The 55,854-nt window shown below is 61.1% G+C and carries 47 protein-coding genes (1 of these 47 cut by a window edge); 17 read left to right on the forward strand and 30 right to left on the reverse strand.

What is annotated here, in order from left to right; all coding sequences use genetic code 11:
• Together BLR80_RS03655 and BLR80_RS03660 are read left to right on the forward strand one after the other, a co-directional pair.
• A protein-coding gene (locus tag BLR80_RS03655) for a class I SAM-dependent methyltransferase (protein ID WP_092076360.1) crosses the window boundary here: on the forward strand, positions 1 to 1,101 show its 3' portion. Its footprint begins 57 nt before the window's first position; the window shows 1,101 of its 1,158 coding nt (coding positions 58–1,158); its start codon lies beyond the left edge, outside the window; it ends in the stop codon at positions 1,099 to 1,101.
• Between the two features lie 54 nt (positions 1,102 to 1,155).
• The gene (locus BLR80_RS03660) at positions 1,156 to 1,380 is read left to right on the forward strand and encodes a NifU family protein (RefSeq protein ID WP_092076480.1); all 225 of its coding nucleotides are present in this window, start codon (positions 1,156 to 1,158) and stop codon (positions 1,378 to 1,380) included.
• Here the strand turns inward: BLR80_RS03660 and BLR80_RS03665 are convergent.
• Positions 1,377 to 2,282: an esterase/lipase family protein gene (locus tag BLR80_RS03665; RefSeq protein WP_092076362.1), complete on the reverse strand. Its 906-nt coding sequence runs from the start codon at positions 2,280 to 2,282 to the stop codon at positions 1,377 to 1,379. The two genes, BLR80_RS03660 and BLR80_RS03665, sit on opposite strands and share 4 nt — an antisense overlap.
• Here BLR80_RS03665 and BLR80_RS03670 point away from each other — a divergent pair.
• Positions 2,281 to 3,255 (forward strand): tyrosine recombinase XerC, encoded by a 975-nt coding sequence (locus BLR80_RS03670; protein ID WP_245691322.1) that lies wholly within the window; start codon positions 2,281 to 2,283, stop codon positions 3,253 to 3,255. The two genes, BLR80_RS03665 and BLR80_RS03670, sit on opposite strands and share 2 nt — an antisense overlap.
• 73 nt (positions 3,256 to 3,328) lie before the next feature.
• On the opposite strand, the gene scpC (BLR80_RS03675) is transcribed toward BLR80_RS03670, so the two are convergent.
• The 6 genes from scpC (BLR80_RS03675) to nhaD all read right to left on the reverse strand — a co-directional run bounded on the left by scpC (BLR80_RS03675) (position 3,329) and on the right by nhaD (position 12,981).
• Positions 3,329 to 4,879 (reverse strand): succinyl-CoA:acetate CoA-transferase ScpC, encoded by a 1,551-nt coding sequence (scpC, locus tag BLR80_RS03675; protein WP_092076364.1) that lies wholly within the window; start codon positions 4,877 to 4,879, stop codon positions 3,329 to 3,331.
• 556 nt (positions 4,880 to 5,435) lie between these two features.
• On the reverse strand, positions 5,436 to 7,016 hold the full coding sequence (scpC, locus tag BLR80_RS03680) for a succinyl-CoA:acetate CoA-transferase ScpC (RefSeq protein ID WP_092076366.1): 1,581 nt from the start codon (positions 7,014 to 7,016) through the stop codon (positions 5,436 to 5,438).
• A 661-nt stretch (positions 7,017 to 7,677) separates the two neighbouring features.
• Entirely contained in the window at positions 7,678 to 9,258 is a 1,581-nt protein-coding gene (scpC, locus tag BLR80_RS03685) for a succinyl-CoA:acetate CoA-transferase ScpC (RefSeq protein WP_092076367.1), read from the reverse strand.
• A gap of 261 nt (positions 9,259 to 9,519) precedes the next feature.
• Entirely contained in the window at positions 9,520 to 10,278 is a 759-nt protein-coding gene (bamD, locus tag BLR80_RS03690; protein ID WP_092076369.1) for an outer membrane protein assembly factor BamD, read from the reverse strand.
• Between the two features lie 76 nt (positions 10,279 to 10,354).
• Positions 10,355 to 11,212 carry an RNA polymerase sigma factor RpoH gene (gene rpoH / locus BLR80_RS03695; RefSeq protein WP_092076371.1) on the reverse strand — a complete coding sequence of 286 codons (858 nt, stop codon included), beginning with the start codon at positions 11,210 to 11,212 and terminating at the stop codon, positions 10,355 to 10,357.
• 350 nt (positions 11,213 to 11,562) lie between these two features.
• Complete coding sequence (gene nhaD / locus BLR80_RS03700; protein ID WP_092076373.1) at positions 11,563 to 12,981, reverse strand: sodium:proton antiporter NhaD; 1,419 nt, start codon at positions 12,979 to 12,981, stop codon at positions 11,563 to 11,565.
• A gap of 1,026 nt (positions 12,982 to 14,007) precedes the next feature.
• Between nhaD and BLR80_RS03710 the strand changes: the two genes are divergently transcribed.
• Genes BLR80_RS03710 through BLR80_RS03720 form a run of 3 tightly spaced genes read left to right on the forward strand, consistent with a single transcriptional unit; the run spans position 14,008 to position 16,143 of the window.
• Positions 14,008 to 15,363: a hemolysin family protein gene (locus tag BLR80_RS03710; RefSeq protein ID WP_092076377.1), complete on the forward strand. Its 1,356-nt coding sequence runs from the start codon at positions 14,008 to 14,010 to the stop codon at positions 15,361 to 15,363.
• The gene (gene crcB, locus BLR80_RS03715) at positions 15,360 to 15,734 is read left to right on the forward strand and encodes a fluoride efflux transporter CrcB (protein WP_092076379.1); all 375 of its coding nucleotides are present in this window, start codon (positions 15,360 to 15,362) and stop codon (positions 15,732 to 15,734) included. The genes BLR80_RS03710 and crcB overlap by 4 nt, the downstream gene beginning before the upstream one ends.
• 37 nt (positions 15,735 to 15,771) lie before the next feature.
• Positions 15,772 to 16,143 carry a DUF190 domain-containing protein gene (locus tag BLR80_RS03720; RefSeq protein ID WP_092076381.1) on the forward strand — a complete coding sequence of 124 codons (372 nt, stop codon included), beginning with the start codon at positions 15,772 to 15,774 and terminating at the stop codon, positions 16,141 to 16,143.
• Here BLR80_RS03720 and BLR80_RS03725 read toward each other — a convergent pair.
• A complete protein-coding gene (locus BLR80_RS03725; protein WP_092076383.1) occupies positions 16,103 to 16,603 on the reverse strand; it encodes a hypothetical protein in 501 nt (166 codons plus the stop codon). The two genes, BLR80_RS03720 and BLR80_RS03725, sit on opposite strands and share 41 nt — an antisense overlap.
• Positions 16,604 to 16,916: 313 nt before the next feature.
• Between BLR80_RS03725 and BLR80_RS03730 the strand changes: the two genes are divergently transcribed.
• Positions 16,917 to 17,891 carry a zinc transporter ZntB gene (locus BLR80_RS03730; protein ID WP_092076385.1) on the forward strand — a complete coding sequence of 325 codons (975 nt, stop codon included), beginning with the start codon at positions 16,917 to 16,919 and terminating at the stop codon, positions 17,889 to 17,891.
• Here BLR80_RS03730 and BLR80_RS03735 read toward each other — a convergent pair.
• The 4 genes from BLR80_RS03735 to BLR80_RS12865 form a co-directional block, all read right to left on the reverse strand.
• Positions 17,817 to 20,327, reverse strand: coding sequence for a mechanosensitive ion channel family protein (locus BLR80_RS03735; protein WP_092076387.1), 2,511 nt, complete (start codon positions 20,325 to 20,327; stop codon positions 17,817 to 17,819). The two genes, BLR80_RS03730 and BLR80_RS03735, sit on opposite strands and share 75 nt — an antisense overlap.
• Before the next feature lie 231 nt (positions 20,328 to 20,558).
• Complete coding sequence (locus BLR80_RS03740) at positions 20,559 to 22,991, reverse strand: GSU2204 family CXXCH-containing (seleno)protein (protein WP_092076389.1); 2,433 nt, start codon at positions 22,989 to 22,991, stop codon at positions 20,559 to 20,561.
• A gap of 19 nt (positions 22,992 to 23,010) precedes the next feature.
• The gene (locus BLR80_RS03745; protein WP_092076391.1) at positions 23,011 to 24,039 is read right to left on the reverse strand and encodes a GSU2203 family decaheme c-type cytochrome; all 1,029 of its coding nucleotides are present in this window, start codon (positions 24,037 to 24,039) and stop codon (positions 23,011 to 23,013) included.
• A 120-nt stretch (positions 24,040 to 24,159) separates the two neighbouring features.
• On the reverse strand, positions 24,160 to 24,324 hold the full coding sequence (locus BLR80_RS12865) for a hypothetical protein (RefSeq protein WP_171906299.1): 165 nt from the start codon (positions 24,322 to 24,324) through the stop codon (positions 24,160 to 24,162).
• A 44-nt stretch (positions 24,325 to 24,368) separates the two neighbouring features.
• Here BLR80_RS12865 and BLR80_RS03750 point away from each other — a divergent pair, with 44 nt between their 5' ends.
• Positions 24,369 to 25,655 carry a glycosyltransferase family 4 protein gene (locus BLR80_RS03750; RefSeq protein WP_171906300.1) on the forward strand — a complete coding sequence of 429 codons (1,287 nt, stop codon included), beginning with the start codon at positions 24,369 to 24,371 and terminating at the stop codon, positions 25,653 to 25,655.
• Between the two features lie 29 nt (positions 25,656 to 25,684).
• On the opposite strand, the gene BLR80_RS03755 is transcribed toward BLR80_RS03750, so the two are convergent.
• The 5 genes from BLR80_RS03755 to BLR80_RS03775 form a co-directional block, all read right to left on the reverse strand.
• On the reverse strand, positions 25,685 to 26,497 hold the full coding sequence (locus tag BLR80_RS03755; protein WP_092076395.1) for a protein phosphatase 2C domain-containing protein: 813 nt from the start codon (positions 26,495 to 26,497) through the stop codon (positions 25,685 to 25,687).
• A 20-nt stretch (positions 26,498 to 26,517) separates the two neighbouring features.
• On the reverse strand, positions 26,518 to 27,456 hold the full coding sequence (locus BLR80_RS03760; RefSeq protein ID WP_092076397.1) for an ABC transporter substrate-binding protein: 939 nt from the start codon (positions 27,454 to 27,456) through the stop codon (positions 26,518 to 26,520).
• Positions 27,447 to 28,244, reverse strand: a complete 798-nt coding sequence (locus BLR80_RS03765; RefSeq protein ID WP_092076399.1) for an ABC transporter ATP-binding protein — start codon at positions 28,242 to 28,244, stop codon at positions 27,447 to 27,449. The genes BLR80_RS03760 and BLR80_RS03765 overlap by 10 nt, the downstream gene beginning before the upstream one ends.
• Position 28,245: 1 nt before the next feature.
• Positions 28,246 to 29,034, reverse strand: coding sequence for an ABC transporter permease (locus BLR80_RS03770; RefSeq protein WP_092076401.1), 789 nt, complete (start codon positions 29,032 to 29,034; stop codon positions 28,246 to 28,248).
• Between the two features lie 130 nt (positions 29,035 to 29,164).
• Positions 29,165 to 30,535 (reverse strand): alginate export family protein, encoded by a 1,371-nt coding sequence (locus BLR80_RS03775; RefSeq protein WP_245691323.1) that lies wholly within the window; start codon positions 30,533 to 30,535, stop codon positions 29,165 to 29,167.
• 294 nt (positions 30,536 to 30,829) lie between these two features.
• Here BLR80_RS03775 and BLR80_RS03780 point away from each other — a divergent pair, with 294 nt between their 5' ends.
• Positions 30,830 to 32,860 (forward strand): diguanylate cyclase domain-containing protein, encoded by a 2,031-nt coding sequence (locus BLR80_RS03780; RefSeq protein ID WP_092076403.1) that lies wholly within the window; start codon positions 30,830 to 30,832, stop codon positions 32,858 to 32,860.
• A gap of 3 nt (positions 32,861 to 32,863) precedes the next feature.
• Here BLR80_RS03780 and BLR80_RS03785 read toward each other — a convergent pair whose 3' ends face one another.
• Genes BLR80_RS03785 through BLR80_RS03795 form a run of 3 tightly spaced genes read right to left on the reverse strand, consistent with a single transcriptional unit; the run spans position 32,864 to position 37,637 of the window.
• On the reverse strand, positions 32,864 to 36,130 hold the full coding sequence (locus BLR80_RS03785) for an efflux RND transporter permease subunit (protein WP_092076405.1): 3,267 nt from the start codon (positions 36,128 to 36,130) through the stop codon (positions 32,864 to 32,866).
• Between the two features lie 3 nt (positions 36,131 to 36,133).
• Positions 36,134 to 37,171: an efflux RND transporter periplasmic adaptor subunit gene (locus tag BLR80_RS03790; RefSeq protein WP_092076407.1), complete on the reverse strand. Its 1,038-nt coding sequence runs from the start codon at positions 37,169 to 37,171 to the stop codon at positions 36,134 to 36,136.
• Positions 37,161 to 37,637, reverse strand: coding sequence for an EVE domain-containing protein (locus BLR80_RS03795; RefSeq protein ID WP_092076409.1), 477 nt, complete (start codon positions 37,635 to 37,637; stop codon positions 37,161 to 37,163). Before BLR80_RS03795 ends, BLR80_RS03790 begins: the two co-directional genes overlap by 11 nt.
• Positions 37,638 to 37,857: 220 nt before the next feature.
• Here BLR80_RS03795 and BLR80_RS03800 point away from each other — a divergent pair, with 220 nt between their 5' ends.
• The 3 genes from BLR80_RS03800 to BLR80_RS03810 are packed head-to-tail and all read left to right on the forward strand — an operon-like array spanning position 37,858 to position 40,531.
• On the forward strand, positions 37,858 to 38,076 hold the full coding sequence (locus tag BLR80_RS03800) for a SlyX family protein (RefSeq protein ID WP_092076411.1): 219 nt from the start codon (positions 37,858 to 37,860) through the stop codon (positions 38,074 to 38,076).
• Positions 38,048 to 39,097, forward strand: a complete 1,050-nt coding sequence (locus BLR80_RS03805; protein ID WP_092076413.1) for a patatin-like phospholipase family protein — start codon at positions 38,048 to 38,050, stop codon at positions 39,095 to 39,097. The genes BLR80_RS03800 and BLR80_RS03805 overlap by 29 nt, the downstream gene beginning before the upstream one ends.
• A gap of 39 nt (positions 39,098 to 39,136) precedes the next feature.
• Positions 39,137 to 40,531 (forward strand): YihY/virulence factor BrkB family protein, encoded by a 1,395-nt coding sequence (locus BLR80_RS03810; protein WP_092076415.1) that lies wholly within the window; start codon positions 39,137 to 39,139, stop codon positions 40,529 to 40,531.
• Here BLR80_RS03810 and BLR80_RS03815 read toward each other — a convergent pair.
• From BLR80_RS03815 to trxB, 4 genes are all read right to left on the reverse strand, one after another.
• A complete protein-coding gene (locus BLR80_RS03815; RefSeq protein WP_092076417.1) occupies positions 40,431 to 41,282 on the reverse strand; it encodes an SIR2 family NAD-dependent protein deacylase in 852 nt (283 codons plus the stop codon). The genes BLR80_RS03810 and BLR80_RS03815 overlap by 101 nt on opposite strands.
• Positions 41,283 to 41,353: 71 nt before the next feature.
• A complete protein-coding gene (gene ybaK, locus BLR80_RS03820) occupies positions 41,354 to 41,842 on the reverse strand; it encodes a Cys-tRNA(Pro) deacylase (RefSeq protein WP_092076419.1) in 489 nt (162 codons plus the stop codon).
• Between the two features lie 20 nt (positions 41,843 to 41,862).
• Positions 41,863 to 42,663 (reverse strand): rhomboid family intramembrane serine protease, encoded by an 801-nt coding sequence (locus BLR80_RS03825; RefSeq protein WP_092076421.1) that lies wholly within the window; start codon positions 42,661 to 42,663, stop codon positions 41,863 to 41,865.
• A gap of 51 nt (positions 42,664 to 42,714) precedes the next feature.
• Positions 42,715 to 43,671 (reverse strand): thioredoxin-disulfide reductase, encoded by a 957-nt coding sequence (trxB, locus tag BLR80_RS03830; protein WP_092076423.1) that lies wholly within the window; start codon positions 43,669 to 43,671, stop codon positions 42,715 to 42,717.
• A 463-nt stretch (positions 43,672 to 44,134) separates the two neighbouring features.
• On the opposite strand from trxB, the gene BLR80_RS03840 reads away from it, so the two are divergent.
• Entirely contained in the window at positions 44,135 to 45,496 is a 1,362-nt protein-coding gene (locus BLR80_RS03840; protein ID WP_092076427.1) for an NAD-dependent succinate-semialdehyde dehydrogenase, read from the forward strand.
• A gap of 125 nt (positions 45,497 to 45,621) precedes the next feature.
• Here the strand turns inward: BLR80_RS03840 and BLR80_RS03845 are convergent, their stop codons facing one another.
• Complete coding sequence (locus tag BLR80_RS03845; protein WP_092076429.1) at positions 45,622 to 46,101, reverse strand: HIT domain-containing protein; 480 nt, start codon at positions 46,099 to 46,101, stop codon at positions 45,622 to 45,624.
• A gap of 173 nt (positions 46,102 to 46,274) precedes the next feature.
• On the opposite strand from BLR80_RS03845, the gene purB reads away from it, so the two are divergent.
• A complete protein-coding gene (purB, locus tag BLR80_RS03850) occupies positions 46,275 to 47,663 on the forward strand; it encodes an adenylosuccinate lyase (RefSeq protein ID WP_092076431.1) in 1,389 nt (462 codons plus the stop codon).
• A 206-nt stretch (positions 47,664 to 47,869) separates the two neighbouring features.
• On the forward strand, positions 47,870 to 50,095 hold the full coding sequence (locus BLR80_RS03855) for an NADP-dependent isocitrate dehydrogenase (protein ID WP_092076433.1): 2,226 nt from the start codon (positions 47,870 to 47,872) through the stop codon (positions 50,093 to 50,095).
• Between the two features lie 150 nt (positions 50,096 to 50,245).
• Here BLR80_RS03855 and BLR80_RS03860 read toward each other — a convergent pair whose 3' ends face one another.
• From BLR80_RS03860 to BLR80_RS03880, 5 genes are read right to left on the reverse strand one after another with little or no spacing between them, the layout of a single operon-like run.
• A complete protein-coding gene (locus BLR80_RS03860) occupies positions 50,246 to 51,373 on the reverse strand; it encodes a sodium ion-translocating decarboxylase subunit beta (protein ID WP_092076435.1) in 1,128 nt (375 codons plus the stop codon).
• Position 51,374: 1 nt separating this feature from the next.
• Positions 51,375 to 51,875 (reverse strand): biotin/lipoyl-containing protein, encoded by a 501-nt coding sequence (locus BLR80_RS03865; RefSeq protein WP_171906301.1) that lies wholly within the window; start codon positions 51,873 to 51,875, stop codon positions 51,375 to 51,377.
• Positions 51,868 to 52,251, reverse strand: a complete 384-nt coding sequence (locus BLR80_RS03870) for an OadG family protein (protein ID WP_092076439.1) — start codon at positions 52,249 to 52,251, stop codon at positions 51,868 to 51,870. Before BLR80_RS03870 ends, BLR80_RS03865 begins: the two co-directional genes overlap by 8 nt.
• A 12-nt stretch (positions 52,252 to 52,263) precedes the next feature.
• Entirely contained in the window at positions 52,264 to 53,799 is a 1,536-nt protein-coding gene (locus BLR80_RS03875) for an acyl-CoA carboxylase subunit beta (RefSeq protein WP_092076441.1), read from the reverse strand.
• A gap of 46 nt (positions 53,800 to 53,845) precedes the next feature.
• A complete protein-coding gene (locus tag BLR80_RS03880; RefSeq protein WP_171906302.1) occupies positions 53,846 to 54,133 on the reverse strand; it encodes an antibiotic biosynthesis monooxygenase family protein in 288 nt (95 codons plus the stop codon).
• A gap of 638 nt (positions 54,134 to 54,771) precedes the next feature.
• On the opposite strand from BLR80_RS03880, the gene BLR80_RS03885 reads away from it, so the two are divergent.
• Complete coding sequence (locus tag BLR80_RS03885; protein ID WP_143012075.1) at positions 54,772 to 55,371, forward strand: hypothetical protein; 600 nt, start codon at positions 54,772 to 54,774, stop codon at positions 55,369 to 55,371.
• A gap of 269 nt (positions 55,372 to 55,640) precedes the next feature.
• A partial coding sequence (locus BLR80_RS03890) for a hypothetical protein (protein ID WP_216095166.1) occupies positions 55,641 to 55,854 on the forward strand: 214 nt, incomplete at its 3' end.

Consider the following 55,854-nt stretch of genomic DNA (forward strand, 5'->3'; position numbering starts at 1 on the left):
GGCATCCCCTTCAATGACTATATGCAGCTGTGCCTTTACGCGCCCGGTTTGGGTTATTACATGCGACCCCGCCGGCGCATTGGTGCCCAGGGTGATTTTTTTACCTCCAGCAGCGTCCATCGACTCTTTGGGCGGCTGATTGCCCGTCAGCTGCAGCAGATGGCTGAGCTGATCGATGGTCCCTTTACCTTGGTGGAGCAGGGGGCCGGAGAAGGGCATCTGGCGCTTGATATTCTCGATGCCTTGCAGCAGAGCTGGCCTGACCTTTATGAGCGGATCACCTATCGGCTGATCGAGATCAGCCCCGATAACCGCGACCGCCAGGCGGCGCTGTTGCAGACCCATTCCACGCGGGTCAGCTGGTGCGGTGAGCAGGAGCTGGCACCCTTTCGGGGCTGTTTTCTGTCCAACGAACTGCTCGATGCCTTTCCCGTGGCCGTGGTAGAGAAGCGACAGGGCCAGTTGCTCGAAGTTTATGTGGTTGAACAGCAGGATCGGTTGGTTGAACAGTTGCGGCCAGCCCGGCCTGAGGTGGTGCAGCATTTCGCCCGGCAGGGGTTGCAGCCGGCAGAGGGTTGCCGGGCGGAAGCGGCCCTTGGGGTCTCCTGCTGGCTTGAGGGGGTGGCGGCGCGCCTGCAACAGGGTTTTGTCCTGACCATCGATTATGGCTATCCGGCCGCGGAACTCTATGCCCCCTTTCGCCGGCAGGGAACGCTGCTGTGTTATCAACGCCACCAGGCCAGCGACAACCCCTACCAACAGCCCGGTGAACAGGATATTACGGCGCATGTTGATTTCAGCCTGCTGCAGCTTGAGGGTGAACGGCTGGGGCTGGAAACCCTGTATTTCGAGCGTCAATATCGTTTTCTCATGGCCCTTGGGTTCATTGAGGAACTGCTGGAGCTGCAGCGACAAGCCTGCGATGCCCAGCAGGCCTGCGCCCTGCGTTTGACCCTGAAGAATTTGATTCTGCCCGATGGCGGCATGGGAGATACCTTCAAGGTTCTGATTCAGGGCAAGAACGTTGGTCAGCCGGCGCTGTTGTGCCAGCGACCGATTCGTGCTATTTCCCTGGCGGCGACCGCTGGCGATGGGTGCTGAAAGCGGATGACCGCCCCTTGCTGCTCAACAACGAAAGGAGAAACCCGGATGGACTTGCGACAACAGGTGGAAGCTGCCCTCGACGAGGTTCGCCCGACCATGCTGGCCGATGGTGGCAACGTCGAACTGGTGGAAGTAACAGACGATGGTATCGTCCGCGTGCGGCTGATGGGGGCTTGCGGCTCCTGTCCGATGGCGACGGTAACCCTCAAAATGGGAATTGAACGGGTTCTGCTCGAACGGGTACCGCAGGTCAAGCAGGTGGTGCAGGTCGGCTAGTTTGCAGGTAGAGAACGCTGGTTGGTGGTGGCTTGCTCCGGCGCGGTTACAGGTGCGCCGCCGACCAGAATCTGTTGCAGCGCTGAGAAGGTGGCGGGGTGGTACAGCAGTAACAGGTGGCCGCAATTGGCGATGACCATGTCCTGCCCCAGCGGCAACCGGGCTGCTTCCGGAGGCTGAATCAGTAGATCATCGGCCGCGCGGATACTGGCCAGGGCCACCTGGGGTGGCCAGGGTAAGCGGTTGAGCTCGATCAGTAGCGGATCGTTGCGGCGCAGATGTCGGGCCAGGCGTGTGGGTGCAAACACCGCCAGATCGCTGCCCTGGTGGGCGCAACCCAGGCAGATTGCCTGACGGATATGGTTGGCGCCGCCACGTCGCTGAACGTAGTTGCGCAGAATCAGACCGCCGAAACCATAGCCAAGCAGGTCAACCTGTTCGACGCCCTGTTCCAGCCGCAGGGCACTGATCTGGTGGTCAAGGGCTTCCGTCAAGCTTTCGATGTTGTGCCACAGTGAAAAGGCTGGCGTGATCACCCGCAGACCGTGCAGGCGCAGACGCAGCTGCAGCCAGAACAGGCTGGCACGGTTGAAGTAAAGTCCGTGCAGCAGAATGAGGGTGCGGCGCTTTGGCCGGTGCCGCCAGCGCGTCGGTGGCAGACAGCCTAAAGGGAAGAGCAACAGATTAAGCAGGCAGCATAGATATTCCAGCCCTGCCAGCGACAGGTCGCGCAGCAGCCTGGGCAAACGCAGCGGGTGGTCAAGACAGGCGGGATCACGCGCGGCCTGGCTGTAGCGGGCCAGTACCAGCAACAGTGCCAGCAGCACGGCGGGCGGCCACAGCAGCAGTTGAATCAGCAGGTGCAGGATGGTGGCCAGTTCGGCGAGGGAGACTAAAGTCATGGCCGAAGATTACCCGAAGGCGCGATGCAGGTCAAATGCCCCGCCGGTCTGGCTGGAGTTATGTGAACATCCCTGGATGCAGGCTTTTCTGCACAATCTGGAGGTCGAGCGTAATCTCTCGCCCCATAGTTGTCGGGCTTACCGCCGTGATGTGGGCGCTTTCTGTCTTTTTTTGCAGCAACAGTTGCCGGGCCGTCCACTGGATGCACAACTGGCGGCGGTTGACAAGGCCCTGGTGCGGCGCTGGCTTGGTCAGTTGGGACGGCGCAACAAGAAGGTAACCCTGGCGCGCAAACAGTCAGCCTTGCGGACTTTTTTTACCTTTCTGGTGCGACGCGGGCTGCTGGAGCAGCATCCGCTGCACAGTATGGAACGGCCACGGCTGGAACGCCCTCTGCCACGGCTGCTTGATGTTGACGCGGTTTTTTGTCTGCTCGACGGTATGGTGCCGGAAGACTGGTTGCGCTGGCGGGATCGGGCTCTGTTCGAATTGCTCTATTCCTGCGGACTGCGCGTTAGCGAACTGGTCGCTCTTGATGAGGACGATCTGCGGGCTGACCAGGGGCTGGTATGTGTGCGACAGGGCAAGGGTGGCAAGCAGCGCATTGTGCCGGTCGGCCAGGCTGCGTTGCGGGCCTTGCAGGTTTACCTGCAGCATTGTCCGCCGCAGAAACGTGTGGGTGTGGCCCTGTTTGTCAATCAGCGCGGCCAGCGCCTGTCGGTTCGTACGGTGCAGCGCAATCTTAAGGCCGCCCTGGCGCGCGCCGGGCTGCCGACGGATGTCAGTCCCCATGGTCTGAGGCACAGCTTTGCCACCCATCTGCTGGACGGGGGTGCCGATCTGCGGGCGATTCAGGAACTGCTGGGACACGCCTCGTTGGCCACCACTCAGCGCTACACCCAGGTCAGTGGCGCCCGCCTGGCCGAGGAATATGACCGCACGCATCCGCGCAGCAAAAAGCCCTCCGCATAGTTGCCGCAATCGACTGTAGAAACAAAAAGCCCCTGTAAAAACAGGGGCTTTTTGTTGTTATGACACTGCTGGCTTATTTATTCCAGAAGCGCATGGTGCCGTTCTGCTCCAGTTCCAGGTGCAGTTTGTAGGCTTCTTCAAGCAGCACCGGCTCGTGGTGGCCGCCGGTTTTCTTGATGGCGCGGTCGAGCCAGTCGGTGAGGTAATCCTTGTAGGTCGGGTGGGCGCACTTGTCAATGATGCAGCGGGCACGGTCGACCGGGCAGAGGCCACGCAGGTCGGCCAGGCCCTGCTCGGTAACCAGCACGTCGATGTCGTGCTCGGTATGGTCGACGTGCGGTGCCTTGGGCACCACGCCGGAGATGCCGAACTCGTCGGTTTTGCTCGGCCGTACCGACGGGCAGTGCATCATGGAGATGTAGGAGTTGCGCTCGAAGTCGCCGCTGCCGCCGATGCCGTTGAGCATCTTGGTGCCGCCGGCATGGGTCGAGTTGGCATGGGCGTAGATATCGAACTCCAGCGGCGTGTTCATGCCGATGGCACCGAGACGACGGATGATCTCGGGGTTGTTCGATACCTGCTGCGGCCGCATCAGCACCATGTCCTTGTACTTGTCAAAGTTTTTCCACCAGATTTCAAAGCCCTCGTTCGACAGCGACAAGGAGGTGCAGTTGATGTACTTGCACTTGCCCGAGTCCATGAAGTCAAGGAAGGTGTCCTGCAGTACCTCGGTGAAAACAATCAGGTTCTCAAACGGTGAGGTGGTCAGGCCGCCGACAACAGCGTTGGCGATGGAGCCGACGCCCGACTGCAGCGGCAGCAGGTTTTTCGGCAGGCGCCCGGCCTTCACTTCGGCACTGAAGAAGTCAACGATGTTGTCGGCAATGGCTTGGGCCACATCATCGGTGCCACGCAGGGCGCGACCGTTGTCGGGCAGCTTCGACTCGACAATGGCGACGATCTTGCTCTTGTCCGTCGGTACCCAGGGAGTACCAATGCGCTGGCGGGCATCGGTGATCGGAATGATCTTGCGGTAGGGCGGCACGTCCGTCATGAAGATATCGTGCATGCCTTCAAATGAAGGCAGACCGGTATTGATCTCGATGATGATCTTGTCAGCGATATCGATGATGTCGTTGGATGCGCCGATAGAGCCTGACAGGATAATGTTGCCGTCCTCGGTGATTGCTGAAGCTTCAATGATGGCCAGGTCAAGACGACCACCCTGATCCTTGGTGTAGAAGCCGTATTTCAGATCCTGGGCAAACATGGACAGGTGTTTGTCGCCCATGCGGATTTTACCGCTGTTGATGGCCTTGCCCAGTTCTTTGCCGGTCTGGTAGGGCCAACGACGGTCGATCATGTTCAGGGAAGCCCAGCGGTCTTCGGTCTCGGCACCAACGGAGGCGCCGATGAACAGGTTGAATTTCATCTTGCCCTGCAGATTGTTCTTCTCAACATAGTCGGCCAGGGCGATGGGTACCACTTTGGGGTAGCCAACCGGTGTAAAGCCCGACCACCCCAGGTTCATGCCATCCTTGAAATACTGGATGCAGTTTTCGGGGGTAGTGAACAGCTTGTGCAGTTCCTTGCAGCGTACCCTGTCTTGCATTGTGTCTGCCATGGTCGTTCCTCCTTGATGAGATGTGGTTATGGCATAACCGCAGAAACCGTTTTCTCGCTGAAAACGGTTGAAAAAACAGTGTCCCTACAGGTGTGACAGCGTTTTCCGGCATGGCTGGTGCCAGCGAGGGTGAAAGCCGTTGCGATAAAATAAAATACCGTTATGGACCGAACGTATAGTACGGGCCTTTTTTTTAGTCAAGCGAAAAAAATGCGTTTCCTGTTGGCGCTGTCAGGTGGAAACCTTCACCGGGGGCCGAGTTCTTCTCGCTTAAGATGCTGAAATATATTTGGAAAAAATGAAGAAGTGAAAAGTCGTTCTGTTCTATTTTGGGATACGTTGACTGATGTTTTAGTGTGATTACAGATATGGTGTTTTATTATCAATGGTAGTGCTGGGCTCATCAAGATTTTCAGGCTGCGGAGGGAGGTTTCATTGATAAATATTTGATGTGTTTATGTCGTTCAGTTTTAAGCGGTGCGTACAAAAAGCGCCCTGCCGCAGAGACGGCAGGGCGCTTTTTTGTCGAGCTTGATCGGAGACTATCGGCGCGGACTTATTCGCACAGATCGATGTTGATGTCCCAGTTTTTGACTTTCATGGTGCCGTTGACGGCCAGGTTCTGCTGCATCTTGAAGCAGCGGTCGAACAGCTGCGGCTCGTGGCCAACGCCCTTGGAGAGGGTTTCCTTGCAGGCGCGGTCGAAGTAATCCTGCAGGATCGGCCGATACGACGGATGGGCGCAGACGTTGATGAGCTTCTGGGCGCGATCCTTCGGTGCCAGGCCGCGCAGGTCGGCCAGGCCCTGCTCGGTGACCAGCACGTCGAGGTCGTGCTCGGTGTGGTCGATGTGTGGCGCCTTGGGTACCACGCAGGTGATACCGGTGGGGTCGGTCTTGCTCGGCCGCACCGACGGGGTGTGCATGATGGACAGGTAGGCGTTGCGCAAGAAGTCGCCGCTGCCGCCGATGCCGTTGATCATGCGGGTACCGCCGACCAGGGTGGAGTTGGCGTGAGCGTAGATGTCGAACTCTACCGGCGTGTTCATGGCGATGCACCCCAGCCGGCGGATGGGCTCGGGGGCGTTGGAGATGGACAGCGGCCGCAGCACGATCTTGTCGAAATACTTATTCCAGTTGTCGAAGAAGCGGGGAAAGCCCGGCGTTTCCGACAACGACAGGGAGCAGGAAGAAGCGCAGCGCAGTTTGCCGGAGTCGAACAGGTCGAGCATGGTGTCCTGCAGCACCTCGGTGAAGACCGACAGGTTGTAGAAGGGGCCCTTGGCCAGGCCGCCGACGACGGCGTTGGCGATGGAGCCGACACCCGACTGCAGCGGCAGCAGGTTTTCCGGCAGGCGGCCGGCCTTCACCTCATCGGCGAAGAACTGCATGATGTGACCGGCGATGGCTTCGGAGGTGTCATCCATCTCGGCAAAGGCACGGCCCTTGTCACGATGCTTCGATTCGACCACGGCGATGATCTTGTCCGGATCGCAGGGGAACGACGTGGTACCGATACGGTCACCCGCCTTGTTGATCAGGAACGGCTCGCGATAGGGCGGCTTGCGCGGGATCAAGCAGTCGTGCATGCCTTCGAAGGAGGGCTGTCCGGTGTTGACCTCGATGATGATCTTGTCGGCGATCATCAGGATTTCACCGATTACGCCGCAGGAAGAGGTCGGCACCAGGCCGCAATCTTCCGTAATAGCCGACACCTCAATGATGGCGATGTCGATTTTCGGGGTGTAGAAGCCGTAGCCGAGATCCTGGGCAAAGAGGGAGAGGTGCTTGTCGCCCATGCGGATACGGCCCTCGTTGATCCCCTTGGCGATATCCTTGCCGGTCTGGTAGGGCCAGCGGCGATCGATCATGTCGAGGGTGGCCCAGCGGTTTTCGGTTTCCACGCCGACGGAGGCGCCGATGAACAGGTTGAACTTCATCTTGCCCTGCAGGTTGTTCTTCTCGACATAGTCGGCCAGGGCGATGGGTACCGCCTTGGGGTAGCCGGCCGGGGTGAAACCGGACCAGCCCAGATCCATTCCCGGCTTGAAGAATTCGATGCAGTCTTCGGCGCTGCGGACCCTGTCGAGCAGGGATTTGCGACGAACGCGACTTTCAAGGCTTCCGTAATTCGACATTGGTTCTTCCTCCTTGATGCGATGAGATAGGCCCAGGTTCACCCCGCCCGCGCAGGGTGAAACAGTTCTTGGGTCGAAAAAACATTGGTACGGCGTGCTGTGCCGGCCGGCGTGGGCCAACCTGACGGGCTTGTCTACTTGATATGGTAAAAAATGCGAGACTAAAACCCTGTTTTGAAGCCATCGTATAATATATGTGTAAAAAACTGTCAAGCGAAATCTGGCAAACTATGCGCTGTTTTGCGGACCATTCTGGCATGACAACACAAAACGAAGAGGCAAGGGCTTCTGGTGTAAATATTTGATAGTGCATGATTTTATCTATTGTCTTGAGCTGTTCGATTTTTGCTGCGGTAAAATTCTGTGGCAATAAGATCTCCCCCGTTCTTTAATTTTCTGAGACCTTGTTTTATTTTTTAGCCTGGGTGGAATGGCGGGTGATGAAGTGTTTGCGGTCGCAATAGGGGGGTTGTTGTGATGTTTTTGCGGGCACTGAACGTTTCGACGCGGCCAGGTGAATTTGATTGACGGGGTGTTGGTCACCGCAGCCGCAAGGGAAAAGGCTGCCAGGTTTCCGGACGGGTTATTATAATAAAGCGCCCTGCCGAGGATCTCGACAGGGCGCTTTTGCGTGAAAGGGTGGAGGATTGTCAGTGTGGGCTTATTCGCACAGATTGACCTCGATGTCCCAGTTTTTGACTTTCATGGTGCCGTTGACGGCCAGGTTCTGCTGCATTTTGAAGCAGCGGTCGAACAGCTGCGGCTCGTGGCCAACGCCCTTGGAGAGGGTTTCCTTGCAGGCGCGGTCGAAGTAATCCTGCAGGATCGGACGGTAGTCGGGATGGGCGCAGACGTTGATGAGCTTCTGGGCGCGATCCTTCGGTGCCAGGCCGCGCAGGTCGGCCAGACCCTGCTCGGTGACCAGCACGTCGAGGTCGTGCTCGGTGTGGTCGATGTGCGGCGCCTTGGGTACCACGCAGGTGATACCGGTGGGGTCGGTCTTGCTCGGCCGCACCGACGGGGTGTGCATGATGGACAGGTAGGCGTTGCGCAAGAAGTCGCCGCTGCCGCCGATGCCGTTGATCATGCGGGTACCGCCGACCAGGGTGGAGTTGGCGTGAGCGTAGATGTCGAACTCTACCGGCGTGTTCATGGCGATGCACCCCAGCCGGCGGATGGGCTCGGGGGCGTTGGAGATGGACAGCGGCCGCAGCACGATCTTGTCGGCATATTTGTCCCAGTTGTCGAAGAAGCGGGGAAAGCCCGGCGTTTCCGACAACGACAGGGAGCAAGAAGAAGCGAAGCGCAGTTTGCCGGAGTCGAACAGGTCGAGCATGGTGTCCTGCAGTACTTCTGTGAACACGTTCAGGTTGGAGAAGGGGCCCTTGGCCAGGCCGCCGACGACGGCGTTGGCGATGGAGCCGACACCCGACTGCAGCGGCAGCAGGTTTTCCGGCAGGCGGCCGGCCTTCACCTCATCGGCGAAGAACTGCATGATGTGACCGGCGATGGCTTCGGAGGTGTCATCCATCTCGGCAAAGGCACGGCCCTTGTCACGGTATTTTGATTCGACCACGGCGATGATCTTGTCCGGGTCGCAGGGAAAAGCCGAAGAGCCGATGCGGTCGTCTGCCTTGCAGATCAGCAGCGGTTCGCGGTGCGGCGGATTGCGCGGAATCAGGCAGTCGTGCATGCCTTCGAAGGAGGGCTGTCCGGTGTTGACCTCGAGAATGATCTTGTCGGCGATCATCAGGATTTCACCGATTACGCCACAGGAGGTGGTCGGTACCAGTGAGCCGTCGGCATTCACCGCCGACACCTCGATGATGGCGATGTCGATTTTCGGGGTGTAGAAGCCGTAGCCGAGATCCTGGGCAAAGAGGGAGAGATGTTTGTCGCCCATGCGGATACGGCCCTCGTTGATCCCCTTGGCGATGTTCTTGCCGGTCTGGTAGGGCCAGCGGCGGTCGATCATGTCCAGTTCCGCCCAGCGGTTTTCGGTTTCGGCGCCGACCGAGGCGCCGATAAACAGGTTGAACTTCATCTTGCCCTGCAGATTGTTCTTCTCGACATAGTCGGCCAGGGCGATGGGTACCGCCTTGGGGTAGCCGGCCGGGGTGAAACCGGACCAGCCCAGATCCATTCCTGGCTTGAAGAATTCGATGCAGTCTTCGGCGCTGCGGACCTTGTCGAGCAGGGACTTGCGACGAACGCGACTTGCGAGACTTCCATAATCCGACATGGGTTTTTCCTCCTTGAACAGACAAAAGGTTCCGCACGGTGCTGGACTGCGCTGGGCAGTCGATGGGCAGGGTGGCGGAGCGACAGGCGGGGGATTTTGTGAGACTGCCTGGCGGCAGACCCCGGGCTTGACTACCTGATGTGATATTTTATGTCAAGTTAAATGATGTATAAAATGACATAAGTGGTTTGTGGCGCAGATAAAAAAGCCCGCCGGAGGGGGCGGGCTTGAGGAGCGCTGACGCGCAGATTTTGCAGAGAATCAGATTCTCTGTTTGCTGCGGAACTTACGCAGTTGCTTGCGCAACTCGATACTGCTGGCCTGTTGCTCCAGTGCGTTGAGCAGAGCCAAGGCTTCATCGCGTTGGCCGGCGGCGGCATACGCCTGGGCCAGGCCAAAGCGCACCTGGTCACGCTCACTGGTTTCCGGGTAGTTGTTCAGCAGATCGCGATAGCGCTTGATGGCCGCATCGTAACGCTTGGTTTTACGGTAGAAATCGGCGACATAACGCTCCTGCCCGGCCAGCCGGTCACGACACTGACGGATCAGGCTGTCAAGTTCGGCGCTGTCAGCATAGGCTGGATCCTGCCGCTTAAGTTGTTCAAAGCTGGCCAGGGCGTTTCGGGTCGCGCTCTGATCCTGGTCGATCCCGCGCATCTCGCTGAAGTGGGCCTTGCCCAGGCGCAACAGAACCGCGCTGGTATGGACATGTTCGGGGTGCTGCTTGAGAAAATCCTCGTAAGCGGCAATGGCCTCGATGGTCTGGCCGCTTTCGTAGTAGGCGTCAGCGATGCGTAATTCCGCCAGAGTGGTCAACTCGGGGCTGTGGAAGGCGTCGCGCACCTTTTGCCAGTTTTCGATGGCACTCTGGTGGTGGCCGGCTTCGTGTTCCTGTTCGGCCTTCTTGAACTCCGCGGCAATCCCTGGCGGTGGCGGAGCGGTTTTTGGACGGCCGCAGCCGTTCAGAGCCAGGGTGAACAACAGCAGGGCAGGCAGCAGCAAGATCAAGCCGGTACGCATGGGCAATCCTTCGTGACATCAGGGAAGAAAACACTCGACCGCTGAGTCTAAAGCATGGACCCGACGGACTCAAGCCTTATTGCGCCATCCCTTCGGTCTCTGGGGCCAGATCGGTCTGCAGCAGGGTGCGCAGGCGCTCAAGGGCGCGTTTTTCAATCTGGCGAATTCGTTCACGGCTGACGCCGAACTGGTCGGCCAGTTCCTGCAGGGTGCAGGGTTCCTCGGCCAGAATGCGCCGGACGACGATGCGACGTTCTCGATCGGACAGTTGTGCCAGCGCCTGTCGTACCTGCTGCTGGCGGTTAAGCTCGGTTTCCTGGGCGATGAGCAGTTGTTCCTGATCCTGCTCGGGGCTTTCCAGCAGGTCGAGCCGGCAAATATCCTCGCCTTCCACCAGCTCCGCATCCAGCGACACATCACGCGCCAAGCGCACGGACATCTCCTCGACCTCTGCCGTGCTGACATCGAGCTGACGGGCGATGGCACTGTCCTGTGTTTCCCCTTGCTGTTGCAGCATCTCACGTGTTTGACGCAGCTTGAAAAAGAGTTTGCGGCGTGCCTGGCTGGTGCCGATTTTCACCAGTGACCAGCTGTTGATGATGAAATTGTGGATATAGGCGCGGATCCACCAGACGGCATAGCTGATCAGACGGTTGTTGCGCTGGGGATCGAATTTCTTGACCGCGACCATCAGGCCGATGTTGCCTTCCTGAATCAGGTCGAGCAGTTTCAGGCCGTAAGCCCGGTATTCGTTGGCGATTTTGACGACAAAACGCAGATTGGCGCACACCAGACGCTGGGCCGCCTGCAGGTCATTATGCAGCCGATAGCGCAGTGCCAGCTCCTGTTCGGTTTCCCGGTCAAGCAGTTCATAACGGTTGATCTGGGTCATGTAGTGTTCAAGACTGTTGCTGGTCAGCGTCAGGGCGGACATGGAACCTCCTCCTTGGATGCGGAAAAGCGGCTGTTAGCACTCGTTGTCGGTGAGTGCTAACAGCCTAGGAGGTTCATTCAGACATTGCAACAAAAAATTGCTTGTGCTGCTTTGGCAGGTCGTGGCTGATCACAGCGGAACCTGTTCGCACACAGGTGCCGGGAGAAAAAGCCGGGGCTCATCCAGTCGCAGATGACGGTTTGAAATGCCCCGGCTCAAGGCAGATTGACAAGAGGTTGAAAAGGCGTTTTCCGCCTTGCTCACAACATCAATCTCTTACGAAATAAAGGCTTACGAATCAAGGATTGGGTTTGGTCGCCCAGCCATGGGTTCCGTGGCCTGGCAACCTGTTAATGAAACAGCTTGGCGTTGATCAGCATGTGAACGGCAATGCTGGCGGCGTAGCCCAGCGCCACCGCCGGGGTATAGACCAGGTGACGGCCGAAGGTGTAGATGCCACGGGCGGTACCCATCAGGCCGACGCCGGCCGCCGAACCGATGGACAGCAGGCTGCCACCTACACCGGCCGTCAGGGTCACCAGCAGCCAGTGGCCATGCGACATGTGCGGTTCCATGGTCAGCACGGCAAACATCACCGGAATGTTGTCAACGATGGCGGAGAGAATGCCGATCATGACGTTGGCATTAAAGGCGCCCAGATCGTTGTAGAGAAACTGTGACGCCATGGCCAGATAACCGAACTGGCTCAGACCGCCGACACACATGATGACCCCGTAGAAGAACAGCAGCGTATCCCATTCGGCGCGGGCAATTTTGCGGAACAGATCGAAGCCCGGGCCGCCATGGCCTTCATTCTCAACCGGTTCCAGGTGCAGCGCCGGGTCCGCCATGTGGCCGGCGTGCTCACGCAGCTTGATGTAGTAGGAGAACCAGCCCAGATAGCCCAGACCCAGCATCATGCCGGCAGCCGGCGGCAAATGCAGAAAGTTGTGAAACGACACCGCCGTGACGATGGTCAGCAGGAACAGCAGCATAATGCGCTTGGCACCGAACTTCATGCTGACAAACTCATCGGCCGCCTGAGGACGCTCTTTACTGATGAAGAAACTCATGACCAAGGCAGGGACCAGCCAGTTGACCAGCGACGGCAGGAACAGGGCGAAGAACTCGCCGAAGGATACCATGCCCTTTTGCCACACCATCAGGGTGGTGATGTCACCAAAGGGCGAGAAGGCGCCACCGGCATTGGCACCGACCACCACGTTGATGCAGGCCATGACAACAAAGCGCTGGTTGGAGCCGCCCACGGCCATCACCACGGCGCCCATTAGCAGGGCGGTGGTCAGGTTGTCAGCAATGGGCGAGATGAAGAAGGCCAGCAATCCGGTAAGCCAGAAAATGATCCGCAGCGAAAAGCCACGCGACACCAGCCAGGAGCGCAGGGCCTGAAAGATGTTACGCTCGTCCATGGCGTTGATGTAGGTCATGGCGACCAGCAGAAACAGAAACAACTCACCGTATTCCACCAGATTGTGCACAATCGCATCATGGGCAGCATCCGGCTCGCCCAGCGCCTTGAAGGTAATGGCGACCAGCACCCAGATGACCCCGGCAGCCAGCAGCACCGGCTTGCTTTTGCGCAGGTGCAGCTTCTCCTCCATAATCACCAGGGCATAGGCGCCGACGAACAGCACCAGCGCCAGAATGCCCAGACCGGTGCCGGTCAGGTCGCGCACGCTGGCGCTGCCGTCGTTGGCCAGAGCCGGCAGAGCCGTCAGGCTCAGCAGAAGTGTCAACAGTGTTTTCATGGGTTCCCTCGTCCGAAAAGTGGAAAGAATAAAAAGAGCATCAAGAAGATTCTGTGAGGCTGGCAATGGGCTGGCGCACTACTGAGCAGTCAACCTGTGGGCCAACGCAGCAGAGCGCCGTCAGCAACAACAACGCTTAAATTGGTATCGACCAAAAATGCTGATCCGTAGTGCCGGGCTGCGGCCACGGGACAGGCGTCATCCATTGCATCGACAGGTCGGGACAAGGGGTGACGCTGGCGCCGCGGCACAGCGAAACCCTGACCGGTACGGCAGCCCAGCAGCACGGTGGACGGAACCAGATTGGCAGAAATCCTTGCGTTTCCGGTGCTTGCGGTGACGGTGCCGGTCGGGCTGGAGTGCGGGCCAGGCGCGGAGCGGTTTTCAGCTGGAGATGTTGGAGGACTGGGGCGGTGGGCGCGGACTCAGCGGCAGCAGGCCGTGCCGGTGAGGAACCCGCAGGTGGTGAGAGTTGTCTGGGAAAAAACAGGCGCTGATGGCCAGACGAAGGAGCCTGGCCGTGGCCGGGGGGACGATGGCAACACTTTTACAGAAAAGGTTTTCCGCCTCAACGGGTACCGGTGAGGTTGCAATATGCTCCTCGGGCTGATCCGGCGTGCACAACTCGACGCTGACCGGGACATCGCTCAGCCAGATGGTTGTTGTCGCGGGGCCACTGGCGGCAAGGACAAAGAGGCACAGCCAGAGCCAGATGAGCAGACGGGCGCTGTTGCACAGGCCTGGTTTTTGCGGGTGGCAAAGCAGGGTGAACACCGGGCAGGTCGCTTTCCTGGGCAGCGGATAAAGGCTGGGGTTGGGATTGCCGGAGGAGGGTCGGGATGAACCTGGGTGACCTGCCATGGCATGGGCGGATACTAGGTCAGTGGTGGTGACGCTGTCCAGCGGATTTTATTTTGTTGCTGTCGGCAGGCTGCCTCCGGTTGCATTGCCAGCTAAGCAGGTTCATGTTTAACTGCATTGCGTTGAGAGGGGGGGACTGCGTCAGCTCGGAAAGGAAGCGGAACCATGATGCGTGTTGCTGTGCTGCTGGGCCTGATTGTGCTGAACGGTATGCTCGCCATGGCCGAGGTGGCGCTGCTGACGGTACGTCGCAGCCGGCTGGAGCGCCGGGCTGAACAGGGCGATGGCGCGGCGGCCTGCGCGCTGCGCCTGCAGCTTGAGCCGACCCGTTTTCTCTCCACGGTGCAGATTGGTATTACCGCGATAGGTTTACTCAACGGCATTGTTGGTGAGGCGGTTCTGGCGCGGCCATTGGCGGCGCAACTGCGGCTGTTGGGTCTGGCACAGGATAGCAGTGAGGTGTTGGCAACGGTACTGGTGGTGGTTGCCATCACCTATGCCACCATTGTGCTGGGAGAGCTGGTGCCCAAGCGGATAGGCCAGCAACAAGCCGAAACCGTTGCCTGTCTGATGGCTCGTCCGCTGGCGCTGCTGGCCCTGTTGACGCGCCCTTTTGTTCACTTGCTCAGCTTCTCAACGGAACGGTTACTGCGGCTGTGGGGCCGCGGTCCGGCAGAAGCGGCTGAAGCCCTGACCGAAGAGGATCTTCTGGCGCTGTTACTAGAGGGCTCGCGTTGTGGCCTGATTGCCGAGCGCGAGCATCTTTTGCTGCGCAACGTGTTTCGGCTCGATGAGCGCCCCATCAGCCTGCTGATGACGCCCCGACACGAGATCGTGTTTCTCGATGTCGAGCGGCCGTTCGATTGCCTGCTGGATCAGGCAGTTGCCGCCAATCTGTCGCGTTTTCCGGTCTGCCGTGGAAGCCTTGATCAGTTGGAGGGTATCGTTACCACCAAGCGTCTGCTGCGCCTCTACCGTGCCGGCCAGCGCCAGCTGCCTCGCCAGGCCCTGCAGCCGCCGGTTTATGTGCCGGAAAGTCTCAGTACCCTGAACCTGCTGGAACGGTTTCAGACCAGCGGCAGCGCGATGCTGTTTGTCATTGACGAATATGGTGCGTTGCAGGGCCTGATTACCCTGCAGGACGTGCTGGAGGCCCTGGCCGGACGTTTTCCTGCGCCTGGCCAGAGTAACGACAGTCTGCAGCCGCTGCAGCGCGCTGATGGTTCCTGGCTGCTTGATGGCCTGATGCCGGTGGACGAAGTGCGTGAACTGCTGGCGTTGGGCGCTCTGCCAGGCCAGGAACGCGGCCTGTATCAGACCCTGGGCGGGCTGCTGCAGGTGCTGGCCGGTCATCTGCCACAGCTGGGCGAGGTGCTCGAATGGCAGGACTGGTGTTTTGAGGTGGTCGATCTCGATGGCCATCGGGTGGATCGGGTACTGGTTCGTCGGCGGCAAGTGCCGCCGGCAACGCAACCAAACGATGGCGCAGAGGCTGTGCCCGCAGGGAGAACAACAGCATGACAAAGTGGTTGGCGGTGGCCCTCGGCGGCGGTTGTGGCTGCCTGTGCCGTTATTGGCTGTCGGGTTGGGTCTACGCCTGGCTGGGGCGCGGTCTGCCCTATGGTACCCTGGCCGTGAATCTGCTGGGTTCGTTTTTGCTGGGCCTGCTGATGGAACTGGCCCTGCGCACCACCCTGATCGGCGAAATCGGCCGCCTGGCGCTCTGTATCGGCTTCATGGGCGGCTTTACCACGTTTTCCACCTTTTCCTTTGAAACCTGGCGTCTGCTGGAGGCCGGCCAATGGCTGGGTGCTGGTCTGAACGTGGTGCTCAATGTGGTGCTGTGCCTGGTTGGAACAGGGTTGGGCATTGCTCTGGCCCGCAGCCTGTAGCCGGGGTGCCGGCTTTCTGGCCCCGTTAAGGAGGAGGATGACGATGCAACGGGAGACACAACAGCTGTTGCGGCTGTTTGTTGGTGAGGATGCCCGCTGGCAGCACCAGCCGCTGCACGAGGCTCTGCTGGAGCTGCTGCGTGATCAGGGCTGTCAGGGCGCAACCGTGGTCAAGGCGGTGGCCGGTTTCGGCCACCACCGGCAGATTCACAGCGATCAGCTGCTGCGGCTATCGGCCCAGCGGCCTCTGATTGTCGAGGTGGTTGACCGGGCCTCTCGTATCGAGGCGTTGCTGCCCCTGCTGGCACCGATGCTGACCGAGGGGCTGGCGCTGGTGGTGCCGGTCGAGGTGATCCGCTTTGTCGCCCCTAGGGCTCCAGCGGATGGCAGGGAATCGACAGGCGGATGATCTCGCCGCGGCGGGCGATGAGCACGTTCTTGTCGCTCAGGGTGGGAGCGTAGCCTTCAGTGCCTTCGCAGCGGATGGCGTAGCGGGCATTGTAGTCCAGTCCGGGGATGAAGGCCGGCAGCTGGTAGCGGATATCATCAACGGTGCAGAACACCCCGTCGCGCAGCAGGGGTTCATCGGCGTCCTGCACGCTGTTGTCATTGTGGTCGGCGAAGGCTTCGATAACCAAAGTGCCACGCTGGGTTGACAGGCTCGGGGTGCGGTCGAGCACGATATTGAGGATGTTGCCACGCCGGCCGGGCGGATCGACGGGTTCGGTCTGTTCGAAACCCTGTTGACCGGCGGGTGACTGCTGCAGTTCGGCGGCCAGCTCGGTGTCGGCCGTCAGGCCGGGCCGGGCCATGATCAGGGTCAGCAGTGGCAGGGCGAAAAGCGATAGCGCGAAGGAGCGGGTCGTCATGGCAGTCACCAAGAGTGCCGCGGCCCGCAGTGGATGCTGGCGGGGCGGCCGAAAGAGGCGGTAGTGGCCCGGCAACGTGCCGGGAAAGCCCGTATGCTAGCAAAAGCGCCGCAGAGTGCAAGCAGCTTCGGTGCCACTGACAGGAGTTGCAAACGCTCCGGCCGGGGCTTTTTCAACGACACCAGCCGAACAGGCGAATTTTGTCTTGCGCACAAAATTGATCCATTGCAGGTCAATGAATTGATTTGGGTCGCCCAACCATGGGCGCAACAGGCTGTTTTTAACCGTGTCCTAACGAAGGGAGAATCTGCCGATGTCCTGGCCGGAAGGTGTGCTGTTCTGTTACCGTTTCGACGGCCGTGGCGGCGCCCGGCCCGTGGAGGCTGCGGCATTCGAAGAGGACGCGTCACCGGCCGGTCCACTCTGGCTGCATGCGGACTACACCTGCGCCGGCCTGTCGGACTGGTTGCAGCAGCGCTTCGGTCTGGCCGATGTGGTGGTCAATGCCCTCTTTGCCGCCGATACCCGGCCACGTGCCAGCCGCATGGGCCAGGGGGCGCTGGTGACCTTGCGCGGTGTCAATCGCAATCCCGGTGCCGATCCCCTCGATATGATCTCGCTGCGCATCTGGGTCGACAGCCAGTGCATCATCACCACCCGGCGTTACCGCTTGCGCTCGGTGGAGCAGGTGCGGCAGGCGCTGGAGGCCGGCTATGGCCCGGAAACGCCCGGCACCTGTCTGCTGATGTTGGCCGAGCAGCTGACCTGGCATATCAATGAGGTCATCGACGATTTCGAGGACCAGATGGATGCCTTCGAGGAGCGTTCCGCCGCGGCTGAAGACGTTCTGTTGGGCGGTGAACTGGCTGAAATCCGGCGTCAGGCGGTGCATGTCCGGCGCTATCTCAGCGCCCAGCGCGACGCCCTGGCGCATCTGGCCCTGGCCGAATTCGGTTTCATTGACAGCCTCGGCCGGCTGGGCTTTGTCGAACTCAACAATACCCTGCAGCGCTATCTGGAGGAGCTTGATCTGGTGCGCGAGCGGGTTGCCATCTGCCAGGAACGGTTGCAGGCTCGCCTGGCTGAACAGCTCAATGGCCGTATGTATGTCCTCAATCTGGTGGCAGCCCTGTTTCTGCCGCTGACCTTTCTGACCGGCCTGCTTGGCGTCAATGTCGCTGGTATTCCGGCGGCTGACCATCCTTGGGCCTTTTCAGCCTTTTGTCTGCTGTTGCTGATCCTCGCCCTGTTGCTGTTCTTCCTGCTGCGCCGGCGGCGCTGGCTGTAGGGCGTCCGGTACGGGCGGCGAGCTGCGCCAGGCCTGCAGCAGGCTGCTGTCCACCGAGCGCAGGTGCAGATCCTGCTGCGGGAAGGGAATCTCGATGCCTTCGGCCGCGAAACGTTTGTAGATGGCGATGCAGACGTCGCTGGGTACCGACAGGACAAAATCGGGGCTGCTCAGCCACAACCGCAGTTGAAAATCGAGCGAACTGGCGCCAAAGCCGATGAACAGTGCCGAAGGGGCGGGAAATTTCAATACCCGCGGATGGCGAGCGCCTTCCTCCTGCAGAATCCGCAGAACCTGTTCCAGATCACTGCCGTAGGCCACGCCAATCGGGATCACCACCCGCGCCTGGGTGTTGGAGTAGGTCAGGTTGGTGACCTGCTGGGCGATCAGGTCACTGTTGGGTACAATGATCTCGGCCTTGTTGAAGGTTTCCACTACCGTTGAGCGCAGTCCGATTTTTTTTACCTCCGCCCATTCCTGGTTGAGCACGATCAGGTCACCCTTCTTGATCGGTCGTTCAAACAGCAGAATCAGACCGCTGATGAAATTGTTGACGATGTTTTGCAGGCCGAAACCGATACCGATACTCAGAGCCCCGGCGATCACGGCAATGTTCTGCAGGTTGACGCCCAGTGTGCCCAGACACAGCAGCAGGCCGACCAGGATGGTAAGGTAATGCAGCAGGGTCTTGATGGATTCGCGCACGCCGCTATCGAGGAATTTCGGGCCGACCACCTCGACATCGAACAGCGAACGGACCAGCCAGGAAAAACCACTGGTCAGATAGACGATCAGCACCAGGCTGGCCAGGGTGCCGATGTTGAGATGGTAGTCGCCCAGATGCAGACCCCAGCCGGCGACCCGTTGCCAGGTTGAGGCGAAGCGGTCGCCCCCGGTCCAGATCTGCACCAGAAAAATCAGGCAGCTGAAGCCGATTACCAGTCGCACCAGTACCTTCAGACGTTCGCCCAGGGTCGTGCCAAAGCGGCGGAAGAATGGCAGGCTCTGCAGTTTCCGGCGCGCCAGCAGGAAATCAATGGCGCCGCGTACCAGTTTCTGCAGCATCACGGCGACCAGCAGGGCAAAGGCGCTTTTGAAACTGATGTCCATCAGCCGCGAGGAAAAGGTGCTGTAGCCACCGATCTGGGCCACCAGCGAAACCAGCAGCAGTCCCTTGCCGATGCGCAGCCCGGTCATCAGGGGCCAGGGGTCCTTCTGCCGGCGTCCCTGTCGGTACAGCTGGGTCAGCACCAGTAAGCCGCCGATGGACAGCAAGACGAAATACAGGCGGGTCAGCGTCAGGGGCAGATTGATCACCTGCAGCAGCAGCGACAGCAGGTAACTCGATGCCAGCAGCCAGATCAGCAGGCGATGACGCCGGGCCGTGACAATGTCGTTAAGCAGGATGCAGGCCGCCAGCAGGGCCAGGACCACCTGGTAGAAACGCCAGACCAGGGTCGGCGCGCTGTAAAGAAAGCCGAGCGAGACAATGGCGATGAACAGGCCGCTGCTGAAGGGATGGCAGATGAGAAAACGCCAGTCTGAATCCTGCTGCGCCAGATGCCGGAAGTGGCGAATGAGGGATGCCAGCACCAGCGTGGTGAGGATCTGCAGCAACAGAATCCACCAGCCAGCGCGCAAACTGTCGCGACTTTTCCAGTTCACCTGCAGGCTGTTGGTGCGGACCTGTTGCAGCAACTCCGGCGTCAGTTCAGCGTAGAAGTCGCGACTCAGCAGGCTGTTGCTGTTTTTCTTGAAGGTTTGGGTGCGCAGGGTGCGCAGGGCGCTGTCGAGCTGGCGTACCAGCACCTGGTTGGCGTCGATCAGTTCGGTGGCCTTTTTCTGCAGCGCGATCTTGTCCTGGCTGACCGTGGTGATGCGCTTGAGTAGTGCCTGGCTCTGGCTGACCACCTCCTTGAATTCGCTTTCCGGGTAGGGTGCGCCGAGCTCGCGCAGCTGTTTGCGCCACTGCTGCCAGTAGTCGCGCTGTTCATTCCAGTGCCCCCGCAGCTGGTCGAGTTCAGCGGTGCGTTGGGAAACGTTGTCGAACAGCCCGGCCAGTACGCGTCGCTGCTCCAGTAACTGGGTGCGCATCTCCAGCAGCTGTTCGTAGCTCCAGCCGGCCGGATCGCCCATGTCGGTCATGCGTTGTTGCAACTGCTCCTGGCGCTGACGGCTGGCATCGAAGCTGTCAAGCCAACCCTGATGATCGGCCCCTTCCTCTACCCGTTGCAGCGCCTGTCGCGCCTGGTCAAGCAGTTCGGCGGCGCGCGGCACCACCTCGGCGATGCCGGGCAAGGGTTCTGGAACTGGCGCCACAGGCGCCGCAGTTGCGCCGCTCTCCTGTGCCAGGGCACGAAGAACGCTTGTTGGCGCCGCCAGCAACAGCAGAATCAGCAGGGCAAAGAGGGCAGGACGGGGGGCGATATGGGGCATGCGGACTCCTTGGCAGGTCAGACCGGACACGGCTACTGCTGAGACTTGTCCGGCAATGGCAGGATGGAGGTTTTGCGATCAGTCTAACCGATCCGGTCCCGCCGTGCAAAGAGGGGTGCCGATACGGCAGAGGCAAAAAAGCCCCCCTGCATCTGCCAATGCAGGGGGGCTTAGGCGTCCAGGGGAGGCAAAATCCCGGAAGCCATTCAGGGTTGAAGGGTTTTTTGCGGTCTAGAAGTGGTAGCTCAAAGAGCTGTTCAGCAGGTAGAGTTCACCGTCGTAGTCGTCGCCCAGATAGGCTTCGCCATCTTCAACCCAGCGGTACAGGGCGTTGATTCCCAGGCTCAAGGCCTCGGAAATGCGGTACTGGGCGCCCAGGGACAGGTCCAGTGTCTCGTACTGCAGTTCCGAATAGGTATCGGAGCCACTGTAGTCAAGGTAGCTCGTCATGATGGTCTGGGTGTACGGCAGCTGGAGAGCTTCACCATAGACCGCGACGTCGACGAAGTTCTGATAAATGATATTGTCGCCAAAGTTCGGTGTGCCGAGGCGGGCATCGGCCTTGGTGGCGGTCATATCGCCGGTCAGGGTCAGCTTGTCGGTTGCCTGGAAGGTGGTTGACAGATAGAGCACCTGCGCTGTGCTGTCATAGTCGACATCGTCGTAAACCGAGGCGATCTGCTCGCCCATGCTTTCCGAGAAGCAACCGACATAGACGGCAGTGGCGTAGGTACTGCGGGTCTGGCTCTGCTGGTAATTGTAACCCAGGCTGAGGGTCCATTTCTCTGTTGGCATCAGGAACAGGCTGATACCCGTCGACCAGCTCTGGCGCTGCCAGTCGTTGTCGGCCTGATTGTTGTCTTCAAAGCCATACTGGCCGTTGAGACTGAGGGAGAAGCTGTCCGCCGGTGCCCAGGTGCCACTGGCTTTGATCAGATGGCTGTTTTCCGCCACATTGCTGCCAGAGGTGGTGCGGTTGCCGCTGCGGAGAATCTGATAAAATGCCGAGTTGGTCATCATGGTATCGATGGGGGTTTCGATCAGCGCGCCGTCTTGCAGGATGGTCCAGCCGCTGGTGCGCAGATCGTTGTACCCCAGCCCATTGGCATAGCTGAAGGGCGTGTCGGCGTTTTCATAGCTGTATTTGGCGTGCAGGTTGATCTGACTGGTCGGCCGACCGGTCAGGCTCAGCTCCACCTTGTGATAAAGGGTGGTTTCGTCTTCAAGATAGCCCTCGTCCAGCAGGTCGGTGCTGTCGTATTCCTTGAAGGTGTCGTTGTCGCGATCAACCACCTTGTAGGTGTAGGCGCCGGTCAGGCTGTAGCCACTGTTGATGAAGTAGGAGGCTTCCACCCCGGTTTCAAGAACATCGCGGCTTAACGACGAGGGCCGGGTATAGTTGAAATAGGAAACCGGTACCGTGCCCAGGCCATTGCTGTCGAAGGTGATGGTAGTATTGTTGCTGTAGCCGGTCAGATCAACGTAGAGGCTGTCGCCGTCGATTTTGTAATGCTTGCCGTAGGCTTTCAGGCGCAGATGGGGGATGCTGCGATTGGTCAGGCTGAAGAACAGGGTGTCGGCGTCGTATTCCAGATCGCTGTAATTATTGCGGGTTGTCGCACTGACGTAGCTGCCGTACAGGGTGGTGTCGAGATCGGCGTCATAGCGCAGTTTGACCGTGTCGAGCTTTTTCTCGCTGTCGGCGGTGATGCCGATTTCCTGCCAGTCGTTTTCAAACAGTTCGCGTGACATGAAGGTGTTGGTGTAGCTGCCCTTGACAATCGTATCGTACCAGTAGGCGTTGTCGACCAGGCCCTGATGGGCGTAATCGTCGCTGCGGTTGTCAAAGGTGCGCTCGGTATGAAAATAGCTGGCGGTCAGGCCGCCTTTTTTGAAGGTGGCGCCAATACTGACGTCTTCGGTGACCTGGTCAATCTTCTGGCCGACGGCCACGGTATGGCAGGGAGTGCACTGGCCGGTCATCAGCGTGGCCTGTTTCCAGCCATGCTTTTCATCGCGGGAAAAACGCACCTCCGGCACCAGATTGGGGAACGCCGGCAGTTGCAGCTGGGCGCTGGCCTTGTGCTGGCGTCGTTCGATCAGATAATCGCGGCCTTGGTCGAGATCGTTGAAGGTGGCGGTCTGCAGCCCTTCAAGGCCGATAGCGCCATTCTCCATCATCATGGGCACGGCATTCGCGGCGATGACGCCGTTATAGATATCGTAATCCGGGTCGACGGGCGCGCCGGTGCCGTTCCAGTGCTCGATGCTCTGGGGAAAGGCATTGGTCGTGCCCTTCATTTTGTGGTCTTTTTCCTCGAACAGCAGATCATGGCGCAGGCGGTGGATAAAGCTCTGATAGTCATAGCTGCCGCGCAGGACGCGACGCAGGTCGAGTTGGGCCGAGGCTTCGTGATCCTCTTCGTCGGTGTAGCGACCGGCCAGCTCGACACCGATGCCCTGGGAACGGACATTCAGATCGAGCGCGCCGCCAACGGAGGAATCGGTGGATTCATATTCGGCTGTCTTATTGCGGCTGTCATCGGTGCTGACGCCAGTGTAGCCCAGTTCCAGCGTGCCGTTGGCCGTATCGGCGGCGCCGGCCAGTCCGGCCCAGCTCAGCAGCAGGACAAGCAGCAGGATACCCAGTTTTTTCGTTGTCATGGCAGAACCTCCTTCACGCTTATCGGGTCAGGCGGCTGCCGCCGCCGGGAGTGTACAGAGAGGGGAGATCCGAGCCGTGAACACTGGGGTGACACTGGCTGCAGCGCGTCATCATGGCCATCTGCATGGCATGTTTGTCATCAATGCCGTTGTTGTTGATGGTGTTCAGGGTCGTCTGTGCTCCGGCGACGCCATCAGCGGCATAGCGGGCCAGTTTTTCCATGTCGGGACGGAAGTTGGTGTGGAAATGCAGTTCATGGCATTGCAGACACAGGAAGGGTTCATTCTGTTTGAGCAGGTTGTCCGCCACGCTGCCATGCGGGCTGTGACAGATGGTGCAGTCCTCGGTGACCGGGGCATGTTCAAAAGCGAAGGGGCCGGCCTGATCCATGTGGCAGGTCAGGCAGAGTTCGCTTTTGCGTTCGTCGGTGCGCAGTAACGGGCGGGTCTGGCTGCCGTGCGGGTTGTGGCAGTCATTGCAGCTCATCTTGCCCTCTTTTACCGGGTGATGGTTCGGCAGGTGCAGCTGGGCCTTCACGTTCTGGTGGCAGCTGAGGCAAAGCTCTTCCTGCGGTTTGCTCAGCAGCCCCTTGGTGTTGCTGTGAATGCTGTGGCAGTCGGTACAGCTCAGTCCCTGGCCGGCATGAATCGAGTGACGCCATTCCATGGTGTCGCCGGCGGTGTGGCAGCTTTGGCAGATGGCGGAGGATTGCAGGGCGTCCAGTTTGCCGAATTGCAGGATGCAGTTGGGGTTGCCCGTTTCGACGTGTCGGCTGGCCGGGCCATGGCAGGCCTCGCAGCCGCGAGCCTCAATGCCATTGGCTTCATATTCAAAGTCGGCCAACAGGCTGTGGACATTGTGGCTGAACTGTTCGCCGGGTGCTTCGTGGCATTCGCAGCAGCTGTCGTTGCCGACCAGTTCGGCTTCCGCCGGAATCGGCAGAATGGCATTGAGAGGGGTTCTTGGCTGCGAACAGGCGCAAAGCGCCGTAATCAGCGCCAGGCCCGCCCCCGCCAAAACCAGTCGGGGTTTCCAGGGATTGTGCATAGTAGACTCCTTTTCCTGAAGATAGGGGTTTTAACCATAGGGTTATCCTATGATTAGCTGTGGCAGCGGTTGCTACCCTATCCTTGCCATGGTATTGAAGTCCAATATGTAATTCAGATTTTAAACCGATATTGCATTGATATCTTTTATCTTTTTATAAGGAAAACTTCCATCAGTATAAGCTTTGCTTATCATGCTGGTTGCTGTCGCTGAAAAAGCCGCTTTCCCGGCCCGCAAGCGGGCCATCTTTTGATCCGCCTGGCTGGTTTTTTTAATATCTCCCATTTATGATTCCGATTCTGTTGAGCCTATCGGAGGAGGGGGAAGCGATGCGCATTCTGCATCTGATCAGCCAGGTTCCGGCCGCCACCGGCAGTGGCATTTATTTGCAGGCGGCTCTGTGCCATGCCCGCCGCGCTGGCCATGAAAATTTTCTGCTGGCCGGGGTGTCAGAAGAATTTGCCGGCAGTCTGTGGCACGACAGCCTGGCTTGTCAGGGACACCGCTTCGTGCATTTCGGGCGTGATCTGCCCCATGCGGTGGTGGGCATGAGCGATGTCATGCCTTATGCCAGTTGTCGTTTCTGTGATCTGTCCGCGGCAGAGCTGCAGCGTTACGAAGCCTGTTTCGCCGATTGTCTGCAACGGGTGGTCAGTCAATGGCGGCCCGATCTGATTCATGCCCAGCACCTGTGGCTGGTGACAGCACTGGCCTGCCGGTTGTTTCCGCAGCTGCCGATCGTGGCCAGTTGCCATGGCACCGATCTGCGTCAGTTGCAGCTGTGTCCACACCTGGCCGACCGGGTAATTGCCGGTTGCCGTGCCCTGCGGCGGGTCTATGCGCTGCATCCGGATCAGCAGCTGGAGATAGCCGGGCGCTATGGCATTGCGGCCCAACGGATTGAGCTGGTGGGTTCCGGCTACAATGAGCAGCTGTTTTATCTGCCTGATCAGCCTCGGCCGGTTGGCCCGCTTCAGCTGGTTTATGCCGGCAAGCTCAGCCGCGCCAAGGGGGTGCCCTGGCTGTTGCGGGCGTTGCTGGGGCTGCCGCAAGGGGACTGGCAGCTGCATCTGGCCGGTGACGGCCAGGGCGAGGAAAAGGCGGAGATTCTGCAGCTGGTGGCCCAGCGGCCGCAACAGCTGTGCTGGCACGGTGCCATCCGTCAGGCGCAACTGGCGCAACTGTTGCGATCCAGCCACCTGTGCCTGTTGCCGTCACTCTATGAGGGGCTGCCGCTGATCCTGCTGGAAGCGCTGGCTTGTGGCTGTCATGTGCTGACAACCGAGCTGCCGGGAACCCGCGCCCTGTTTGCTGGCGTGGCTGATGAGCGGATTGAACGCATTCGTCTGCCGTTGTTGGAAGGCGTCGACCGGCCGGCCGCCGCGGCCGAGGACGATTTCATCGCGGCGCTACAGACGGGACTGCAACGTCAGCTGCAGTTGCTGCGGGCGGCTGACGCTGCGGCACGACCGCAGCTGTCGGCGGAAATCTCTGTGGTGCTGGAGCGTTATCGCTGGGAGACAACCTTTCGGCGGATGGAACAGGGCTATTGGGCGGCCTTGGCCGAGCCGCCTGGCGGGGGTTTTTGCGGTCTTGCTGGTGGTGACGGGGAGTAGCAGCGTTTGTTATCTGGACAAGCGGTGAGTTACAGACTGATGGCCAGTGCGGCGACATCATCGTGGCACTTAAAACGCGGATAGCGGTGGCAGTGGGGATCGCGTCCTTCGATGAAGCGCACCCACTGGCCCAGTCCTTCGAGGCCGCCCTGCAGGTAAAGTCGCGCCAGCTGGCTGAAGTCAGGCATTGCGTCCCGCCGCGCCAGCGGCGGCAGCAGACCGTCGCTGAAGGCCAGGATGTGCTGAATGTTGTCGAGGGTGATGCGGCCCTGACAGAAAAAGGCTTCCGCGGCCGTATCGCCATTGAGCACGCCATAATCGCGGTTCATGCCCAGACGCACCCGTTCGATGGTGGGGCGCAGTCGCTGCAGAATTTGTGGCAGGGTTTCGTCCGGTTGCGCTGTCCACTGGCGGAAGGTTTCAGCGTCGTGGTTGCTGTAGGGCGTGAGCAGTTCGGCCTGACCCTGCCGGTCAATGGCCAGAATCAGGCAGTCGCCGCATTGCAGCCATTCCAGGTGGTTTGGCAGCAGCCGGAAGACCGCCGCGCTGGTACTCCAGCAATGCAACGGATTGCGCCGGTCGATGGCGAACCGGGTCATGTGGTGAGCGATGTCCTGGTTGGCCTGTCGCGCCAGATCAAGCAGGGCGTCATCAGGTTGCTGACAGAAGGTTTGCCAGGCCAGTTCCGCCGCCCACCAGGCGCCGCTGCGTTGCTGATACAGCTGTGGCACCAGGCTGGAGGCGCCATCGAACACGCCGAACAGCCGCTGCCGGGAGCGAACGACGAGACGATCCTCGATAAATCGGCCGGAACCCTGCAGCAGCAGCTGTTCGATCTTCATTGGCGCACTCCCGGATCAGCTCATTGGTTCGTTTTGGCCGCTGCCGGCACGATCAGCTGGGCCGCCGCCAGATTCGGCAGCTGGGGAATCAGTCCCTGTTGCAGCAGGAAGTGGCCGGTTTGCTCCAGACTGGCGCGCAGCGGCGCATCAAAGCGCAGATGGTACTGGTGGCGGGCCATGGCCTGTTCGACCAGGGCTTCGGGCAGCCCCAGGGCTTCGGCCACGCGGCGGCGGGCCGCCTGGGGTTGCTGCTGCAGATAGTCGAGCGCCTGTTGCAGAGCGGCCATGAAGGCGCGTAACTGCTCGGGGCGCTGTGCCATGTCATGCCGGGCCAGGGTCAGGATCGGGTAGAGGTTGTCGTCACCAGCCAGATTGGCCAGTTCGCGGGCTCCTTGGCTTTCGGCCTGGGACGGGGTGGGCTCACTGGCCGCCAGGGCGTCGATGGAGCCGGCCTGCAGGGCTTCGATCTGGGTTTCCGGCGCCAGATTGACCAGCTTAACGGCGCCGCCGGCAAGATCGTGGCGCTGCAGCAGGGCCAGCAGGCCGCCGTGAGTCGAGGTGCCGAGCTTGACGCCGATGCGTTTGCCGCGCAGATCGGTCAGCTGCTGCAGGGCCGGGTCGATAACCATCAGCCGGTGACGGCCTGCGCCGCTGGCATGGCTGGTTAGCACCCGTACCGGCATGTTGCGGGCCAGGGCGATGAGGGCGGCGGTGTCGCCCATGGTGGCGATGTCGGCCGCGCCGGTATAGAGCGCCTCGGAGCAGGCCGGACCGCTGCTGAAACGCTGGATCTGCACGTTGAGGCCCTGGTCGGCAAACAGACCCAATTGGTCGGCCAGCAGCGGCAGGACGCTGCCGATGCGGTTCTGGTAGGCCAGGCGCAGCGGCGCGCTGTCCGTCGCCCATGAAGGCGCGGTCAGGCTGAGGAGGAAAACGAGACTAACGGCCATCAGGCGCATGGTGGAAACTCCTTGTGCGGGCGAAGAATTGTGGGCGCCAGGCAGCAAGGCAGCTGGGCCAGCTGCTGGCGCAGCTGCTGACAGAAGTGCAACAACTGCGGCGCGCTGCGGTCGCGCGGTCGTGGGACGGGATTGATCAGATCGGCCCGCAGAGACTGGGGGGCTGGGCCGAAAATCAGTACCCGATCGGCCAGGTAGGCGGCTTCCTCGACGCTGTGGGTAATGTACAGCAGGGTCTGGCGCTGGGCCTGCCACAGCTGCAGCAGCAGATCCTGCAGGCGTTCGCGGCTGTTGGCGTCGAGGGCACTGAACGGTTCATCCATCAACAGCGCGGCGGGTTGCAGGGCCAGCACCCGGGCAATGGCAACACGCTGGCGCATGCCGCCCGACAGGGTCATGGGCCAGGCGTTGGCCGTGGCGGCCAGGCCGACCTGTTCGAGCATCTGCAGGGCCAGCCGCCGCCGTTCCGTCCTGGCCACACCCCGCTGGCGCAGTCCGAAGGCGACATTGTCCACTACCCGCAGCCAGGGAAACAGGGTGGCGTCCTGGAAGACCAGCGCGCGCTCGGGGTGCGGCCCCGTAATCGGCCGCCCCTGAAAGCTCAGCTGGCCCTGCTGGGGGTGCAGAAAGCCGGCAGCCAGATGCAGCAGTGTGGTCTTGCCGCAGCCGCTCGGCCCCAGCACGCAGAGGAGCTGCCCCGCCGGAATCTCCAGCGACAGGTTTTCCACCACGGGCGTCAGTTGCCCGCCAAGGCTGTAGCCATAGCTGACCTGTTCAAATTTCAGCATGTCAGGCCTCCGGCGCGCCACGCCACAGCCGCAGGGTGACGCGTTCGAGACTGCCGAACAGGCCGCGTTCGAACAGCAGGCCCAGCAGGCAGAGGCACAGGATGCAGGCCATGGCGGCCGGATAATCGAGGTTCCAGCGCGATTCTAGGATCGAAAATCCCAGCCCGCTGCCGCTGCCAACCACCATCTCGGCGGCCACCAGCACCCGCCAGCTGTTGCCCAGGCCGATGCGCATTCCGGCCAGCAGAGCCGGTAATGCCGCCGGCAGGGCGACCTGCCGGAACAGGGCCCGCTCCGTGGCGCCCAGCATGCGGCCCGCCCGCAGATAGGCCGGATCGATCTGGCGGATGCCGTCACGGGTGGCCAGGGCGATGGGGGCAAAGGCAGTCAAGGCGATCATGAAGCCCGTCGCCGCTTCACCGACGCCGAAGATCAACAGCGCGACGGGAATCCAGGCCAGGCCCGGCACCAGCAGCAACAGTTGTGGAATAGGCGCGGTCAGCAGGCGAAACCCTTTCCAGCGGGCGGCGGCCAGACCGAACAGCAGCCCCAGCAGCGCCGCCAGACTGAAAGCGCCGAGCCAGCGCTGCAGGCTGACGGCGATATGCCGGTAGATGCTGTGCTGGTTCAGCGGCAGCCCCAGCAGCAACTGGCCCAGGCGCTGCACGCTCTCCAGCGGGGTGGGGAAGGGCACTCCGCGCCAGCCTTCAATGACCAGTGCCGTCAGGTGCCACAGCAGCACTAGCAGCAGGGTTGGTGCCAGCAGTCGTGCGATTCGGCTGCTCAGCATGTTGCCTTGTCCGTCATGACATGCCCTTTAATTTCATGTGTCGAAGTCGCAAAAAATCTGTCCATAGCTTTCTTACGCACCCGTTCATGGGCGCGGTAAAGATCTCTTGCGAAGGCATCGAAGGCCCTGGTCAGAATTTGCGCTTATAGCTGATCTGGGCAAACAGCCAGTCCGCCGCACTGTTGTCGGCCTGCTTTTCGGCGAATTCTCCGGGCCAGAAGCGGCTGTAGCCGAACAGCAGCTCGATATTTTCTTTCTTGACCGCGCGCAGGGGCGGCAGAGTCCAGGTCAGGATCAGGTCCAGTTCATCCCCCAGGTGCCGGCCACTGTTGCCGGTCTTGTCGCGGTAGCGGCTGCTGTTGAGGGACCAGCCGTCCTTTTCCTGGTCCAGCCAGAAGCGGTGACCTTCGATCTGCAGTTTGACCTGCTTATGCGGCTTGAGATGCAGGTTGCACTGGGCATCGTGCAGGTTGGTCCAGTCGAGCAGATTCAAACGGCCGTACATACGGTCGCGGGCACCGAACACGCCAAGAAAGGTGTTGCTTTCGCCATCGGCGGGATCGGCGTCCCCCGAGGCGAAGCTGTATTCCAGGCTCAGGACCGGCTGCAGCGGCAGGTGGGCGAAACGCCGGCCGACCAGCAGATGGGCACCCCAGGCGCGCAGCCTGTCGGCGCCGGAATCACCCCATTGCTGCACCAGGGTGGCGTCGTAGAACCAGATGCCTTCCAGAGCTGCCAACCGTGCGCCCAGATTGTAGGCCTGCAGATCACCCTTGGACTGGCCCTGTTCCGAACCGTAGTCCTCATGGCGGTCGTACTTGATCAGGAAGAAGGGCTCCAGCACGGTTTTTTCGTTCAGCTGCCAGTGGCCGTAGACGCCGCCGCCATAGCCGGCGTGGCGATGGCGCAGGCTCAGCTGGGTTGGTTCGTGCAGGATGTAGCCGCCCCAGATGAAATCGATGAAATGGGCGTTCCGGTTGTAGGACAGCTTGACGGCGTCCCACTGGTAGCGGCCGCTGTTGCCCCAGCTGCCCGGTCCGAAGATGCGGTTGTCTCCGTATTCCAGGGTCTGGCGGCCGACCCTGATGGACCAGGCCGGCGTCGGCAATTCGCGGATTTCAACAAAGGTTTCGTACAACTCCCATTCGTCACGGTAGGCGTTGTTCTGGTGGTCGTTTTTCTTGCTGTAAAAGAAGCCTTCCTCGTCCAGATCGCTGTCAAAGACCCGGGCATCCTGCAGCCCGACCGCCAGTTTCAGGTGCTGATGGGGTTGCCAGCTGCCGCCCAGCCGCAGGCGCTGCAGCCAGAAGCCGTCACAACTCTCGCCACTGGCCGGCTGCTCGCCATAGTTTTTGGCGTTGAAATGGTGCTGGTATTCATAGCGATAACGCAGATCGACATAGCCCTCGAAGGGAGCGGCGCTTGCCGGCATGGCCGTGGCCAGCAGCAGGGCCAGGACGGCGCTGGCCAGGCGGGAAAACCCGTTTCGCATCATCATCATTTTATTCTCCATCTGTTGTGACAGGTCTAAACGGCCGTTTCAATACCACGTTGATGGTTGATAGGGCAAATAGGAATTGTTGATTGATTTGCGCGGCTTGAATTCTTGCCGGCCTGCTGGCCGATTGACCGTTGCGGCTGGCGGCGCTGCCCGCAGCGGCCGCGCTGGGGCGGTGGAATGATCAAAAAATCCTGAAAAAAATCAGAAAAAAATCTTTACAAAAAACCGTTTTAACGTTGTATTGAGACCGCTCGAATTCCATGACCCAGCCTGGCGAAAAAGGATAATCGTTCGATGGATATCGTTACGGAACTGCGTTTCAGTCGTCGTTTTCTGCTGTGTCTGCAACTGGGCTGGCTGCTGCTGGCTCTGCTGGGACTGAGTTTCAATGCGTTGCAGGGACGGCGCGAGGTCGAGCTGCTGGCGCGCCAGGCTGCGGTGCTGGAAAAGGAGCGCAGCGATACGGTGCGCAAATGGGCGTTGCAGCACGGTTCGCTGCAACTGGCGGATGGTGTTGTGCTGTCGCCGGCCCAGGTGCTCAGCCAGGTGCAGGCGTTGCTGCCGCGCGATGGGGTGCGCAGCCGTCTGGTCAGTCCGGTGCCGCTCAATACCGCCAATGCCCCCGACAGCTGGGAACGGCAGGCTCTGGCCGCGCTGTCGACGACAGGACGACTGGCGGAACAAAGCTGCGCTGCGCGGCAGGGGCCGCTTTACCGCGAGTTGCACCGCATGGCGGTTTCCGCCCGCTGTCAGGGCTGTCATCTGGGCTACGCCGACGCGGCCGTGCCGGCAGCGCTGAGCATACAGGTGCCGCTGCGGCCCATTGAGCAGCTGCTGGCTACCAAAGCCATTGCCTTCAATCTGGCCTGTGTGGGTATTTGGGCACTGGGGGCCTGGGGGCTGCGGGCCGGCGGGCGGCAGCTGCTGTCTCAGGTGACGGCCTGCCAGCAGGCCCGCCACGAACTGCACCACCGCAACCATCTCTACAGTGCCCTGAGTGCGGCCAACCAGGCGATGATGCGCATCGCCACACCGCAGCAGTTGTACGAGCAGATCTGTCATATTGTGGTGGACCATGGCCAGTTCCAGATGGCCAGCGTGGCCCGGCTGGATGAGGACAGCCGCCAGCTGCAGCCGGTGGCGCGCGCCGGTGACGCCGCCTGCCAGCACTATCTCGACCGTATTCGCGTCAGTGTCGATCCCGATTACGCCGAGGGGCGTGGCCCCACCAGCCTGGCCATCCGCGAGCAGCGCACGGTGGTGACCAACGATTTCCTGCGCGATCTGGCCGATTCGCCCTGGGCTGTGGCGGCGCGCGAGGCCGGCATCCACGCCTCGGCCGCCCTGCCGATTTTCTGCGATGGCCGGCCCCTGGGTGCGCTGAAGGTTTATGCCGATCAGATTGGTTACTTTACCGCCGAGCGGGTGTGCCTGCTTGAACAGCTGCGCGACGATCTGGCCTTTGCCCTTGATCTGGCCGAACGCAAACAGCGCGAGGCCGAGGCCCAGCGCCAGCTGCAGGAATCACAGCGGTTTCAGCAGGTGTTGCTCGATGCCTTGCCCTATCCGGCCATCCTGGCGCGCTATTCCAGCCGGCGGGTGGTCAGTGCCAACCGCCGGGCGCTGGAAATGGGGGTGCGCATCGGCGAGTCCAGCCCCTGCTGCCAGCAGGCGTTGCCGAGCGAGGACGGCGCGCCCCAGATCCGGGAACAGCAGAGTCCCGACGGTCGCTGGGAGATGGTCTGCTGGCGGCCGGTCAATGACAGCGAAAACGATCTGTACCTGCATTTCGCCATTGACATCACCGACCGCAGGCGTCAAGAGGAGCAGATCCGCAGCCTGGCTCAGACCGATGCCCTCACCGGGCTGGCCAATCGCATATTTCTCAGCCGGCGCATCGACCAGCTGGTGCGTGCGCCCCAGCCGGTCGCCTTCTGCCTGCTGGTTGTCGACCTCGACCAGTTCAAGCCCGTTAATGATCAGTATGGCCATGCCGCCGGCGACCAGGTGCTGGTGCTGGTGGCGCGGCGCCTGCAGCAGGTGCTGCGCACCGGCGATCTGGCCTGTCGCTGGGGCGGCGACGAATTTGTCGTGTTGCTCGATCAGACCGGCAACAAACCGGCTGAAGCCCTGCGCCAGCGGCTGCTGGCCCTGTTTGAAATGCCGTTTTGCGTTGAGGGCCGCAATATTGCGTTGTCCGCCAGTATTGGTTATGCCTGTTATCCCGACGATGGTCTGACGGAAGCCGAGTTGCTCAAACTGGCCGACAAGCGCATGTACCGCAACAAACAGCAGGGCCGCGCCAGACAGACCGCGCGCGCTTGACGCTCAGACGGTTTTTCTCCCTCCAGGCGGGCGCGACTGCCGCCGGTTGCCTGTCCGCCAACGGCGCCAACGGGTCTTGGCGCCTTCCAGCAGAACATATTCCGCCGGGATCAGCAGCAGGGTCAGCAGGGTGGCGCTCACCAGGCCGGAGGCGAAGGCCGTGGCCATGGGTGCCCAGGTCACCGATTTGTAGGGAATGCCCAGTACCATGGGCAGCAGGCCGAGCAGGGTGGTGAGGGTGGTAATCAGTACCGGCCGCATGCGGGCGCTGCAGGCGCTGAGTACCGCTGGCAACAGCGCCAGGCCATGACGGCGTTGCTGATTCATGAAGTCGATCAGGATCAGCGAATCGTTGACCGCGACCCCGGCCAGACCGATGACGGCCATGAAACTGCTGATGGTAAACACCGTGCGGCTCAGCAGCAGACCGAACACCACGCCGATGAAGGCGAAGGCGATGGCCGACAGGATGATGACCGGCTGCAGGTAGTCGTTGAATTGGGTGGCCAGCACCAGATAGATGGCCAGCAGGGCGATGACGAAGGCTGCTGCCAGCGAACGATAGGCCCGGCCGGTACTCTCGAATTCGCCGCCGAAGGCGACACTGACGGCGGGGAACTGGCGGCGCAGCTGGTCGAGACGACCACTGACCAGATGCTGCACGCGACTGGCCGACAACGACGAGCCGGCGCGGATGTCGGCTGTCAGGGTGACACTCGAGCGGCCGTTGTAGCGCCGTCGCACATCGGCCTCCTGGGCCCATTCCAGCCGGGTCAGTTCCTCCAGCCGCAGCGGCCCGCGATCATCCTCGATCACCGGTGTGCGCAGCACGGCGCGGGCGTCGGCCAGCCCCAATCCATCCTCCTGCTGGCGTGCCAGCAGCACCAGCAGATCAATTTCCTCGTCCGCGGTACGGTACATGCCGGCCGGCCAGCCATTGAGGGCACTGGCCACCAGCTGCTGGATACTGCCTGTGGCCACGCCGAATTCCTCCGCCCGCTGGGGATCGACGGTGAAGCGCAACACCGGCTGCAGACTGCTGCGGTCATCCTCCAGATTGATCAGGTCGGCCAGCTCCGCGCTCTGGCCCATCCAGTCGAGCAGCGCGGTGCTGGCCGCCTGGGCCTGGGCCAGCTCCGGCGCCGTCAGGCGGATATTGACGGCCTTGCCGGTGGGTGGGCCGGTATTCTCGCCGAACACGTTGAGTTGCGGCCGCAGGCCCCAGTCGGCGGCGTGGGCCGCGCAATACTGCTGCAACTGATCATGGATGCGGTCGATATAGCGGTCGACCGCATCGTTGCCGCCCGGCAGCGCGCGTTGCTCCTGTGGTGGCAGGGTGACCACCACCTGCCCATAGTGCTGGGCGCGGTGAACGGCATAGTCGCGGTCCTCCAGATAACCGGCGCTGCCGCTGGCGGCCAGGGTCTGGCCGGGACCGAGGTTGTACAGATGGTGGGCGATGTCGCGTACAATCCGGTCGGTCTGTTCCACCGCGGTGCCGGCCGGCAGCTGCAGGGCAACGTGGTAGCGCAGATAGCTGTCCTGAAAGAACTTGATCTTGATCAGCGGCAGCCGGCCCGACAGGGACAATCCCATGATGGCCAGTGCCACGCCGAACAGCGCCAGACCCAGCAGCAGGCTGCGGCCGGGGCAGGCCAGCAGGCGCTGCAGCAGGGGCTGGTAGAAGCGCCAGAAGAAGGCGAAGGGGCCCTGCCGCAGATGGTGGAAATCCTCGTGCGGACCTGTGCGGGCGCGGCCGGCGGCCAGCTGGCGTGGTGCCGGACCGAAATCGCGCACATGCAGTGGTAGAATGAACAGCGCCTCGACGAGGGAGGCAAACAGGGCAAAGCTGACGGCCTTGGGAATGACGCTGAAGAATTCGCCGGTGCTGCCGCTCATGATCAGCATCGGGATGAAGGCCAGGATGGTGGTGAGCGCCGAACTGACCACCGGCAGGAATACCTCACTGGTACCATCGACAATGGCGGCTGTGCGGCTTTTGCCCAGTTGCAGATGACGGTAGATGTTCTCCACCAGCACGATGGCATCATCGACAATGATGCCGGACACCAGCACAAAGGAGAACAGGCTGATGGTGTTGATGGACTGACCGGTCAGGCGGATCAGGATCAGCGTGGCCAGAAAGGAAAACGGAATGCCGATGGCGGTGAGCAGGGCATTGCGCAGGCCCAGGGTCAGCCACAGCACCAGGGTCACCAGAGCCATGCCCAGCACCATGTTGCCACCCAGGGTGCGCACCGAATCGTCGATCTCGATGGTCGAATCGTAGGTCAGCACCGTTTCAATGGCCAGATCGGCATGGCGGGCATCGAAGGCGGCCACCCGCTGACGCACGGTGTTGGCGATATCGACGGCGTTGGCGCGATCCTCCTTGTGGACCAGCAGGCGGATGGCATTGCGGCCGTTGATGGAGCTGATGACATCGGGGTCACGGTAATCGACCTCGGCCGCCACCGCCAGGTCGCGCACCCGCAGGGCCTGGCGGTCGCCACCCAGTTGCACCGCCACGTCGAGGACCGCCTGCTGGCTGGCGAAGGTTGCGCCGCTGTCGAGCAGCAGGTTGTGAGCGCCCTGGCGGAACCGGCCGCTCGGCACCGGGCCGTTGGCGTCGGCGATGGCCTGGCAGACGCGACCGAAGGACACCCCATAGCGGCGCAGCTGCTCGGGGTCGAGACGGACCTCGAACTGCTGGGTCTGGTCGCCGTCGATGCGCGCTTCCTGCACGCCGTCGATACTCTGCAACTCGCCCTGCAGCGCTTCGGCCAGGGCCTTGAGACTGCGGTTGGGCAGTTCGGCGCTGAGGTTGGCGACAATGACCGGAATCCAGGTTTTGGTGTCAATGTAGGTGAACAGCGGGTCGTCCACCGTGGCTGGCAGCTGGCTGCGGATGTTGAGCACGCGGAAGCGCAGTTCGTCGTACTGGTTCTGATAGTCGGTATCGTCGAGAAACTTCACCAATACCGACGAGACGTTGCGCAGGGAATTGGACTGGATGTATTCGACATTGTCGAGATCGTCGAGGGCGTCCTCGATCTCGCGCGTGACCAGCTGTTCCACGTCCTCGGCATTGGCACCGTAATAGACGGTGGTGATCATCACCTTGCCGATATCCACCGGCGGCAGGTTTTCCACTGGTGTGGTCAGCAGGCTGTAGACGCCGCTGACCATCAGAATAACGAAAACGATGTTGATGAAGACCGACTGCTTGAGGGTGAAGCGCACTAACGGGCGCAGGGGATGGCCGGCCATGGCCTAGTCCCGCAGCCTGGCCAGCGGCGTGCCGGCGGGCAGCTGGTCGCTGGCATCAATCAGGGCCTCACCGTCACGTAATTCGCGCAGCCGTACCGGCACCCACTGGCCGTCGGCGCGGCGCACGCGTGGCTGCTCGAAGGCGCGCTCCAGCGCCGCCAGTGGTAGCTGCAGGCCGCCATCGTCGAGGCTCAGAGCCAGTTGCAGCAGATCGCCGCCGCGCGGCCAGGGCGGCGCGAGAATCTCCAGGGTCAGCTGCCGTTTGCGGCTGGTGGGGTCGAAGGCCGGGTTGTCGCTGTACAGACAACAGCGCACCGGCTGACCGGCCAGTTCGGCCGCCAGCGGACCGGTCTGCAGCTGCTGCAGCAGGGCGCTGCGCTCCTCGGCGGTGACCTGTAGCGGCACCAGCAGACGGCAATAGTCCGCCACTCGCAGCAGCGGGCTGCCGCTGGTGACCCAGTCGCCGGGACTGACCAGCCGTTCGACGATTTGCCAGCCGGCCGGCCCCTGCGGCTGATGACGGCGCCGCTGCTGTTCCAGCCGCTGCTGCTCAATCTGCAGCCGTTGTTGCTGCTCGGCCAGGGCGTCCAGTTCCAGCCGGGCCTGATCGCGTTGCTGGCTGATGTCGTCGAAGCGGGCGCGGGCGACGCCACCGCTGTCGCGCAGAGCCAGATGGCGCTGGTATTCCTGTTCCAGAAAGCGGCTCAGGCGTTCGGCCTTGGCGTGGGCCAGCCGCAGGGCCCGTTGGTCGCTGTGCAGTTGGGCAAGATCGAGATCGATGAAGGTCGGGTCGATCGCGACCAGCGGCGCGGCCGCCAGCGTCTGACCGACCTCGTAGTTGACTTCGGTGATGCGACCGCTGACCTCGGCCGCCAGGGTGGCCTGTTGCCAGGCGCGGCTGTAGCCTTCCAGTGTCAGCAGCCGCTTGGCCGGCGTTACCCGCAAAACCTCGCTGTCGGCCTGAGCCACGCTGGCCAGCGCCAGCAGTATCCACAACAGCCAGAAAAACCCGCTTGGATGGTGCTGGGGCTCAGCGCGCATTGCCGGCGTCCTCCAGCGCCATGATGGCATGCCAGTGGCGCTCGGCCACCGGTTGTACCGACAGACGGCTGCCGCGGCGCAGCAGCTCGAGACCGTCGAGTTCCGGCCGCTGCCGCAGTTCGGTCAGGGAAATTGGCCGCCGCAGGGGCCGTAGCAGCTGGATGTCCACCTGATACCAGCGGGGCGCGGCCGGATCGCTGGCCGGGTCGAAGTGGCGCGATTGCGGATCGAAGGCGGTTGGATCCGGGTAGCCGGCGCGGACGATTGCGACGATGGCCACCACAGCCGGCACCTTGCAGCTGGAATGGTAGAGAAAGGCCTGGTCGCCAACGTGCATGGCATCGCGCAGCAGGTTGCGGGCCTGATAGTTGCGCACGCCGTCCCAGGGCTCGCGCTGGTCCGGCCGTTGCTGCAGATCGGCCAGGCCGAAACAGGAGGGTTCGGTCTTGAGCAGCCAGTAGTTCATGGGAGTCTCCAGAGACAGGGCGCCGGGGCGCGGAATATCGGATGCCGCCAGTTATACCAGATCGGACGGCGGACGCTAATCGTCTTTCATCGTTTGCCGGCAGACCGAGGGTTGCCACAAAAAGGCCGGCGGCACAGCGGACCAGGCTTCGCGCCAATCTGTGCTATGCTGGCACACAAACCGATCAACGAAGTGGGCCTTGAAAGGAGACGGGTGGAAGATGACAGAAGATCCCTTGATCGCGCTGCAGACCCAGGTAGCGTTTCAGGAACACCAGCTGCAGCAGCTTGGCGAGCAGCTCAGTGCTCAGCAACAGCAGCTGTATCATCTGGAGCAGCTGTGCCGGCAACTGGCCTGTCGCCTGAGTCAGGCGGTTGGCGCCAGTGCGCTGGCGGCGCAAGGAGCAGGCGATGAGCAGGAAAAACCACCCCATTACTGAAGAGGCCGGTGCCGGCGAGCGGCCATTGCCGCGCCGGCGCCGGTCCAGTACCCGGCAGCCGCGGATCGCTTTGGCGTTGGGCAGCGGTTCGGCGCGCGGCTGGAGTCACATCGGCGTGATCCAGGCCCTGGCGCAGCTGGGGGTTGAGCCGCAGATTGTCTGTGGCACCTCCATTGGCAGTGTGGTGGCGGCGGCCTGGGCGGTCGATCGTCTGCCGGCGCTGGAAGACTGGGTGCGTGGCCTGTCGCGCTTGGATGTGGCGGGTTTTTTCGAACTGAATCTGTCGCTGAACGGCTTTATCGACATGGAACGGCTGCAGGCGTTTCTGGGCCAGACCCTGGGGACGGAGGATCTGCAGATCGAGGATTTGCCGCGCCAGTTCGCCTGCGTTGCGACGGATCTGGAAAGCGGCCGCGAAATCTGGTTCAGCCGGGGAGCGCTGCTCAAGGCGGTGCAGGCTTCCATCGCTCTGCCGGGGTTGTTCCCACCGCTGGCCCATGACAATCGCTGGCTGGTCGATGGTGGTCTGGTCAACCCGGTGCCCATCTCGCTGTGCCGGGCGCTGGGGGCCGATCTGGTTATCGCCGTCAATCTCAACGGCGATATCGTTGGCAAGCATTTCTCCCAGCGGACCTTCGCTGCCGAGATTGTTCCCGAGGACGAGGCGCCTCAACCCGTCGGGTTGGCGGAGGACGAAGAGGGCCTGCGCGGTCTGGCGGCCCAGGTCCGCCATACCCTGCGGGCCTACTCCAGCAGCCTGTTCAATGGTGCCAGCCTGTTCGGCCAGCAGCGCGGCAAACCCCGCATTCCCAACATCTTCGAAACCCTGGCCGGTTCGGTCAACATCACCCAGGACCGTATCACCCGCAGCCGCATGGCCGGCGATCCGCCCGATCTGCTGGTGGCGCCGCGGCTGGCGCAGATCGGCCTGCTCGAATTCCACCGCGCCGACGAGGCCATTGCCGAAGGGCGGGCCTGCATCGAGCGGGTGCGGCCGCTGATTGAGGATATGCTGGGCTAGAGCAGAGTGGCCCGACAACCGCGACCAAGGAGGCTTGTCATGGCTGAACCCCTCCGCCAGCGTCTGGCACGGCTCTGGCGTGGCAACCTCGCCGAGACCCTGCGGCAGGGACCGTTGCCGCTGCGTCTGCTGCTGGGCAGTTATCTATTGTTTCAGCGGCACAACGGCCGCGAAAAGGCCGCGGCCCTCACCTTCAACAGCCTGCTGGCGCTGGTCCCCTTTCTGGCCATCATGTTTGCCCTGCTCAAGGGCCTGGGGGTACACAACAGCCTGGAACCGCTGATTTTGCGCCATCTGACCGGTGGCTCGCAGGAGGTGGCTCTGTGGTTGATCGATTACATCAACAACACCAATGTCGCCCGCCTTGGTGCGGTCGGTCTGGCGGCTCTCGCCCTGACGGTGCTGTTTCTGCTGACCACCATTGAAAAGGCTTTCAACGCCCTGTGGCAGGTATCGGCGCCGCGTTCCCTGTTGCGCCGCTTTGCCGACTACTTCTCCGTGCTCAGTTTCGGTCCGCTGTTTCTGCTGGCGGCCCTGTCGATGAGCAATTCGGTGCGCAACCAGCAGGTGGTGCAATGGCTGCTGCAGCGCCCCGGTCTGGGGGAAGTGCTGGTGCTGCTGTTCGAGGTGCTGCCCTTTGTCGCTATCGCCCTGGCCTTCGCCTTCCTGTATCTGTTCATGCCCAATACGCGGGTGCCGCTGCCGGCGGCCCTGCTTGGTGGCGCCTGTGCTGGCAGTCTGTGGCTGCTGAGCCAGTGGCTGTATGTCACCTTTCAGTTCGGCGTGTCGCGCTACAACGCCATTTACGGCACCATGGCAGCCCTGCCGGTGTTCATGGTCTGGCTCTATCTGAGTTGGACCATTACCCTGATCGGTGTGGCTCTGAGCCGGGTGTGGCAGCAGCGCCAGCGGCTTGATCGCTTGCTGGGGGCAGCCGCGGTGCCGGTGGTGGCGTCACCGGCCGCAGCGGTGCAGCTCAATCTGTTGCTGCCGCTGCATCGCCGTTTTACCCTGGGCCAGCCGCCCTGGACGCGCGAGCAGCTGGTGCAGCACAGTGAACAGCCCGAGGATGCGGCGCTGGCGGCATTGCTGTGGCTGGAGCGGCAGGGGCTGATCGGCCAGCTGGAGACCGGCGACGAGGGGCGGATTGTGCCGCTGGTGGCGGCGCGGCAGGTGCTGTTGGCGCCATTACTGGAGAGCGCGCCGCCGACCTGTGGCGATGCTGCGGTACAGGAACTGTTGCAGCGCTGGTACGGTCACAGTGGTCAGCTGCTGGGCGATCTCTGTCTGGCGGATCTGCTGGAGCGGGGCGGCGACCTGTTGCCGCCGAGCCTCAGCCTGCCGGCAACAGCTGATCAATGGCCTGTAGTGCCGCCAGGGCGCCCAGTGGCAGCGACAGATGCGGCGCGGCGATCTGGGGTTCGCGCGGATTGATGCGCACCACCCGGTCATCCGCTTGCTCGGCCAGCTGCAGACTCAGCCGGCGGATGCTCGGCACGGCGGTACCGGCGCCCAGTTCGATGATCAGGCGGCGGTGGCGGTGCTGGCGCTGCTGGCTCAAAAAGTGGTCGAAGGCCCGCTCCTGCGCCGCCGACCGCTCATCGATCCAGCAGAAATCATTGAACATCAGAATGTTGGGTCGCACCACCGCGCCACACTGCGGGCAATGGGGCACCTGGTGACAGCGCATGCTGGTCTCGTCGATAGCGAAGATCTCGCGGTTGGGCCAGATGGCCTGTGAACAGGGTCGGCTGCACTGCAGATGGTGAATGGAACCGTGAATCTCCAGCAGCTTGTCTTCGCTGAAGCCGGCCTGCTGGAACTGACCGTCGACGTTGGAGGTGACAACAAAGCAGGGCAGGGCGAAGCGTCTGGCCCATTGGTGCAGCAGGGAAAATCCGGCGTGAGGGCGGGTGGCGCGGTAAAGGTTGGTCCGGTGGCCGTAGAAGCCCCAGCCAAAGGCGGGGTCACGGCTGAAGTGCACCGGATTGGCGGCGCTGTAGAAATTGATGCCGAGGCGCTGGTACATGGGGTAGGCGGTCCAGAAGCCCTGATCGCCGCGGAAATCGGGCAGGCCGGAATCGACGCCCATGCCGGCGCCGGCGGTAATGATCAGACACTGGGCCTGCTGCAGGGCCTCGGCGGCCTGATGCAACAGCGGTTGCAGGGCAGAGTGCGATTCCATGGGCAACCTCCGTGAAGACGTGGGGGCGAGTGCAGAGCAGGCCGGTTGCGCTGGCGCAAGAACTCTGCCGGTCAGGGTGCCTGCGCGACCTGCACCGGGGTGGGCTGTAGCAGGCGGACCAGCTCGGCGGGGGCCAGACTGACGAGAAAACCGCGCTTGCCGCCGTTGATGTAGATGCGGGGCAATTGCAGGATGCTCTGTTCCACATACACCGGCAGTACCTTGCGGGTGGCAAAGGGCGAGGTGCCGCCCACCTGATAGCCGCTGTGGCGGTCGGCCACTTCGGGTTTGCAGGGGCTGATGCTCTTGCGGCCGGTCTGGCGGGCCAGTTCGCGGGTCGATACCTCACGATCACCGTGCATCAGGATGATCAGCGGCTGCTTGAGGTCATCCTCCATCACCAGTGTTTTGATGACGGCATGTTCCTCCACCCCCAACGCTGCCGCCGACACCCGCGTGCCGCCGCGTTCCTCATAGGGATACAGATGGGGTTCGAAGGCCACGCCCTGCTGTTTCAGCAGGCGGATGGCCGGTGTGACCGGATATTTGTCCTTGGCCATGAAGAGGGCTCCCGCAGCGGTTAAAACCAGCTGGCCACCAGCAGGACCAGGCTGGCCAGCAGCGCCAGGCCGGCCAGGCCAGCCAGCAGATTCAAGGGGCCGGCCAGCTGGCGGCGCCGTTGCAGGCGGATGGGGTAGCCGAAGCCGAGCAGGGCGCCGCTGCAGGCGCCGCCAAGGTGGGCGGCATTGTCGGCTCCCACCAGCAGGCCGAAGATGAAGGCAAAGATAGCCCAACGCAGCATGAAATCGCGCTGGGCATGGGCCATGGGACCGCCGCAGCGGTGAAAATAGCTGATGGAAAAGCCGATCAGGCCGAACAGGGCGCCTGACGCTCCCACCACAACCACCAGCGGATGCCACAATAATCCCGCAGCGGTGGCGGTCACGGCGGTCAACAGGTAGAGCAGGATAAAGCCGGCGCTGCCGATTTCCCGTTCCAACTGCGGTCCCACCTGGTAGAGCACCATCATGTTGAAGCCCAGGTGCAGCAGCCCGCCGTGGGTGAAGGCATAGGTCAGGCAGCGCCACCACTGACCCTGGTCGAGCACCAGCGGCCACCACTGGCCGCCGGAAAGGACCAGTAGTTCGGTGGTCGGGCGCAGCAAGGCGTTCATGCCCTGACCTAGGGCGGCGCCGCGCAGCACCATGACGGAAAACAACAGCAGATTGGCCAGCAGCAACAGGCGGCTGACGGACAGGGCCTCGGGCAGGCTGGCCTGGCCCTGGCGGGCTTGCTGCCACTGGCGTTGCCAGCGCAGGATGCGCCACTGCCAGCGGGTGCCGTTCAGGCCGATGCTGTCGAACAGGCGTTTGATATCCAACCGGACTTCTCCTTGTTGCGGCACCCCGGGGTTGACCGCTGAGGGACGTGTCTAGCCCTGCAGACCGTCGAGATAGCGTTCGGCGTCCAGTGCCGCCATGCAGCCGGTACCGGCCGAGGTGATGGCCTGGCGGTAGATATGATCCTGCACGTCACCGGCGGCGAAAACGCCGGGCACACTGGTCTGGGTGGCAAAACCATCATTGCCGCCGCGGGTTTTGATGTAACCGTTATCCATGGCGAGCTGGCCGTCGAAGATGGCGCTGTTGGGGGCGTGGCCGATGGCAACGAAAACCCCATCAAGGGCGATGTCCTTGGTGGCGCCGCTGCGCACATCCTTGATGCGCATGCCGGTGACCCCGCTGTTGTCGCCCAGCACCTCATCAAGCACGTGGAACCATTCGATGGTGACCTTGCCTTCCGCCGCCCTGGCCTTGAGCTTGTCGGCCAGAATTTTCTCGCTGCGGAACTGGTCGCGCCGATGGACAACGGTGACATGGGAGGCGATATTGGCCAGATAAAGGGCTTCTTCCACGGCGGTGTTGCCGCCACCGATAACGGCTACCGGCTTGTTGCGATAGAAAAAGCCATCGCAGGTGGCGCAGGCCGACACGCCGCGGCCTTTGAAGGCCTCCTCCGACGGCAGGCCGAGATAGCGGGCCGAGGCGCCGGTGGCGATGATCAGCGCGTCGCAGCTGTAGCTGGCGCTGTCGCCGGTCAGCACGAAGGGGCGCTGACTCAGATCGGCTTTGACGATCTGATCGTCAACGATGCGCGCCTCGAACCGCTCGACATGACGGCGCATGCGTTCCATCAGTTCCGGGCCCTGTACACCGTCGGTATCGCCAGGCCAGTTGTCGACCTCGGTGGTGGTGGTCAACTGGCCGCCGGGTTGCAGGCCGGCGATCAGCAGCGGATTGAGATTGGCGCGGGCGCCGTAAAGAGCGGCGGTGTAGCCGGCCGGGCCGGAACCGAGAATGATCAGGCGGTGGTGCTCAATTGCGGTCATGGAGCAATCCTTTCCGAAAAACGGATCTGGTGCGGGTTGAAAAACCGGTGAAAAAAGGTGCCGCCAGGGAGGGCGGCACGGTCTTCAGTTATAGGAAGGCCGGCCGGCCCTGTCAACGCAAAAGCCCGGCCACGGACCGGCGTGGTTCTGCTGCCGGCCGGTTTGGTTCGCTGGGGAAGCGGGGCTTGGCCCTTGAATTTGCTCCCCTGGTCGGGCAGAATTGATCCGCTGTTTCTTGGCGGCTATTGATGGCGGCGCAAAAACGCGCCAACGGTTGTGTTGCGGCCACCATCGCGCGGCTTCGCCTGATAGCGGTACGCCTCATGGCTTCGTCTTGTGCGCCTGGCGTGTGGCGCTTTTTGCCTCAGGCTAAAGACGGAGGTTTTGTGCGACTTCATCAGGTACTGGCTTGCTCGTGACATGAAATTTAAACAGCCCTCGTGGCACAGAAGGAGGTTGGACTATGGCCCTGGAATCCCTCAACCCGGCAACGGGTGAACTGCTGCAAACCTTTGACGAATGGAGTGACGCCCAGATTGACACCACTCTGGCGGCGGTTCATGCCGACTATCTGGCCTGGCGGATAACCTCCTTTGCTGAGCGCAAGGCCCTGATGCTGCGCGCCGCCGCCGTGCTGCGTCAGCAGCGCGATCTTTACGCCCGCCTGATGGCCGAGGAAATGGGCAAGCCGGTGGTGGAGGGCCGGGCGGAGATAGAAAAATGCGCCCTGGTCTGTGAATACTACGCCGAAAACGCGGAAAAGATGCTGGCGCCGGAACCCATTGCCAGTGATGCCGGCACCTCCTATGTGGCCTTTCGGCCCCAGGGCATTGTGCTGGCGGTGATGCCGTGGAATTTTCCCTTCTGGCAGGTTTTCCGTTTTGCCGCACCGGCGCTGATGGCCGGCAATGCCGGGGTGCTCAAGCATGCCTCCAACGTGCCGCGTTGTGCCCTGGCTATTGAGCAGGTGTTTGTCGAGGCGGGCTTCCCGGCCAACCTGTTCCGTAGCCTGATGATCGGTTCGGCCAAGGTCAACCGGGTGATCGAGAGCCCGCTGGTGGTGGCCACCACCCTCACCGGCAGCGATATCGCCGGTCGCAAGGTGGCCGAGAAATCGGGCGCCATGCTCAAGAAATCGGTGATGGAACTGGGCGGCAGCGATCCCTTTATCGTGCTGGAAGACGCCGATCTTGACGAGGCCGCCGCCGTTGGTGTCAAGGCCCGCTGCATCAATTCGGGGCAGAGCTGTATTGCGGCCAAGCGTTTTATTGTGGTGGAGGCAGTGTACGAGGCCTTTCTGGAGCGGTTCCGCCGTAACATGGCCGCGCTGCAGGTGGGTGATCCGCTGGATGAGCGCACCCAGGTGGGGCCGCAGGCGCGCGAGGATCTGATGCACGAACTGCATGCTCAGGTGCAGGCCTCGGTGGCGGCTGGCGCCCGCATTGAGCTGGGTGGTGAGCCCCTCGGCCAGGGGGCCTTCTATCCGCCGACCATTCTCGCCGGCGTCTGCAAGGGGATGCCGGCCTACAGCGAGGAGTTCTTTGGCCCGGTCGCCATTTTTATCCGGGTGAAGGATGCCGCTGAGGCTCTGCTGGTCGCCAATGATACCGAGTTTGGCCTGGGCGGCTCGGTCTGGACGCGTGATCGCTCGCGCGGTGAGGTTCTGGCCGGTCAGATTCGTGCCGGCGCCGTATTTGTTAATGGCATGGTCAAAAGCGATCCCCGCCTGCCGTTTGGTGGTGTCGGCATCTCGGGATTCGGCCGGGAGTTGTCGCATTACGGCATCAAGGAGTTCGTCAACATTCAGACGGTGTGGATCAAGTAGTCGGCAGCCGCCCGTTTCTGTTCCAATAAAAAAAGCACCCTGTCATGGCGGGGTGCTTTTTTTATTGGAATTGCGCTGCGGTTCGGCTTGTTCGGCCGGCCGAACAAGGTAATTGTTCTTAAAAATCAAGAATTTGCACAACTGTTTTGAAGCGCTTTGTCACGCAGCTCGCTGTTGCGACGTAGTTGCAGGCCGGGTTCGCCGGCCAGCCGATCGCGCAGCTGAATGACGCGGTCAAGGGCGTAGGGCTGGCGTTGCTGCTGGCCCCAGACCACCTGCGGCCAGCAACAGTCGTCTGTGCGGCGACCGACGATGTGGATATGGAGCTGGTGGACGATATTGCCGATGGTGGCGGTGTTGAGCTTGTCGCAGGCAAAATGCTGGCGGACGAAACGGCTGAGCTGGGCAATTTCGTCGAGCACGGCCCGCTGCAGTTCGCCGGGCAGATCGATGATTTCGCTGTGCCGGCAGCGCGGCACCAGGATCAGCCAGGGCAGCAGGGCGTTGTCCAGCAGCAGCACTTCACTGTGCGGGGTGCTGCCGAGCACATGGCAGTCGGCTGCCAGCCGTGGATCAAGGACAAAGGGTGGATGGCCGGTGAGCATCGGCAACCTCCTGTTAGAAGAAAAGAGGGCTGTAAGAGAAGCGGACGACGGCTGCTCATCTTAACGGTGGCCCCGGCCGATGCAAGAGGTTTTGCCGGCGCCGCCGGTCTTGCCTGGGGCGCGGTGGCAGGGTATAGTGCGCTTCATTTTTTTCCCACCAAGGAGAGTATTTCATGATTACTGCCATCAGTCCCATCGACGGGCGCTATGCCGACAAGGTTGCCCCGCTGGTCGAATGTTTTTCCGAATATGCGCTGATGCGCAACCGCGTCAAGGTTGAGGTTGCCTGGCTGCTGGCGCTGGCCGCCCATCCGGAGTTTACCGCCTGCCGCGCCCTGACCCCGGCGGAGGAGACCCGCTTGCGCGCCCTGGTTGCCGAGTTCAGTCCGGCCGAGGCCGAGCGCATCAAGGCGCTGGAGCGGACCACCAACCATGATGTCAAGGCGGTGGAATACTATCTCAAGGAGAAGATCGCCGCCACCAGCCTGGCCGATGTCAGTGAGCTGATTCATTTTGCCTGCACCTCCGAGGATATCAACAATCTGTCTCATGCCCTGATGCTGCGCGACGGTCTGGCGGTGATGCGGCCACTGCAGCAGCAGATCATTGCCGAACTGGCCGAGCGGGCCCACCGCTACCGCGCCGTGCCCATGCTGGCGCGCACCCATGGCCAGACGGCTTCACCCACCACCCTGGGCAAGGAGCTGGCGGTGTTTGCCGCCCGCCTGCAACGGCAGAGCCAGGCCAGCGATGCCGTGGAGTTGCTGGGCAAGCTCAATGGCGCGGTTGGCAATTTCAATGCCCATGTCAGTGCTTTCCCCGAGCTCGACTGGCCGGAGCTGGCCCGTACGGTTATCGAGGACGAGCTGGGTCTGCGCCAAAACCTGTTTACCACCCAGATCGAACCGCATGACTACATGGCCGAGCTGTTTGACGCGCTGATGCGGTGGAACACCATCGTCATTGATCTGACCCGCGACATCTGGAGCTATATCTCGCTGGGCTATTTCGGCCAGGAAACCGTCAAGGGCGAAATCGGTTCCTCGACCATGCCGCACAAGGTCAATCCCATCGATTTCGAGAACGCCGAGGGCAACTGTGGCCTGGCCAACGCCCTGTTCGGCCATCTGTCGGCCAAACTGCCCATTTCCCGCTTGCAGCGCGATCTGACCGACTCCACCGTGCTGCGCAACATGGGGGTCGGCTTTGGCTACAGCCTCATCGCCTACCGCTCGCTGCTCAAGGGCTTGGGCAAGTTGAAGCTCAACGAGGCGGTGCTGGCGGCCGATCTTGACCGCGCCTGGGAGGTGCTGGCCGAGCCGATTCAGACGGTGATGCGCGCCGCCGGCATCGCCAACCCCTACGAGAAACTCAAAGAGCTGACCCGTGGCCAGCAGATCGATGCTGCCATCCTGCACGCCTTCATCGATCGTCTGGACCTCGACGAGGCGACGCGGGAACGCCTGCGCGAGCTGACCCCGGCGCGTTACATTGGTCTGGCGCCGGAAATCGCCGATCTGCTGGATGGCAGACTGCCGCCGGTTGCCGGCAAAAGTGCTTGACAGTCGTTCGGGCTTTGCATACTGTATACAGCGTTGTTTCGCGCCTGATTAGGGTTTGGCGGGGCTTTAACTAGCTGAAAATGCGTTTTTTATATTTTTTCGCGGCAGGCTTTTGCCCTGCACGAAGTTCTGGAATTTGACGGGTTGAGGTTCGCACCGTGGCTGGGCCTCAAGTGTTCATGTGGCAACTAAACCAAGGAGAGATCATGTCGAAGATTATCTGGTCGAAAATTGACGAAGCTCCGGCTTTGGCAACCTACGCATTCCTGCCGGTTGTGCAGGCATTCACCAAGGGAACCGGTATCGAGGTTGAAACCAAGGATATCTCCCTGGCCGGTCGCATTATCGCCAATATGGCCGATTACCTGACCGAAGATCAGCGCATTGCCGATTTTCTGGCCGAACTGGGCGAACTGGTGAAGAAGCCCGAAGCCAACATCATCAAGCTGCCCAACATTAGCGCCTCGGTGCCCCAGCTCAAGGCCGCCATCAAGGAACTGCAGGGCAAGGGTTACAAACTGCCGGATTATCCGGAAGAGGCCACCACGGCTGAGGAAAAGGAACTGCAGGCCCGTTATGCCAAGTGCCTGGGCAGTGCCGTCAACCCGGTGCTGCGTGAGGGCAACTCCGACCGCCGCGCCGCCGCTTCGGTCAAGGCCTTCGCCCAGAAGAATCCCCATCGCATGATGAAGCCCTGGCCGGCGCCCGGTCAGTCCCAGTGCCGCGTGGCCCATATGGAAGAGGGCGATTTCTACGCGACGGAGAAATCCGTCACCATGGAAAAAGACGACGTCATCAAGTTTGAATTTGTCGATGCCGCTGGCCAGGTGACCGTGCTCAAGGAAGGCCTGAAGCTGATCGCCGGCGAGGTGTTTGATTCCTCGGTGATGCGCGTGGCCAAACTGCGCGAGTTTTACGCTGCTACCGCCGCCGAGGCCAAGCAGAAGGGCGTGCTGCTGTCGCTGCATCTGAAGGCCACCATGATGAAGGTATCCGACCCCGTCATGTTCGGCCACGCCGTGTCCGTTTACTTCAAGGACGCGCTGGAAAAGCACGCTGCCACCCTCAAGGAGATCGGCGCCAATCCCAACATGGGTCTGGGCGATATCCTCAACAAGCTCGACAAGCTGCCGGCTGACAAAAAGGCCGAGATCGAAGCCGATATCAACGCCTGCTACGAGACCCAGGCCAAACTGGCCATGGTCGATTCACGCAAGAACATCACCAACCTGCATGTGCCCAACGACGTGATCGTCGACGCTTCCATGCCGAACGTGGTGCGTGACGGCGGCAAGATGTGGAACAAGCAGGACGAGCTGCAGGACACCATCGCCATGGTGCCGGACCGCTGCTACGCCCTCATGTACCGCGAGATTGTCGAGGACTGCAACCGCAACGGCCAGTTCGATCCGGCCACCATGGGCAGCGTGTCCAACGTCGGCCTGATGGCACAGAAGGCCGAGGAGTACGGTTCCCACGATAAAACCTTCATCGCAGCAGGCAAGGGCGTGATCCGCCTGGTCAACAGCGCCGGCGCGGTGGTGATGGAACAGGCCGTGGAGCAGGGCGATATCTTTCGCGCCTGCCAGGCGAAAGACATTCCCATCAAGGACTGGGTGAAGCTGGCGGTTTCGCGGGGCAAGGCCTCGGGTCAGCCGGTGGTGTTCTGGCTCGACGAGAACCGCGCCCACGACGCCCAGATTATCAAAAAGGTCAACAAGTACCTGCCCGAGTTCGATACGGCTGGTGTCGAAATCCACATCATGGATTCGGTCAAGGCCATGCGTTTCTCCGTTGAGCGCATCCGTCGCGGCGAAAGCACCATCTCCGCCACCGGTAACGTGCTGCGTGACTACCTGACCGACCTGTTCCCGATCCTGGAGCTGGGCACCTCGGCACGCATGCTGTCCATCGTGCCGTTGCTGGCGGGTGGTGGCCTGTTCGAGACCGGCGCTGGCGGCAGCGCGCCCAAGCACGTCGAGCAGTTCCTCAAAGAGGGCCACAACCGCTGGGATTCCCTCGGCGAATACTGCGCCCTGGTGCCGTCTTTCGAGATGATCGCCGCCAACGAGGGTAACCAGAAGGCCGCCGTGCTGGCTGAAACCCTGGATGCCGCCATCGGCAAATACCTGGAAAACCAGAAGCTGCCTTCCCGCAAGGTGAAGGAAATCGACAATCGTGGCAGCTCCTTCTGGCTGAGCCTGTACTGGGCCGAGGCCCTGGCCGCCCAGAGCAAGGACGCCGCTCTGCAGGCCCGTTTCGCGCCGGTGGCCAAGGCTCTGAGCGACAACGCTGCCAAGATTGATCAGGAACTGATCGATTGCCAGGGCAGCCCGGTGGACATCGGTGGCTACTACATGCCGGACGATGCCAAGGCTGCTGCGGCTCTGCGGCCGAGTGCGACCTACAACGCCATTATCGACGCCCTGTAATTCCGGCGCCGTTCATCAAGAACCACAAAAAAACCCGCCCTGGTGGCGGGTTTTTTTTGTGCCAGTATTGCCTTGGTGACGGTGCTGCGCAGGCAAGGATCGAGGACAGCGCAGTGCTGCCACCCCAACCGTGGCGGTAATGAAGATCGTTCAGCGGGCCAGCAGCGTCCAGAGCACGCCGGCGCCAATGGCCGAACCGATAACGCCGGCGACATTGGGTGCCATGGCGTGCATCAGCAGGAAATTGGTCGGATCTTCCTTCTGTCCCATATTGTGGACCACGCGGGCTGAGTCGGGCACGGCTGACACCCCGGCGGCGCCAACCAGCGGATTGATCTTGTCGCGCAAAAACAGGTTCATGAACTTGGCAAAGAGGATGCCGCCAGCAGTGGCGATGCCGAAGGACAGGGCGCCGAGGGCGAAGATCAGTAGCGATTGTGGCCGCAGAAAATGGTCGGCGCTGGTGCTGGCGCCAACACTGAGGCCCAGCACGATGGTGACAATGTCGATCAGGGCGTTGCGTGCCGTGTTGGCCAGTCGATCGGTCACCAGGCTTTCCTTGAGCAGATTGCCGAACAGCAGCATGCCGATGAGGACCATGGAACCGGGCGCGATCAGGGCGCAGATCAAAAAGGCGCCGACGGGGAAGAGAATGCGTTCCCGTTTGCTGACCTGCCGTGGCGGTTTCATGCGGATGCGGCGTTCGGCCGGGCTGGTCAGCAGACGCATGATGGGTGGCTGGATAACCGGTACCAGCGCCATGTAGGAATAGGCGGCGATAGCGATGGAGCCGAGCAGATGGGGTGCCAGCTTGGCCGACAGAAAGATGGCCGTCGGTCCGTCGGCCCCACCGATGATGCCGATGGCGCCAGCCTCCTGCGGACTAAAGCCGAGCAGCAGGGCGCCGGCCAGGGTGAGAAAGATGCCGATCTGGGCGGCGGCACCGAGCAACACCAGCCTGGGGTTGGACAGCATGGCGGAAAAGTCGGTCATGGCGCCGATGCCGAGAAAGATCAGTGGCGGGTAGATGCCCTGACTGACGCCGAAATACAGGTATGACAACACGCTGCCGGGATCGTAGACCCCTATCGCCATGCCAGCCGCTGCCGGAATATTGCCCAGCAGAATGCCGAAGCCGATGGGGACCAGCAGCAGCGGCTCGTAATCCTTGATGATGGCCAGGGCGATGAACAGCAGGCCGATCAGGATCATCGCCAGATGCCCCCACCCCAGATGCGCCAGACCGCTGTCGGCGACAAAACGGCAGAACAGCTCCATGTCAGATCCCCTCGCTGGCGTCATTCTGGCGCCGCTGTGGTGTGCGGGCGGCCAGTTGTAAAATGGCTTGTCCCTGCGCGACGCTGTCGCCGGCGCGCACCAGAATCTGCGTCACGGTGCCGCAACGCGGGCTGGAAATCTCGTTTTCCATCTTCATGGCTTCGAGCTTGTAAAGCGGCTGGCCGGCTTCAACAGGGTCGCCGACGGCCACATGCAGACACAGAATGGTGCCGGGAATGGGCGCGCACAGATCCTCCTGCGAGGTCGCGGTGACGGCCGGCGCGGTGGCTGACGTCGGGCCCGTCGCCGGCTGCGTGGCTGCGGGTGGCATGGCGCCGGTGAGGCTGCGGCGCTGGGGGCCGAAGGCTTCCTGCTGATGGATCTGCTCGATGCGCACCTGGTAGCTGCACCCATCGATTTCGACCTCGGCTGCTTCGGCACTGAGCTCCTTGAGGGTGACCGTCACCGCCTTGTCATTGATGGTCAGCTGGTATTTACGCATGAGGGCTCCTGTCGGACAGACTGCGCATGCGGCCTCGGGCATTCCAGAAGGAAGCGCCGGGGCCGCGCCGGTTGAGGGTGATGCGCTGCAACTCGCCGCCGCAGCGTTCCAGTTCCAGATGCACCACCAGGCTGATGGCCGCCTGCAACTCTGCGGCTGTCAAGGGGGCCTGCCCAGCCGTTGGTGGTACGGCAGCGGCCGTGGCTGACGTGGTTGCGTTCACCGCGCGCAACCGGTCAAATAGCGTCAGGGCGTGCGGCAGCAGATAAAGAAACAGGCTGATCAGCGTCAGGCCGGCGAAAACGATCAGCATGCCGCTGAAAATCAGGCCGATGCCGTCGTTGCGCAGCAGGTTGTCAAGATGGAAGAGGGTCATAGGGGCTCACCGTTACAGCGGCATGTTGCTGTGTTTGCGCGGCGGATTGCTGTCGTGCTTGTCGGCCAGCATGTTCAGGGCCTTGCAGAGGCGCAGCCGGCTGTTTTCCGGCAGAATCACCGCATCGATGTAGCCGCGTTCGGCGGCGGCATAGGGTGTGGCGAAGGTGGCGTTGTATTCCTGCTCGCGCTCGGTCAGGGCGGCGCTGTTGCCGGCTAATTGGCGGCCGTAAATCAGTTCGACGGCGCCGCGCGCACCCATAACAGCGATTTCCGCCGTTGGCCAGGCATAGTTGATATCGCCGCGCAGGTGTTTCGAGCTCATCACGCAGTAGGCGCCGCCATAGGCTTTGCGCAGGGTCAGGGTGACCTTTGGCACCGTTGCCTCGGCGTAAGCGAACAGCAGCTTGGCACCGTTACGGATAATGCCGCCATGTTCCTGTACCGTGCCCGGCATGAAGCCGGGCACGTCCACCAGGGTGACCAGAGGCAGGTTGAAGGCATCGCAGCAGCGCACGAAGCGGGCGCCTTTGAGGGCGGCATCGTTATCGAGTACGCCGGCCAGCTGTGCCGGCTGGTTGGCCACCAGCCCGACCGCCGTGCCGCCGAAACGGGCGAAGCCGATAATCAAATTGGGAGCGTAATCGGGCTGGATTTCGAAGAAGCTGCCCTGATCGACCAACGCCTGCACAATGGGCTTCATATCGTAGGGCTGCTGACTGGTGGCAGGCAGGTAATTGTTGAGCTCCGCCACAACCCGGTCGGCTGGATCGTCAGTTGGCAGCGGCGGCGCGCTGGCCAGGTTGTTCTGGGGCAGGTAGCTCAACAGCTGTCGCGTCAGATCGAGGGCCTGCTGTTCGTTAGCGGCCTCCAGATGGGCCACACCGCTGCGGCGGCAATGCACGCTGCTGCCGCCAAGCTGTTCGCTGTCGACCTGCTCGCCGGTGACCGCCTGTACCACCTTGGGACCGGTGAGAAACATGGCGCTCTGGCCTCGCACCATCAGGATGAAGTCGGTCAGTGCCGGGCTGTAAACGGCACCGCCGGCGCAGGGACCGAAAACAAGTGAGATCTGCGGCACCACGCCGGAACAGAGTACGTTGCGCTGGAAAATTTCGGCGTAACCGGCCAGGCTCTCGATGCCTTCCTGAATGCGGGCGCCGCCGGAGTCGTTCAGACCGATAACGGGTGCGCCGTTCTTCAGGGCCATGTCCATGATCTTGCAGATCTTTTCAGCATGGGTTTCCGACAGAGAACCGCCGGCGACACTGCAATCCTGGGCAAACAGATAGACCAGCCGGCCATCAATGGTGCCATAGCCGGTGATGACGCCGTCGCCCGGCCAGTGCCTCTGTTCCATGCCGAAATGGTGGCAGCGGTGGGTCTTGAACAGATCAAATTCCTCGAAGCTGCCCTCGTCCAGCAGCAGGTCGATCCGTTCGCGGGCGGTGAGACGCCCGGCCAGGTGGCGTTTTTTCTGCTGGGCCAGACTGCCGCCGCTGAGGGCCTGCTGCCGCCGGCGCAACAGTTCGTCAATCGCTGATTGCATGAACAGAATCCTTTACGCAAAAAAGAGGCTGATACCGCAGGGGGGCTCAGCCGTTGTAGTAGATCTGGTAGAGGGTTTCCTGTCCCAGCAGGCGGTCGACCTCATCCTGCAGGGCAATGCGCTGTGGATCGCGCAGCCAGCTGTTCCAATTCTCCAGCGTTTTCCAGCTACTGATGACCACACGCTCGCTGGGGTCGTCGTAATTGACCAAGGTTTCCCCCGCCAGATAACCCGGCTGGGCATGGGCCAGCGCGCGCATCTTCAGCAGCAGAGGGCGCAGTGCTTCTTCCTTATCGGCAGGCACGTGGCGCAGAATGATGATTTTAACGGCCATGGCAAAATCCTTTGCAGGGTAAAAGGGCAGGACGGCCGACACGCTTGCCGGCCATGACTCGCAGCTTAGCACAGTGCTGCTGTTTGGCGAGGGCATGCCTGAGTTGTGCGGGAAAAATAAACAGAAATGGTGTATTGAGCTGAAGGAAAAGCAAGGGCATATTAAATAATGTTGACACCTGAAAAGGTTTGTGTGATAAGAAAAAAGTTTTAATATAAAACCATAATCTGAAGTTTTAATTTAGAGTTGCATCCCTCCACAGGCCGGGCCGATTCGGCGCGGGAGAGACTTCGTTGATAACTGAAATGCCGATGTTGTTTTGTTTGGTGCCTGTCAGGCGGTCGGTTCGTTTTTTTGTTTTGTTTTTCGGGTGCAAATTTTCCTGACTTTGGGAGCCAGTGGTTGCGGATATCGACACGGCTGAAAATCTTCTGCAGCCTCGACAGACGTGCCCGGCGGTGATCGGCTTTGTTCCGCTAGGAAGATAGGCTGGCGAAGCCCTTGGCCTTCTCACGGATCATCTAGCGGGTTGTTGAAAAACAATCTGTATCACCAATGGATAGACCTCGTTGAAAAAGCCCGGGGCGGGGCTTTATTAAGCACCAGTTGAACTTCAGAATATAATGGTTGGAGTAAAAATGAATACAGGTAGCGGTTTTGTTGGTATTTTTAGTAACGGCTTTAACTTGACAGCTAAAGAAATTAATAAAATAAGTAGAAATAATTCTATTAATGAAAAAATGATTGGAGAGAAAAAAATGAACACAGATAGGAATTTTATTGATGTACTTGATGATTGTTTTAATGAAATGCAGATTGATGCCAGACAAAAGGATTCTTTAAAAAAAGCTATACTTATTAGCCATAACAACTCATTGGCTAATTCAGAAACAAGAGAAAGGTTGGGCATCCTTTTTGAGTATGAAAAAAACTATCTATCTCTGATAAAAGAATATAAAGAAGAAATAAAATTCATAGAAAGTATGCAGGAAGATTTAAGAAAAGAAAGGGCTAGGTTTTTTTCTGATACTTTGAAAGAAGTTTCTTTAACCATGGTAGAATCACAAATTCCTAGTGAAGTTGCTAGTTGCTGGATTAGGGAACTTGTAAATAGCTATACAAAGAGTCTTGATGTGAGTAGCATTATAATTGAAGAGCATACTTTTGACACAATCGGAGACATTCGAAATAAAGCCAAAATGACTATAAATTACGAGCAGAAAAGTGAAGAGAAGTGAAAAAATAGAAATTATTAAATCGTTAGAGTTATTTAGGTTTTTGAGGGGGCGGCTTGCGAACTCATTTCTCAATGAAGATCCGGATTTATATATAAATATGTTTCCGCCGCATCAAAGCGCCCCAGTAATTTCTATGGCTATAGAGCTTCTTGCAAAAGTACATGCGGCCTTCCGAATGTATTTGATGCAACCGCATATAAGTCGAGCCCCAGAAGCAACCATCTGATATTGTTAGGTTACGACGCCAAACAACTGTCAGGAGGTTGCCAATGAAGCTCAAGGCCAAAGTATCATGGTTGATGGGAACAGTACAGCAAAGTCTATTCCCCTATCTTGACGAAAACCTGCCCGATCCGTTGACAAAACCGGAGAAGCGCCTGGTCAAGATCCTTGAGCTGGTTCAGATCGAAAAGCATGTCCCAGTCAGCCGCTGCCGGCAATGGCTTGGGAGGCCGATCAAAGAGCGCGAAACTATCGCCAGAG

This window comes from Desulfuromonas thiophila (genome assembly GCF_900101955.1).
Taxonomy (GTDB): domain Bacteria; phylum Desulfobacterota; class Desulfuromonadia; order Desulfuromonadales; family Desulfuromonadaceae; genus Pseudodesulfuromonas; species Pseudodesulfuromonas thiophila.

What these genes read in the sequence shown, in the direction of transcription:
- BLR80_RS03780 (WP_092076403.1), top strand. Translation starts at nt 30,830, where the DNA reads ATGGATATCGTTACGGAACTGCGTTTCAGTCGTCGTTTTCTGCTGTGT.
- BLR80_RS03710 (WP_092076377.1), top strand. Translation starts at nt 14,008, where the DNA reads ATGATGCGTGTTGCTGTGCTGCTGGGCCTGATTGTGCTGAACGGTATG.
- BLR80_RS03735 (WP_092076387.1), bottom strand. Translation starts at nt 20,327, where the DNA reads ATGCCCCATATCGCCCCCCGTCCTGCCCTCTTTGCCCTGCTGATTCTG.
- BLR80_RS03805 (WP_092076413.1), top strand. Translation starts at nt 38,048, where the DNA reads ATGAGCAGGAAAAACCACCCCATTACTGAAGAGGCCGGTGCCGGCGAG.
- BLR80_RS03670 (WP_245691322.1), top strand. Translation starts at nt 2,281, where the DNA reads ATGGCCGAAGATTACCCGAAGGCGCGATGCAGGTCAAATGCCCCGCCG.
- ybaK (WP_092076419.1), bottom strand. Translation starts at nt 41,842, where the DNA reads ATGGCCAAGGACAAATATCCGGTCACACCGGCCATCCGCCTGCTGAAA.
- BLR80_RS03800 (WP_092076411.1), top strand. Translation starts at nt 37,858, where the DNA reads ATGACAGAAGATCCCTTGATCGCGCTGCAGACCCAGGTAGCGTTTCAG.
- BLR80_RS03875 (WP_092076441.1), bottom strand. Translation starts at nt 53,799, where the DNA reads ATGCAATCAGCGATTGACGAACTGTTGCGCCGGCGGCAGCAGGCCCTC.
- rpoH (WP_092076371.1), bottom strand. Translation starts at nt 11,212, where the DNA reads ATGTCCGCCCTGACGCTGACCAGCAACAGTCTTGAACACTACATGACC.
- BLR80_RS03665 (WP_092076362.1), bottom strand. Translation starts at nt 2,282, where the DNA reads ATGACTTTAGTCTCCCTCGCCGAACTGGCCACCATCCTGCACCTGCTG.
- BLR80_RS03840 (WP_092076427.1), top strand. Translation starts at nt 44,135, where the DNA reads ATGGCCCTGGAATCCCTCAACCCGGCAACGGGTGAACTGCTGCAAACC.
- purB (WP_092076431.1), top strand. Translation starts at nt 46,275, where the DNA reads ATGATTACTGCCATCAGTCCCATCGACGGGCGCTATGCCGACAAGGTT.
- BLR80_RS03775 (WP_245691323.1), bottom strand. Translation starts at nt 30,535, where the DNA reads ATGATGATGATGCGAAACGGGTTTTCCCGCCTGGCCAGCGCCGTCCTG.
- BLR80_RS03760 (WP_092076397.1), bottom strand. Translation starts at nt 27,456, where the DNA reads ATGCGCCTGATGGCCGTTAGTCTCGTTTTCCTCCTCAGCCTGACCGCG.
- BLR80_RS03790 (WP_092076407.1), bottom strand. Translation starts at nt 37,171, where the DNA reads ATGCGCGCTGAGCCCCAGCACCATCCAAGCGGGTTTTTCTGGCTGTTG.
- BLR80_RS03855 (WP_092076433.1), top strand. Translation starts at nt 47,870, where the DNA reads ATGTCGAAGATTATCTGGTCGAAAATTGACGAAGCTCCGGCTTTGGCA.
- BLR80_RS03845 (WP_092076429.1), bottom strand. Translation starts at nt 46,101, where the DNA reads ATGCTCACCGGCCATCCACCCTTTGTCCTTGATCCACGGCTGGCAGCC.
- BLR80_RS03755 (WP_092076395.1), bottom strand. Translation starts at nt 26,497, where the DNA reads ATGAAGATCGAACAGCTGCTGCTGCAGGGTTCCGGCCGATTTATCGAG.
- BLR80_RS03725 (WP_092076383.1), bottom strand. Translation starts at nt 16,603, where the DNA reads ATGACGACCCGCTCCTTCGCGCTATCGCTTTTCGCCCTGCCACTGCTG.
- BLR80_RS12865 (WP_171906299.1), bottom strand. Translation starts at nt 24,324, where the DNA reads ATGGGAGATATTAAAAAAACCAGCCAGGCGGATCAAAAGATGGCCCGC.
- scpC (WP_092076364.1), bottom strand. Translation starts at nt 4,879, where the DNA reads ATGGCAGACACAATGCAAGACAGGGTACGCTGCAAGGAACTGCACAAG.
- BLR80_RS03740 (WP_092076389.1), bottom strand. Translation starts at nt 22,991, where the DNA reads ATGACAACGAAAAAACTGGGTATCCTGCTGCTTGTCCTGCTGCTGAGC.
- BLR80_RS03885 (WP_143012075.1), top strand. Translation starts at nt 54,772, where the DNA reads ATGAATACAGGTAGCGGTTTTGTTGGTATTTTTAGTAACGGCTTTAAC.
- BLR80_RS03870 (WP_092076439.1), bottom strand. Translation starts at nt 52,251, where the DNA reads ATGACCCTCTTCCATCTTGACAACCTGCTGCGCAACGACGGCATCGGC.
- BLR80_RS03860 (WP_092076435.1), bottom strand. Translation starts at nt 51,373, where the DNA reads ATGGAGCTGTTCTGCCGTTTTGTCGCCGACAGCGGTCTGGCGCATCTG.
- BLR80_RS03765 (WP_092076399.1), bottom strand. Translation starts at nt 28,244, where the DNA reads ATGCTGAAATTTGAACAGGTCAGCTATGGCTACAGCCTTGGCGGGCAA.
- BLR80_RS03810 (WP_092076415.1), top strand. Translation starts at nt 39,137, where the DNA reads ATGGCTGAACCCCTCCGCCAGCGTCTGGCACGGCTCTGGCGTGGCAAC.
- BLR80_RS03880 (WP_171906302.1), bottom strand. Translation starts at nt 54,133, where the DNA reads ATGGCCGTTAAAATCATCATTCTGCGCCACGTGCCTGCCGATAAGGAA.
- BLR80_RS03795 (WP_092076409.1), bottom strand. Translation starts at nt 37,637, where the DNA reads ATGAACTACTGGCTGCTCAAGACCGAACCCTCCTGTTTCGGCCTGGCC.
- BLR80_RS03785 (WP_092076405.1), bottom strand. Translation starts at nt 36,130, where the DNA reads ATGGCCGGCCATCCCCTGCGCCCGTTAGTGCGCTTCACCCTCAAGCAG.
- trxB (WP_092076423.1), bottom strand. Translation starts at nt 43,671, where the DNA reads ATGACCGCAATTGAGCACCACCGCCTGATCATTCTCGGTTCCGGCCCG.
- BLR80_RS03730 (WP_092076385.1), top strand. Translation starts at nt 16,917, where the DNA reads ATGTCCTGGCCGGAAGGTGTGCTGTTCTGTTACCGTTTCGACGGCCGT.
- nhaD (WP_092076373.1), bottom strand. Translation starts at nt 12,981, where the DNA reads ATGAAAACACTGTTGACACTTCTGCTGAGCCTGACGGCTCTGCCGGCT.
- scpC (WP_092076366.1), bottom strand. Translation starts at nt 7,016, where the DNA reads ATGTCGAATTACGGAAGCCTTGAAAGTCGCGTTCGTCGCAAATCCCTG.
- BLR80_RS03720 (WP_092076381.1), top strand. Translation starts at nt 15,772, where the DNA reads ATGACGATGCAACGGGAGACACAACAGCTGTTGCGGCTGTTTGTTGGT.
- BLR80_RS03750 (WP_171906300.1), top strand. Translation starts at nt 24,369, where the DNA reads ATGCGCATTCTGCATCTGATCAGCCAGGTTCCGGCCGCCACCGGCAGT.
- BLR80_RS03770 (WP_092076401.1), bottom strand. Translation starts at nt 29,034, where the DNA reads ATGCTGAGCAGCCGAATCGCACGACTGCTGGCACCAACCCTGCTGCTA.
- BLR80_RS03815 (WP_092076417.1), bottom strand. Translation starts at nt 41,282, where the DNA reads ATGGAATCGCACTCTGCCCTGCAACCGCTGTTGCATCAGGCCGCCGAG.
- crcB (WP_092076379.1), top strand. Translation starts at nt 15,360, where the DNA reads ATGACAAAGTGGTTGGCGGTGGCCCTCGGCGGCGGTTGTGGCTGCCTG.
- scpC (WP_092076367.1), bottom strand. Translation starts at nt 9,258, where the DNA reads ATGTCGGATTATGGAAGTCTCGCAAGTCGCGTTCGTCGCAAGTCCCTG.
- BLR80_RS03745 (WP_092076391.1), bottom strand. Translation starts at nt 24,039, where the DNA reads ATGCACAATCCCTGGAAACCCCGACTGGTTTTGGCGGGGGCGGGCCTG.
- BLR80_RS03865 (WP_171906301.1), bottom strand. Translation starts at nt 51,875, where the DNA reads ATGCGTAAATACCAGCTGACCATCAATGACAAGGCGGTGACGGTCACC.
- bamD (WP_092076369.1), bottom strand. Translation starts at nt 10,278, where the DNA reads ATGCGTACCGGCTTGATCTTGCTGCTGCCTGCCCTGCTGTTGTTCACC.